Below are 56,251 nucleotides of genomic sequence, written 5' to 3'. Positions count from 1 at the left end.
CTGCTCGAGCAACACGATCAAAGACTGCTTCTGCGCCAGAATCGTTTCCAGAAGCTCCATGTCGCGGCTCTGCAACGCCTGCGACTCGTCGCGCAGCAGCTCGAGCAGCTGCCCTGCGTACGGGAGGTCTTCTTCAATCAGCTGCAACAGCGTTTGATCGTGCATGGTGAGCCCTGGCGTTGACGCGTCCAGAAACCCCGGCGCCTAGACTGGTCTAGCGCTGGGCTTCGAAATTGAGCATTTTGCTGGCAACGCGCTCGCTGTCGACTTTATAGCTGCCCTCGGCGATAGCCTGCTTGAGCTCGGCGACGCGGGCGCTGTTGACAGTTGGCTGATCGCTCAGCTTGTCGGTGATTTTCTGCATTTGCTGGGCCTGATCGCTCAAGGTGACCGGTTCCCCGCTCTTCACGGCGGGCGTGCTTGGCACGGCCGTGTCGGCGGCCACTTCCTTGGCAGCGCTGGTACGCGAAGTACCCTGCACTGACGGCGAGTTGCCCACTCGGTTGAAGTCGATAACCATTGTTCTGAACCTCTGGGTATTTGGACGCTTGCCTTGTTTTCGGCCAAATCCCGATTAACTTTAGGCGCTGTTTCGCAAATGCCCGATGCCGCGGCTACGGGCCCGTGTAGGCCCCTAGTGTAGGAAAACTCCGGTTCGCCGGCCAGCTTTTACATCGCCACTTCCACTTGTCCAGGCCCGGTCACGCGCGCCTTGACCACCCGTTTGGAGTTCAGGTTGCGTACGCGTATCTGCTCGCTCATGCCGCCCTGCGCCAGCGCTTCGCCCGGCATGCGGACCGCCAGGGTGCCGCTGCGGGCAATGATCACCACCTGATCACCCTTGAGCACCAGGGCCTGTTGCTCGAGGAATACCGGCGTGAGCACCTGGTCGATCACCGTCGGTCGGATCAGCTTCATGCCCACGGCCTCGTCCAGCGAGACCAGGAAGCCTTGACCCATCGCGCCGACGTCGCGTTCGCGCAACGCCACGTCGGCCTCCGTCAACACGCTGTCGCGCTTCAACGGTCGGGTGGTGGTCACCACCTCGCGAAACAGCCGGACCTGCGCCGGAACGAATACCGTCCACGGCGCAGCGCCTTCGCAGCGCACTCGTACGGTCACCCGGCCCATCGGTTGCGCCGGGCTTTCCAGGGTGGCCGACAGCTGCCGGTCGCAACCGGGCATGCGCAGACGCGGGTCGAGGTTGTTCACTTCGATCTCGTAGCGGCCCTGGATTTGCGAGGTCGCCAGATAATCTTCAACAGTGAACTCAAGAAAACCTTGGGTGACACCGATAAGCTGTTCGGGCAATGTGACATTGTCGGCGCGCGCCGCACTGCCGAGCACCGCGCCACCCACCGTGGCAACGGCCCAGAAGAAATACGCGGCGATGTGTCGAGAAACTGTCGTTTTTGCGTTCATGCAGTGCTAATAGCAAGGCCCGTGCCGATATCGAGCGGGTCGCAAGAGGAGTTTGGGCATGGCGGGTGTAATGGATTCGGTGAACCAGCGCACGCAGCTGGTTGGGCAGAATCGCCTGGAGCTGCTGTTGTTTCGCCTCAATGGCAAGCAGCTCTACGGGATCAACGTCTTCAAGGTCAGAGAGGTGCTGCAATGCCCCAAACTGACGGTATTGCCGAAGTCCAATCCGGTGGTTCGCGGCGTGGCCAACATTCGCGGCGCGACCATTCCGATCCTTGATCTGGACATGGCCACGGGCGCTGCGGGCCTTGTGGCGTCCACCGATACCTTCGTCATCATTACCGAGTACAACACCAAGATTCAGGGCTTTCTGGTGCATTCGGTGGAACGTATCGTCAACATGAACTGGGAGGAGATCCATCCGCCACCCAGGGGCACTGGCCGCGATCACTACCTGACGGCCGTCACCCGCGTGGATAACCAGTTGGTGGAAATCATCGACGTCGAGAAAATCCTCGCCGAAGTGGCGCCGACCTCCGAAGCGATTTCGGTTGGCGTGGTGGACGAGGAGACCCACAAAAAGGCCGTGTCCCTGCGCGTGTTGACCGTCGACGATTCATCGGTGGCGCGCAAGCAGGTGACCCGTTGCCTGCAGACCGTGGGGGTTGAAGTGGTGGCCTTGAACGACGGTCGCCAGGCCTTGGAATACCTGCGCAAGATGGTCGACGAAGGCAAGCGTCCGGAAGAGGAATTCCTCATGCTGATCTCCGACATCGAGATGCCGGAGATGGACGGCTACACCTTGACCGCCGAGATCCGCAGCGACCCGCGCATGCAGAAGCTGCACATCATTCTGCATACGTCGTTGTCAGGGGTGTTCAACCAGGCCATGGTCAAGAAGGTCGGCGCCGACGATTTCCTCGCCAAGTTCCGCCCCGACGACCTGGCGGCACGGGTCGTCGATCGCATCAAGGCAGCAGTATGAATGCCGGGCGCCTGCGCCCGGCCTACCGAACCAGCAAGAGGCGGCACCGTGTCTACGGGTAATTTGGATTTTGATCAGTTCCGGGTCTTCCTGGAAAAAGCCTGTGGCATTCTCTTGGGCGAGAACAAGCAGTACCTCGTCGCCAGCCGTCTGAACAAGCTGATGGAGCAGCAGGGCATCAAGTCCCTGGGCGAACTGGTGCAGCGTATCCAGACCCAGCCACGCAGCGGTCTGCGCGAGCAGGTGGTTGATGCCATGACCACCAACGAAACCCTGTGGTTTCGCGACACCTATCCCTTCGAAGTGATGAAGAACAAAGTCCTGCCCGAAAGCATCAAGGCCAGCCCCGGTGCGCGCCTGCGCATCTGGTCGGCGGCGTGCTCGTCCGGCCAGGAACCCTATTCGCTGTCGATGACCATCGACGAGTTCGAGCGCAGCAACCTGGGACAGCTGAAATCGGGTGTGCAGATCGTTGCCACCGACCTGTCCGGCAGCATGCTGACTAACTGCAAGAGTGGCGAGTACGACAGCCTGGCAATCGGCCGCGGCCTTTCCCAGGAGCGCCTGCAGCGCTACTTCGACCCCAAGACACCAGGCCGCTGGGCGGTCAAGGCGCCCATCCGTAGTCGCGTCGAGTTTCGTGCGTTCAACCTGCTCGACAGCTATGCGGCGTTGGGCAAGTTCGACATCGTGTTCTGCCGTAACGTGCTGATCTACTTTTCCGCACAGGTCAAGAAAGACATCCTTACCCGTATCCATGGCACCCTCAAGCCGGGCGGGTACCTGTTCCTGGGTGCATCCGAAGCCTTGAATGGCTTGCCCGAGCTGTATCAGATGGTGCAGTGCAGCCCCGGCATTATCTACCAGGCCAAGTGATCTTGCGCCTGGCGCGCCTCCTTTACCGAGGCGTGCGAACAAGGCGCACGGGCGGCAATTTTTCTGGCGCCAGCGTTGCCGCTTTTCCCCTCCAGCGGAAATTTCTTGCCGCTTTTCTGGCATCACCTACCGCCTGACAGGCCCGCAACCCGCATGGGACGGGCTTTTCGAGACTTGGCACACTGATTGCTATCTGTCCTGCACGAACCATCTGGTCTGCCGCATAGGTACCAACATGAGCATCAGTTTCGACAAAGCGCTGGGCATTCACGAGCAGGCCTTGGGCTTTCGCGCCAAGCGCGCCGAAGTGCTGGCCAACAACATCGCCAACGCCGATACCCCCAACTACAAAGCTCGGGACCTGGACTTCGCCTCGGTGCTGGCAGCCCAGAACGAGCAGAACGGCAAAGGTGCCTTCGGCCTGCAGACCACCAGCAGCAAGCACATCGCCGCCCAGGGCTTCAGCTCCGGCGACGAGACCTTGCAGTACCGCATCTCCACCCAGCCTTCACTGGACCAGAACACCGTCGATGCGCAGATCGAGCAGTCGAACTACGCCGAGAACTCGGTCAACTTCCAGGCCAGTTTCACCCTGCTCAACAGCAAGTTCAAAGGGCTGGTATCGGCCCTTCGCGGAGATTAAGCCATGTCCCTTGCCAGCGTCTTCAACATTGCCGGTAGCGGCATGAGCGCGCAGACCACGCGCCTGAACACCGTGGCGAGCAACATCGCCAACGCCGAAACCGTATCGTCCAGCATCGACCAGACCTACCGCGCGCGGCACCCGGTGTTCGCCACCATGCTCCAGGGCCAGCAGGCCGGTGACAGCGGTTCGCTGTTCCAGGATCAGGACTCGGCAGGGCAGGGTGTGCAGGTCACCGGCGTGGTCGAAGACCAGAGCGATCTGGAAGCGCGCTACGAGCCCAACCACCCGGCTGCGAACAAGGATGGCTACGTCTACTACCCAAACGTCAACGTGGTCGAGGAAATGGCCGACATGATTTCGGCCAGTCGTTCCTTCCAGACCAACGCCGAACTGATGAACACCGCAAAGACCATGATGCAGAAGGTGCTGACCCTGGGTCAGTGATAGAGGCGAGCGCAGATGACGACTACCAGCATTAACAACGGCGTGAGCGCCTCGGTCCTGGACTCATTGCAGAAGACCACCAGCAGCACCGACAGCTCGACCGGCACCGCCGGCAGTGCGTTGGGCAAGGACGCGTTCCTGCAGCTGCTGGTGACCCAGATGCAGAACCAGAACCCCCTCGATCCCCAGGACAACGGCGAGTTCGTTGCCCAACTGGCGCAGTTCAGCAGCCTGGAAAGCATGCAGAGCCTGAATGCGTCGGTGGGCACCATCGTCAACAACTACCAATCGTCCCAGGCGCTGCAGGCCTCGTCGCTGGTCGGCCGCTCGGTCATTGCCCAGACCGACACCGCCGTGGTCGACCCCACCAAGGGCCTCACCGGCTCGGTGGCGCTGACCTCGTCGAGCAGCAATACCACGGTCGGCGTCTACGACGCCAAAGGCGACCTGGTGCGCAATATCGATCTGGGCAGTCAGTCCGCCGGCAACGCCGCCTTCACCTGGGATGGCAAGGACAGCAACGGCGCGGTTGCCGCTGCCGGCACCTACACCTTCAAGGCTGCAGCCACCGTCGACGGTACCGCCACGGCCATGAGCACCTACCTTCCAGCCACGGTGAACAGCGTCACGATGGGCACCAACGGCGGTGAACTGACCCTCAACCTCGCTGGACTGGGTAGCGTTGCGCTGTCGAAAGTCCAAACCATCGGAATTTGAGCCGCTTCGTTCGGCGCAGGAGTACAGCATGACTTTCAATATCGGCCTCAGCGGTCTTTCGGCAGCCAACAAGGCGCTCAACGTCACCGGCAACAACATTGCCAACGTCGCGACCACCGGCTTCAAATCCTCGCGCGCGGAATTCGCCGACCAGTACGCCGCGTCCATTCGCGCCACGGCCGGCAAGACCAGCGTGGGCAGTGGTGTGACCACCGCAGCCGTGTCGCAGCAGTTCACCCAGGGCAACATCGCCTCGACCGGGCAGAGCCTCGACCTGGCGATCAACGGCAACGGTTTCTTCGTGCTCAACGATGGCGGCCAGAAGCTCTACACCCGTGCCGGTGCCTTCTACAGCGACAAGGACGGCAACGTCGTCGACGTGAGCGGCAACAACCTGCAGGGCTACAATGCCCAGGACGGCGTGGTGCAGACGGGCGTGCTGACCAATCTGAAAATCGACTCTGCGAACCTGCAGCCCAAGGCGACCTCGAAGATCGCCGAAACCGTCAACCTCAACTCCAGCGCTCCGCAGGCAACCATCACGCCGTTCGACCCGAGCAACGTCAAGAGCTACAACTACACGTTCAACACCGATGTGTACGACAGCCTGGGCAACGCCCACCAGATTAACCAGTACTTCGTCAAGGATGCCACGGCCAACAGCTGGACCATGCACACCACCATCGACGGGCGCAATCCGTCCGATCCGACCGCCACCACGCCGTTGGTCAACACCTTGAGCTTCAAGTCCGACGGCAGCCTCATCGTGCCCGCTCAGGGCAACGTGCCCGGTGGCCTGGGCATCAATGCCGACAAGAGCTTCAACCTGGCCGGCTGGGTGCCTTCCACCCGTGGCGCCGATGGCACCTGGACGCCCAACGGTGCGACGGCCAATGCCGGTGGCGTGGCATTGGACATGCTGGCGACCACGCAATACAACTCGGCATCGGCCACCTCGGCCAAGACCCAGGACGGCTACGCCACGGGTGAGCTGACCGGTCTGTCGGTGGACGGCACGGGCAACATGTTCGCCAACTTCACCAACGGCCAGAACAAGGTCATCGGCCAGGTGGCCATGGCCAGCTTCGCCAACATGCAGGGTCTGGCGCCCAACGGCGGCACCAACTGGAAGGAGTCGTTCGCTTCCGGTACCGCCGTGATCGGCACGCCCGATACCGGCGTCATGGGCAACCTGCAATCGCAGGCACTGGAAGACTCCAACGTCGACCTGACGGCCGAGCTGGTGAACCTGATCAAGGCGCAGAGCAACTACCAGGCGAACGCCAAGACCATTTCCACCGAAAGCACCGTGATGCAGACCATCATCCAGATGACCTGATGAGGGCAGGGCAGTGATTCGGTGCCTGTGTGCAGCCCTGGCCGTCGCCGCAACCTGCGCGATGGCCGTGGCGGCGCCCGCGCCCTGGTACACCTACCAGAGCCTGGCGAGCGGCCGGTACCTGTGCAGTCAGGTAGACCCTGGCCCGCATTACCGTCGCTTCGCCGGGCCGTTCAGCAACGCCGGCTGCCGTCGTTGAAGGCGGCACCGTCGAGCCTTGGCCTGGTGTCGTGACGTAAATCCATTCTCCCGTTGCCGCTAGCGGCAATCCGGCGCCGACTTTTCGGCGTCAAGCTTTCAGTCCGCTCCGGCCGAACCGCTGCAAGCCCCGTCCTAGAAGGGCTGTAGCTGTATTGGTAAAGTTGGCCCGCATATTGCTCTACCTCTCTCAGTACAGCAGTAGACGGCATTCGCCCGTCGAGGGAGACAACTGTGGACAAGATGCTCTATGTGGCAATGACCGGTGCCAGCCAGAACGCGCTGGCGCAGAAGGCGCATGCCAACAACCTGGCCAACATTTCCACCACCGGCTTCAAGCGTGACCTGGAACAGGCGCGTTCCATGCCGGTGTTCGGCGACACCTTTCCTTCGCGGGCCTATGCCCTGACCGAACGTCCGGCCACCGATTTCAGTGGCGGCGCGCTGCAGGAAACCGGCCGGGATCTGGACGTCGCGGTGGGCGGCAACGGCTTCATCGCCGTACAGACACCCGACGGTGGCGAAGCCTACGTCCGCACGGCCAGCATGAACGTCGACGCGCTCGGAGTGCTGCGCGCCGGCAATGGTTTGCCGGTCATGGGCAACGGCGGCCCGATCGCCGTGCCGCCCGACGAGAAAATCGAGATCGGCATGGACGGCACCATCAGTATTCGTGGTCTGGGGCAGGCCCCCAACGTCATGGCCCAGGTCGACCGCATCAAGCTGGTCAATCCGGACGTGAAAACCCTGACCAAGGGCCTGGACGGTCTGATCCACACCTCCAGTGGCCAACCGGCACCTGCCGACGCTGCGGTCCGCGTCGAGTCCGGTTTCCTGGAAGCGAGCAACGTCAATGCGGTCGAGGAAATGACCTCGGTGCTGGCGCTCTCCAAGCAGTTCGAACTGCACATCAAGATGATGAGCACCGCCAAAGAAGGCGACGAGGCCATGGCCCGGGTCTTGCAAATCTAATTCCAGCGTAGCGATCGCGCCGTAAACCAGGCGCTCCAGGAGAAGACACATGCTTCCAGCACTATGGGTCAGCAAGACCGGCCTCCAGGCTCAGGACACCAACCTGACCACGATTTCCAACAACCTGGCGAACGTGTCGACCACGGGTTTCAAGCGCGATCGCGCCGAATTCCAGGACCTGCTCTACCAGATCAAACGTCAGCCTGGCGCCCAGTCGACCCAGGACAGCGAACTGCCCTCGGGCCTGCAGGTCGGTACCGGTGTGCGCATCGTCGGCACCCAGAAGAATTTCACCGCCGGCAGCCTGCAGACCACCGATCAGCCGCTGGACATGGCCATCAACGGTCGTGGCTTCTTTCAGGTAATGCAGCCTGATGGCACCGTTTCCTACACCCGTGACGGTACCTTCCACCTGAACTCCGATGGCCAGATCGTCACCGCCCAGGGCCTGGCGCTGGAACCTGCCATCGTCGTTCCCAACGAAGCGCAGACCTTCACCGTCGGCACCGACGGCACCGTGTCCATCACCACGGCCGGCAACGCCGCCTCGCAGGTAATCGGCAACCTGCAGACCGCCGACTTCATCAACCCGGCCGGCCTGCAGGCCATCGGTGGCAACCTGTTCCTGGAAACCGCATCCAGCGGCGCGCCGCAGGTGGCAACGCCAGGCCTGAACGGAGCGGGCACGGTGCTGCAGAACACCCTGGAAAACTCCAACGTGAGCACCGTGGAAGAGCTGGTCAACATGATCACGACCCAGCGTGCCTACGAGATGAACTCCAAGGTCATCTCCACCGCCGACCAAATGCTGCAGAACCTGACCCAGAACCTGTAACCCGGGTCCATCCGTAACCCCCAAGCTACCTGGGCGCCGCGTGCGCCGGCTACACCGTGAGGTCTGTGTCATGCGTCGTGTCTCGATTGTTCTTGCCCTGAGTGGAATGGCCTTGCTGACCGGTTGCGTCGCGCCGCCGGCCAAGCCCAACGACCCGTACTACGCCCCGGTGCTGCCGCGCACACCGATGCCTGCCGCCGCCAACAACGGCTCCATCTACCAGGCCGGCTTCGAACAAAACCTGTACAGCGACCGCAAGGCGTTCCGCGTGGGCGACATCATCACCATTACCCTCAACGAGCGGACCAGTGCCAGCAAGAGCGCCAACTCCAAGGTCGGCAAGGACAGCAACAACAGCCTGGGCCTGACCTCGCTGTTCGGTGCGGGTGTCAACACCAACAACCCACTGGGCAGTGGCGACCTGAGCCTCAACGCAGGCTACAGCGGCACCCGCGCCACCAACGGCACCGCGGCAGCAGCGCAGAACAACAGCCTGACCGGTTCGGTCACGGTCACGGTGGCCGACGTGCTGCCCAACGGCATCATCTCGGTCCGCGGCGAGAAGTGGATGACGCTCAACACCGGCGAAGAGCTGGTGCGCATTTCCGGCCTGGTCCGCGCCGATGACATCGCCACCGACAACACCGTGTCTTCGACGCGGGTAGCCGATGCGCGCATCACCTATTCGGGCACCGGGTCGTTTGCCGAGGCCAGTCAGCCGGGGTGGTTCGACCGGTTCTTCGCCAGCCCACTGTTTCCTTTCTGAGTGCGCCCGTCCATGCTCAACTTCAAACACCTGATCGCCGCTGCCCTGCTGTTGTCCGCCGCGTTCGGCGTTCAGGCCGAGCGCCTCAAGGACATCGCCAGCATTTCCGGCGTGCGCACCAACCAGCTGATCGGCTACGGCCTGGTCGTGGGCCTCAACGGTACCGGCGACCAGACCACGCAAACGCCGTTCACCCTGCAGACCTTCAACAACATGCTTTCCCAGTTCGGCATCAAGGTGCCACCGGGCTCGGGCAACGTGCAGCTCAAGAACGTCGCTGCCGTGTCGATCCATGCCGACCTGCCAGCGTTCGCCAAGCCGGGGCAGGTGGTCGATATCACCGTGTCGTCCATCGGCAACTCGAAAAGCCTGCGCGGTGGCAGCCTGTTGATGACCCCGCTCAAGGGTATCGACGGCAACGTCTACGCCATCGCCCAAGGCAACCTGGTCGTCGGTGGTTTTGACGCCGAAGGCCGCGATGGGTCGAAAATCACCGTCAATGTGCCGTCGGCAGGACGGATTCCTGGCGGTGCCAGCGTCGAGCGTGCCGTGCCCAGTGGCTTCAATCAGGGCAACAGCCTGACGCTGAACCTCAACCGCTCGGACTTCACGACCGCCAAGCACATCGTCGACAAGATCAACGAGCTTCTTGGCCCGGGAGTTGCACAGGCTATTGACGGGGGCTCGGTGCGCGTCACTGCACCGGTCGACCCCAGCCAGCGCGTGGACTACCTGTCGATCCTCGAGAACCTCGATGTCGACGTAGGGCAGGCGGTGGCCAAGGTGATCATCAATTCGCGCACCGGCACCATCGTGATTGGCCAGAACGTCAAGGTATCGCCTGCGGCAGTGACCCACGGCAGCCTGACGGTGACCATCACCGAAGATCCGATCGTCAGCCAGCCAGGGCCTTTGTCCGGTGGCGAAACGGCGGTGGTGCCACGTTCTCGGGTCAGCGCCCAGCAGGAAGCCAAACCGATGTTCAAGTTTGGCCCTGGCACCACGCTCGACGAGATCGTCCGCGCGGTCAACCAGGTGGGGGCTGCGCCCGGTGACTTGATGGCCATTCTCGAAGCCCTGAAACAGGCCGGCGCATTGCAGGCCGACCTGATCGTGATTTGAGGTAACAGCTGATGGAAATGCCGAATGGCGGAGTATCGGGAACACGGGATTCGGGGGCTTACACAGACCTCAATCGCCTGAGCTCGTTGAAAGTCGGGGATCGCGACAGCGAGGCCAACCTGCGCAAGGTGGCCCAGGAATTCGAGTCGCTGTTCCTCGGTGAAATGCTCAAGTCCATGCGGTCGGCAAATGACGTGTTGGCCAAGGACAACCCGCTGAACACCGAAACCACCAAGCAGTACCAGTCGATGTACGACCAGCAGCTGTCCGTGACCCTCTCCAAGGAGGGTGGCGGCATCGGCCTGCAGGACGTGCTCATGCGCCAGTTGTCCAAGACCAAGGGCGTGGCCCGTGCCGGCGCGAATCCGTTCGCCCATGCCGACAACAGCCTCAACAAGCCGCTGGGCGCCACTCGCGACGCCTCGGCCGATGCCAAGGCCGCCGGCAGCGTTGGTCACAACGACATGGCCTTGCTCAACCAGCGTAGGCTGTCGTTGCCGAGCAAGCTTGCCGACCGTCTGGTGGCCGGCATCGTGCCCTCGGCGGCCACCGAAGCAGGGGCTGCCAGTGGCAGCAAGAACCTCATCAACGTTGCGGCCGATGCACCGCTCAACAGCCTGGCCAAGACCGTGCGCAGCGGCGCTGCGGTCGAGGGCAGCAGCCTGGCGAAGAGCGTCGCCCAGCCGCCCCTGGCCCCGGCCAAGCGCGCGTTTGCCTCGTCCGACGAGTTCATCGCGACCATGCTGCCCATGGCCGAAAAAGCCGCTGCGCGCATCGGTGTCGATCCCAAGGTGCTGGTCGCCCAGGCGGCGCTGGAAACCGGCTGGGGCAAATCGATCATGCGCGCCGACGACGGCAGCAGCAGCCACAACCTGTTCGGCATCAAGGCCACCGGCAACTGGAAGGGCGAGAACGCCCGCGCGATCACCAGCGAATTCCGTGACGGCCAGATGGTCAAGGAAACCGCCGATTTCCGCTCATACACCTCGTACGAAGACAGCTTCCACGACCTGGTCAGCCTGTTGCAGAACAACGATCGCTACCAGGGCGTGGTCAAGTCCGCGGACAACCCCGAACAATTCGTCAAGGAACTGCAGAAGGCCGGCTACGCCACCGACCCGAACTACGCCAGCAAGATCTCTTCGATCGCCAAGCAGATGCAAGGCTATGAGACCTACGCTCGCAGCAGCACCAGCGCTACCACGAATCTATAAGGTTTGAACCCATGTCGAATCTGATCTCCATTGGGCTGTCCGGTCTGGCGTCCAGCCAGGCATCCCTGGCGACCACCGGTAACAACATCGCCAACGTCGCGACTGCGGGCTATTCCCGGCAGTCGGTGGTGAACACTGCCAGTGGCTTGCAGAACATCGGCGTGGGCTATCTGGGCACCGGCACCACGATCTCCGACGTGCGCCGTATCTACAGCAGCTATATGGATACCCAACTGCAGACCAGCACTGCGTTGAGCAACGACGCGAGCGCGTACAGCACCCAGATCAACAGCATCGACAAACTGCTGTCCGATGGCAGCACGGGTATCAGCGCCGTGCTCAGCAGCTTCTTTTCCGCCGTGCAGACTGCAGCGGCGAACCCGAGCGATACCTCGTCGCGGCAACTGCTGCTGACCCAGGCGCAAACCCTGAGCAATCGCTTCAATTCGATTTCGTCGCAGTTCAGCCAGCAGAACGACAGCATCAATGCGTCGTTGACCACCTTGACCGGCCAGGTGAACAAGCTGAGCGGCAACATCGCCGAGCTCAACCGGCAGATCACCGAGATGTCGGGCACCGGTTCCACGCCCAACAGCCTGCTCGATGCGCGCAACGAAAACGTTCGCCAGCTCAACGAACTGGTCGGTGTCAGCGTGCAGCAGCGCGACGGCAACTACGATGTCTACCTGGGCTCGGGGCAGTCGCTGGTGACCGGCAGCTCGGCCAATTCGCTGGTGGCAACCCCCGGCGTGGCCGACAAGAGCCAGTATGGCCTGACCATCCAGTACCAGGGCTACAGCACCGACGTGACCTCGGTCACCACCGGCGGCGAGATCGGCGGCCTGCTGCGCTTTCGCAGCGATGCCCTGAACCCGGCAATCAACGAGCTGGGGCGCACCGCCATTGTCGTGAGCGACACCCTGAACAGCCAGTTGGGCAGGGGTATCGACCTCAACGGTGACTTCGGTTCGTCGGTGTTCGCCAGCATCAACAGCGCCACCGCAACCGCCAACCGCAGTCTGGCGGCGTCCACCAACAGCGCAGGTTCGGGCAACCTGAGCGTTACCGTTGCCGACTCCAGCAAGCTGAGCATCTACGACTACAACGTCAAGTTCAGCAGCACCACCGCCTACAGCGTGACCCGTTCGGACGGCACGTCGATGGGCAGCTTCGACCTGGGCGCCACCCCGGCACCGGTGATCGACGGTGTCACCCTGGGCCTGAACGGCAAGGTTGCCAGCGGCGACAGCTTCGTCGTGACGCCGACGCGCAGCGGCGCGAGCGCTATCACCACCACGCTGACCGATTCGAACAAGCTGGCCTTCGCCGCGCCGCTCACCGGCACGGCGACCGTCGGCAACTCGGGCACCGGCACCTTTACCCAGCCGGTGCTGGGCAGCAAGCTGGACATCTACAGTGGCACGGCCCTGAGCCAGTTGCAGAGCGGCATTGAAACCTCGTCGCCGGTCAAACTGGTGTTCGGCAAGACCACCGACGGCGCGCAGAGCTACAGTCTGTTCAACGCGTCAGGCACCAGTATCGGCAGCGGTACCATCGTGCCTGGCCAAAGCAACAACCTGAGCCTGACCGTGCCCGTGGTGGGTGCCGACGGCAAGCCCGTCAACGGCGCCGACGGCAAGCAGCTCACCTTCAGTTTCGACACCACCGTGGGCGGCACGCCTGCGGTCAATGACAGCTACACCGTGTCGTTCAATGCCGATGGCAAATCCGACAACCGCAATGCCACGCAACTGCTGGCGTTGCAGACCAAGGCCACGGTTGGGGCTACAGCGGGCAACCCCGGCATGAGCTTCACCAGTGCCTACGCGTCGCTCGTGGAGCGGGTTGGCGCCAAGGCCAGCCAGGCCACCGTCGACACCAAGGCCACCGGTGCCGTGCTGACCCAGGCCAAGACCAACCGCGACTCGGTATCGGGTGTCAACCTGGACGACGAAGCCGCCTCCCTGGTGAAGTTCCAGCAGTACTACACGGCGTCCTCGCAGATCATCAAGGCTGCGCAGGAAACATTCAGCGTCCTGATCAACGCCCTCTAAGGAATAGTCGACCATGCGAATTTCCACTTCTCAGTACTTCGAGACCAGCGCGACCGGCTATTCCAAGAATTTCTCGGACACCGCCAAGACCCAGGCGCAGATCAGCTCGGGCAACCGCATTCAGAGCGCCGGTGACGATCCGGTCGGCGCCGCCAAGCTGTTGCAACTGCAGCAGCAGAGCACCTTGCTGACCCAGTACAGCGGCAACATGACCAGCGTCACCAACTCGCTGACCCAGGAAGAGAGTGTGCTCGACAGCATCACCACGGCCTTGCAGCGCGCGCAGGAATTGACCATCCAGGCCGGTAACGGCGGCCTGAGCGATGCCGACCGCACCTCGATCGCCAGCGAAATCGGCGAGATCGAAAAGAACGTTCTTGGCCTGCTCAACACCAAGGACGCCAACGGCCAGTACATGTTCTCCGGTTCCAAGACCAGCACGCCGCCCTATGTGCAGAACAGCGACGGCAGCTATACCTACCAGGGCGACCAGACCCAGCTCAGCCTGCAGGTGTCCGATACCCTGCAACTGGCAACCAACGACACCGGCTACGGCATCCTGGAAACGGCGGTGAACACCAGCCGCACGCAGACCACCATGACCGCACCGGTGGTCGACGACGGCCTGGTGACCGTGTCCGATGGCCGTCTCGAGTCGCTGACTACCTACAACAAGGCGTTCACCGACGGCCAGCCGTACAAGCTGACGTTCACCAGCAGCACCCAGTTCACCCTCACCAACAGCAAGAACCAGGATGTGACCTCGCAGGTCACTGGCAACGGCACCTTCGACCCGAAGGCCGACGGTGGTACCACTATCAGCCTGTACGGTGTGGAATTCGACATCGACGTGGCGGCCAAGCAGAGCGCGCTGGGCACCGTTGCCGATGCCGACATGGCAGGGCGCACGTTCAGCCTGGGCAGCAAGCCGGACAGCATCAGTTCCACCCGCAGCGCAGCCAACACCTCGACCGCGCAGCTGACCAGTGCGAACGTGGTCGATACCGAGCGCTATTCCGCAGCTTTCCCGGCTGGCGGGGCAGTGATCAAGTTCACCAGCGACAGCGAATTCGAGGTCTACGCCCAACCGCTGACCGATTCCAGCCAAGCCATCGGCAAGGGTGCAGTGGTTGCCGGTGCCGCTGGCAGCTCGATCACGGCGGCGGGGGTCACCTTCAATATTTCGGGCCAAGCTGGCGCCGGCGACAGCTTCAGTGTCAATGCGAACAGCCACAAGACTCAGAACGTGCTGGATACGCTGCACCAGCTCAAGTCCGCTTTGGAGATACCGGTGACCGACGCCAAGTCTGCGCTGGCATTGAAGAACGCCACCGACTCGGCGTTGGGCAACCTGGCCAGCGCCAACGAGAACATCGACATCTCCCGAGGGCAGATCGGTGCGCGGCTCAACTCGCTGGCTATCCAGAACGACGAGAACGTCAGCCTGGCGTTGGCCAACAAGAGCACGCAGTCGGCGATTTCCGACACCGACTTCGCCACTGCATCGGTGACCTTGAGTCTGCAACAGACCATGCTGCAGGCTTCGCAGCTGGCCTTCGCGAAGATCTCCCAGCTGAGTCTGTTCAACAAACTCTGATCGGCGGGGCGCAGGCCCCGTCTACCACAACCCCGCCGCGCGCCATTTCCTACCGCCTATGGCACAATACCCGTGTGACCAATGGGTCGAATCGTGCATCTTCACACTTATGTATTGCCAGGCCGCTGAATCAGTGGCCTGCAGCTGCTTCGTTTCTGGCAGCAGTGGCGCCGTCTTACCTGGGCCGACGCCGCCCGACACCCTTTTCGATGGCATTGCGCAAACGCTCCGCGTAATGGCCTCCAGCTACCTTTGTATTGGGAAGCCACAATGATTGGCATAAAAAGCATCGCGAGTTACGTGCCTGCCGAAGGCCTGGACAACTACGCCCAAGGTGCCAAATTCGCCAAGGATGAAGATTTCATCATCGGCAAGATCGGTTCGGCCTTCCTGCCGCGCAAGTCCGACGACCAGGAAACCTCCGACCTCTGCGTGGAAGCGGCCAACGCCTTGTTCGCCAGCAATCCGCAGCTGTCCCGCGAATCCATCGACGCTTTGATCGTCGTCACCCAGAACGGGGACGAGGAGGGCTTGCCACACACTGCCGCCATCGTGCAGGACAAGCTCGGCCTGTCGACCAACGTTGCAGCGTTCGACATCAGCCTGGGTTGCTCGGGCTATGTCTATGGCATCTATGCGCTCAAGGGTTTCATGGAAGCGGCTGGTTTGAAGAACGGCCTGCTGATCACCGCCGACCCGTACTCGAAGATCGTCGACCCCGAGGATCGCAACACCACCATGCTGTTCGGCGACGCGGCCACCGCCACCTGGATGGGTGAGGACGCGCCCTGGCAGCTGGGCAAGGCCAAGTTCGGTACCGACGGTTCCGGCGCCCCGCACCTGAAGGTCACCGATGGCGTGTTCTTCATGAACGGTCGTCAGGTGTTCAACTTCGCTCTGCTGAAAGTCCCGGCGCATCTGCACGAATTGCTCGATGAGTCGGGCCTGACCAGTGCCGACGTCGACGCCTACTGCATCCACCAGGGCAGTGCGGCAATCGTCGATGCCGTGGCCCGGCGTTTCGAAGAAGAGCCGGAGAAGTTCATCAAGGACATGGTCGAAACCGGCAACACGGTGTCCAGCAGTATCCCGCTGCTGCTGGAAAAGCACATTCTGGACTCCGCCTGGAAGCGCGTCGCCCTGAGCGGCTTCGGTGTCGGCCTGTCGTGGGGCTCGGCCCTCATCTACCGCCNTCGCGGCCACTGACCGCTCCTACGGCATACGACAATCTCCGTAGGAGCGGTCTTCGGCCGCGAAGCAGGCAACGCGGTGCATCAGCCAATCCGCGTCGCCCTTTTCGCGGCCGCTGACCGCTCCTACGGTATACGGCAACCTTTGTAGGAGCGGTCTTCGGCCGCGAAGCAGGCACCGCGCTGCATCAGCCAATCCGCGTCGCCCTTTTCGCGGCCGCTGACCGCTCCTACGGTATACGGCAACCTTTGTAGGAGCGGTCTTCGGCCGCGAAGCAGGCACCGCGGTGCATCAGCCATTCCGCGTCGCCCTTTTCGCGGCCGCTGACCGCTCCTACGGCATACGACAATCTCCGTAGGAGCGGTCTTTGGCCGCGAAGCAGGCAACGCGGTGCATCAGCCAATCCGCGTCGCCCTTTTCGCGGCCGCTGACCGCTCCTACGGTATACGGCAACCTTTGTAGGAGCGGTCTTCGGCCGCGAAGCAGGCACCGCGCTGCATCAGCCAATCCGCGTCGCCCTTTTCGCGGCCGCTGACCGCTCCTACGGTATACGGCAACCTTTGTAGGAGCGGTCTTCGGCCGCGAAGCAGGCACCGCGCTGCATCAGCCAATCCGCGTCGCCCTTTTCGCGGCCGCTGACCGCTCCTGCAGGACCACGCTGAAGAGCCACCGCGACCGTTGATCCGTTGACGCCAGAAATTCGCGCTATCGCTGTCCATTCCCCTCAAGTTCCCCCTTCCTCGGACGAAACAGTTATCAAGAGAGATCAAGCCAACGCTTGCTTTTTCCGGCTACAGCGGCTTGAAGGCGAAAAAACATTGCAATCGCCCTCAAGCAAAGCGCTGAACCGACGATAACTACTACGAAGGTTCTCTAGGCCACACCCGGCGCTCGCCAGGGCCGGAAGCCACAGCTAACAACCCCGAGGAATTTGTCATGGCCTTATCCGTAAACACCAACACCGCTTCCTTGACCGTTCAGAAAAACCTGAACAAGGCTTCCGATGCGCTGAGCACCTCGATGACCCGTCTTTCCTCGGGCCTGAAAATCAACAGCGCCAAGGACGACGCCGCCGGCCTGCAGATCTCCAACCGTCTGACCAGCCAGATCAACGGCCTGTCGGTCGCAGTGAAGAACGCCAACGACGGTATCTCCATCGCCCAGACCGCTGAAGGCGCGATGCAGGAATCCACCAACATCCTGCAGCGTATGCGTGAACTGGCCCTGCAGTCGGCGAACGGTTCGAACAGCACCGACGACCGCACCTCGCTGCAGTCCGAGTACACCCAGCTGACTTCGGAACTGACCCGTATTGCCAACACCACCACCTTCGGTGGTCGTAACCTGGTCGACGGCTCGTTCGGTTCCACGGCGTTCCAGATCGGTGCCAACGCCAATGAAACCATCAACGTAACGTTGGGCGATGTGTCTGCCAACGCTATCGGTTCCCAGCAGGTCAAGAGCGTCGGCGTGCCTGTATCGGCTACCGGTGTTGCAGGCGGCGCAATCAAGGTTACCGGCGGCGGCACCACTGCAGATGTCACCATCGCTGCAAAAGCCTCGGCCAAGACCATCGCAGGTCAACTGAATGGTGCAGTGCCTGGTCTTACTGCCAGGGCAAGCACTGAGGCGTCCTTCACTGTAGATGCAGCTGCCAAGACTGCACCCGCGACTTTCACCATGAAAGTTGGTGATAGCGCAGCGGTGAGCATGGTCGGTGTGACCGATACAGCTTCGTTGGCCGATCAGTTGAACTCGAACGCTGCCAAACTGGGTATCAGCGTCAGCTACGACAGCAAGGCCGGCACTCTTTCGGTCAAGTCTGATACTGGTGAGAACATCGTATTCGGTGTAGATACAGTGGCGGGGACTGGCGCAGGCAATGTGAAAGTGGCTACCAAAGACGCCAAAGGTGATCTCGGGACAGCTGTTGCCGTGACCGATGCGTTTATTGCCACCGGTGCAGTCTCGCTCGATTCGGCAAAAGGTTATTCGGTCGCTGGTGCTGGTGTGGAAGGTCTGTTCGCGGCTACCGGTACGACCAGCGCAGCCTCTGAACTGACCTCGGTCAGCAAAACCGACATCACCACTGCGTTCAACGCTCAGAACGCAATCGCTGCACTGGACAAGGCCATCTCCAACATCGACGCCCAGCGCGCCGACTTGGGTGCGGTGCAAAACCGTTTCGACAGCACTGTGTCGAACCTGCAGAGCATCTCCGAGAACTCCTCGGCCGCTCGTAGCCGTATCCAGGACGCCGACTTCGCTTCGGAAACCGCCGAGCTGACCAAGCAGCAAACTCTGCAGCAGGCATCCACCGCGATCCTGTCCCAGGCCAACCAGCTGCCATCGTCCGTACTGAAGCTGCTTCAGTAATACGGCCCCTGGCTGACTGACGGAAGGGTGCCCACGCACCCTTCCGTTTTTTGATTTTCGGGGTGATCAAACATGGACATGAGCGTTACTGCAAGATTGCCTCTTGCCGCCACGTCAGCGCCAGCGCCAGCGAGCGCCGCCTCCCTGCCTGCACGGCAGGTCAAGCAGGATGAACCCGCGGTCGAGTCGGTGACTCCCGAGCGGGCCGAATTGGAACAAGCGGTGAAGGACCTTCAGGCGCACGTGAATACCGCGCAGCGCAACCTGGAATTCTCCATCGACGACTCGACGCATGCCGTCGTGGTCAAGGTCATCGCTACGGACAGCGGTGAAATCATTCGTCAGTTGCCAACCGAGGCCGCGCTCAAGTTGGCGCAGAGCCTGGCAGACGGTCGCAGCGGTCTGCTCGACGCGACCATCTGAGCTGGCACGAAAAATGTAGCTGGGTGTGCTTGGGGCGGTATCCGTCAAAAACACGCCTGACTCGATTCTAGGAGATACCGATGGCTACTGTTTCCTCCACTACCGGCACAACCGCCGCCACCACGACTGCCAGTACTTCAAGCACCACTACCTCAAGCACCAGCGGCGCGATCAAGTCCAGCGGCGTGGGCACGGGTATCGACACCGATGCCATCGTCAAGGCCTTGGTGAATGCCGAGAAAGCGCCCAAGCAAAAGCAGATCGATACCCAGACGCTGACCACCACCACCACCTTGACCGCCGTTGGCACTGTCAAGAGCTCGCTGGAAACTTATCGGGCCGCCGTCGCGGCAATGAACAAGGCCTCGGCGTTCAGCGGCTTGACCGGTGCCTCGTCCAACGACAAGGCGGCTTCGGTGACCGTGACCGATTCCGCCTCCGACGGTACCTACTCGCTTGAAGTGACGACCTTGGCCACCGCTTCGAAGATTTCTTCCGGCGTCTACGCCGACAAGAGCGAAGCCGTGGTCAATGCTACGTCTTCCGCCCAGACCTTGACGATCACTCAGTCATTCAAAGACAGCAAGATCAGCATTCCGGCGGGTGCGACGTTGGCGCAGACCCGCGATCTCATCAACACCCAGCTGGTCGGTCGCGGTATCAGTGCCAACATCCTCACCGACGCCAGTGGCTCGCGCCTGGTCCTGAGTTCGTCGACCACCGGCAAGGGTACCGAGATTTCCATGACCGCCGATGCGGGCAGCGGCCTCGACAAGCTGACTGCCTCCACCACTGTGAACGAGCCCACCAATGCGACGTACAAGATCGACGGCATCGAGATGGAGTCGTCGACCAACACGGTCGCCGCGGCTATCAGCGGCGTGTCAATCAAACTGTTGGAAGCAGGGGCCGCCAAGACGACCATCTCGGTCAGCACCAACACTGACACTCTGAAAAAAGCCACCACTGGCTTCGTCGATGCCTACAACGCGCTGATGACCCAGCTCAACACCCTGACCAAGGTCAGCACCGGGGCCGACGGCACGACCAGTGGGGGAGGGCTGACCGGTGACTCCACCGTGCGTCACCTGATCCAGTCGATGCGCAACGAGTTAGTCTCCTCCTCGGGCTCGAGCAAGCTGACCCTGTCGCACTTCGGGATCAACACCGACCAAAAGACCGGTCTGCTGGCAATGGATGACGCCAAGTGGAACACGGCCATGGCCGATCCCGCCAACGTGGCGGCCATTCAGGACATGTTTACCGGTAAGGACGGTCTGCTTTCGCGGATGACCACCGCGACCGACTCCTATGCGGTGAAAGGCGGCATTCTTGCCTCGCGTTCGGATTCGCTCTCCGGCACGCTGACCAAACTGACCGAGCAACAGCAGGCTCTGGACCGCCGGATCAAGAACCTGACGGACACCTTGAATGCCAAGTACACCGCCATGGACACCCTCGTCGCGCAGCTCAACGCCACCAGCAAGAGCATCATGACCACGCTCAACGCGCTGAACAAAGCCGACAGCGATTGACGTGAAATGCAACCCAAAGGGCCCGGTCATGCCGGGCCTTTGCTTATCCGTCATTTGCACGAACGCCTCCATATCGACGGCGTTCTCTGTCTGATATCACGTTACTTCGCATATTCCCTTGGCCTCGCTAAAGTTTTCCCCACCCGCGACGACATAGTAACCAAGCGATACAACATCAAATCATGTGTTACGAGGTCCGCCGCAATGAACGCCATGAGAGCGCTGAGCCAATACCAGAAGGTCGATTCCCATGCCCAGACATCCGAAGCCACGCCGCATCGGCTGGTGCAGATGCTGATGCAGGGCAGTCTCGATCGCATGGCCCAGGCCAAGGGTGCGCTGAGCCGCGGTCAGGTGTCGCAGAAGGGCGAGATGCTTGGCAAGGCCGTGGCGATCATCGGCGGCCTGCGCCAGGGGCTGGACGCGAGCAGAACGGCGAATGAGCAGTCCATCAAGGACCTCGACGACCTGTACGCCTACATGTCCGGCCGCCTCACCGAAGCCAACATCAAGAACGACCCGCAACTGATCGACGAAGTCGCCCGACTGATGATCACCGTCAAGAGCGGCTGGGACGCCATCGCCAGCCACGAATCGGCACAGCCGGCCTGAGGAGTTTGCCATGAGTGCACTACAGCGGATTCAGCAGACTCGTCACGCCCTGGTAGACGCCATGCAGGCAGGCGATTGGGACGCGATAGGCGTTCTGGACATCGAATGCCGGGCCTGTGTCGACAGCGTGTTGCAGGAAGTCCCCGAAGACCCATTGCAGTTGCGCAGTCATCTCGAGGATCTGCTCGAGGTCTACCGTCAATTACTCAACGTCACTCGATTAGCGCGTCAGTCAGTTGTCGACGAAATGTCACAGTTCACCCAAGCGAAGAACGCTGCAAAGGTTTACCATCTGTTCCGCTGACAGCCATTGCGCCATAAATTTGACTAAGTCGATTTTTTTGCCTTTACTAGTGGCTGTTACGATTCGTCTGGCGTCTGTTAGCTGAAACCATGGCCAAAAACGTCGAAAGCGCCCCTTCGGGCTTCGAGTTGACTAGGGAAGTTGCTATTGCATGTGGCGTGAAACCAAAATTCTGCTGATCGATGACGATAGCGTTCGCCGCCGGGATCTGGCGGTCATCCTTAACTTTCTTGGCGAAGAAAACCTGGCCTGTGGCAGCGGTGACTGGCAGATGTCGGTCGATGCGCTGTCGTCCAGCCGCGAGGTGCTCTGCGTCCTGGTGGGGGAGGTGTCTTCGGGCAACCTTGCCGGCCTGCTGAAGACGCTCGCCAACTGGGACGAGTTCCTGCCCGTCCTTCTGCTGGGCGAACCCGGTGCCGTCGAGCTGCCAGACGACCTGCGTCGTCGCGTGCTGTCGCACCTGGAGATGCCGCCCAGCTACAGCAAGCTGCTCGATTCGCTGCACCGTGCCCAGGTCTATCGCGAGATGTACGACCAGGCCCGCGAACGCGGCCGTCAGCGCGAACCCAACCTGTTCCGCAGCCTGGTGGGCACCAGCCGTGCCATCCAGCACGTGCGGCAGATGATGCAGCAAGTGGCCGATACCGATGCCAGCGTGCTGATCCTCGGCGAATCAGGCACCGGCAAGGAAGTGGTCGCGCGCAACCTGCACTACCATTCCAAGCGTCGCGATGCGCCGTTCGTGCCGGTCAACTGCGGCGCCATTCCGGCCGAGCTGCTCGAAAGCGAGCTGTTCGGTCACGAGAAGGGCGCCTTCACCGGAGCGATCACCAGCCGCGCCGGCCGCTTCGAGTTGGCCAACGGCGGCACCCTGTTCCTCGACGAAATCGGCGATATGCCGTTGCCGATGCAGGTCAAACTGCTGCGGGTGTTACAGGAACGGACATTCGAGCGCGTGGGCAGCAACAAGACCCAGAGCATCGATGTGCGCATCATTGCGGCCACGCACAAGAACCTGGAAAGCATGATCGAGGTCGGCACGTTCCGTGAAGACCTGTATTACCGCCTGAACGTGTTCCCCATCGAGATGGCTCCGCTGCGCGAGCGCGTGGAAGACATCCCGTTGCTGATGAACGAGCTGATCTCGCGCATGGAGCATGAAAAGCGTGGGTCGATCCGCTTCAACTCGGCCGCCATCATGTCGCTTTGCCGCCATGGCTGGCCGGGCAACGTGCGTGAACTGGCCAACCTGGTCGAGCGCATGGCGATCATGCATCCGTACGGCGTGATCGGCGTGGTCGAGTTGCCGAAGAAATTCCGCTACGTCGACGACGAAGACGAACAACTGGTCGACAGCCTGCGCAGCGATCTGGAAGAGCGCGTGGCAATCAACGGCCATACGCCCGACTTCGCTTCCAGCGCCATGCTCCCGCCCGAGGGGCTCGACCTCAAGGACTACCTGGGTGGCCTGGAGCAGGGCCTGATTCAGCAGGCGCTGGACGATGCCAACGGTATCGTCGCGCGCGCCGCGGAACGTCTGCGCATCCGCCGTACCACCCTGGTGGAGAAGATGCGCAAGTACGGCATGAGCCGGCGCGAAGGCGAGGGCGAAGAGCAACAGGCAGACGATTGACGCCTGAGGCTCGACCGGCCGCTGCCTTTCCGGCAGCGGCCATGCTTCATGCAACATCTGCCGTTTCCGGCAAAGCGCGCCAAGCACTTGAACTCCCACACTTTCCCTGTCCCATTCGAATGTTCCTCGCGGTGCTTGCAGCCCGCAAGGTTTCATCCGGCACGGCTATTGCTTTTGTCCCTTTCACGATACCGTTTTTGACGGTGAGCCAAGTGAGAGAGACCCATGCCACAGGCCGCTAGCCAGCCGTCCGCGCCCATGCCCCGCAGCGACGCTTCTGTGTCCGTAGGGCCAGCCGACAACCGCCAGGGGTTGGACCAGGCCTTCGCGCTGTTCGACCAGATGTCCGACCGCTTGAGCGACTCCTACAGCCTGCTTGAGGCACGTGTGGCATCGCTCAAGGGTGAGCTGGAAGTGGTCAGCGCCCAGCGCCTGGCCGAACTGGCGGAAAAGGAACGGCTTGCCAATCGCCTGCAGAACCTGCTCGATCTGTTGCCCGGCGGCGTCATCGTCATCGATGGACAGGGTCGCGTGCGCGAAGCCAACCCGGCAGCCGCGCAAATGCTGGGTGAGCCTCTGGCAGGCGAACTGTGGCGCGAGGTGATCGTCCGCAGTTTCGCGCCCCGCCGCGACGATGGTCATGAGATCTCCTTGAACGATGGGCGGCGTCTGTCGATTTCCACCCGCTCGCTGGACGCCGAGCCTGGCCAATTGGTACTGCTCACCGATCTGACCGAAACCCGTCGTCTGCAGAGCGAAGTGGCGCGCAGCGAACGCCTGTCGTCACTGGGCCGGATGATGGCCTCGCTGGCTCATCAGATACGCACGCCGCTATCAGCAGCGCTGTTGTACGCCAGTCACCTGACCGACAAGCCACTGCCGGTGCAGACCCAGCAGCGCTTCGCTGGCCGCCTCAAGGAGCGTCTGCACGAATTGGAAAACCAGGTTCGCGACATGCTGGTGTTCGCCCGCGGCGAGCTGCCGCTGTCCGATCGCCTCACGCCCCGGCAGTTGTTGCAGGCCCTGCAGGCTGCCGCTCAGCCCCACGTGCAGAACGTTGCCGTGCGTTGGCAATGCGACAGCCATGCCGGCGAGTTGCTGTGCAACAAGGACACCTTGGTGGGCGCGGTACTCAACCTGCTCGACAACGCCATCCAGGCCAGCGCCGGCGAGGCACGGCTCAAGGTCCATCTGTATGCGCGCGACGACACCCTGCGCCTGTGCGTCAGTGACGACGGGCCCGGCATGGCCCCGGCAACGCTGGCGCGGCTGGGTGAGCCGTTCTTCACCACCAAGCCCACCGGTACCGGGCTTGGCCTGTCGGTGGTCAAGGCCGTGGCAAGGGCCCATCAAGGCGAGTTGATGCTGCGCTCCACGCTTGGCCGCGGCAGCTGCGCCACCTTGACCCTGCCACTGGTGGCCCTGCAGGAGCGTGCGCCATGAGCATCAAGGTGCTGTTGGTCGAGGACGATCGTGCCTTGCGCGAGGCGCTGGGCGATACGCTGGAGCTGGGTGGCTTCGAATTCGAGGCGGTGAGCTGTGCCGAGGAAGCGTTGCTGGCGGTGGCGCGCGAGCCCTTCGGGATTGTCGTCAGCGACGTCAACATGCCCGGTATCGATGGGCATCAGTTGCTTGCCAGGCTGCGCGCCCGGCAGCCACAACTGCCGGTGTTGCTGATGACGGCCCATGGCGCCGTCGAGCGCGCGGTGGATGCCATGCGCCAAGGTGCGGCGGACTATCTGGTCAAGCCGTTCGAGCCGCGCGCGCTGCTAGACCTGGTGACCCGGCATGGCCGCGGCCTGATCCCGGCCGGTACCGATCACGGCCCGGTCGCACTGGAGCCGGCCAGCCTGGCCTTGCTCGAGCTGGCGGCGCGGGTCGCACGCAGTGATTCCACGGTGCTGATATCCGGTGAATCGGGCACCGGCAAGGAAGTGCTGGCGCGCTACATTCATCAGCAGTCGCGGCGGGCAGAACAGGCGTTCGTCGCCATCAACTGTGCGGCGATTCCCGACAACATGCTCGAAGCCACGCTGTTTGGTCACGAGAAGGGTGCGTTCACCGGCGCTGTCGCGGCGCAGGCAGGCAAGTTCGAGCAGGCCGATGGCGGCACCTTGCTGCTCGATGAAATTTCCGAGATGCCGCTGGGCCTGCAGGCCAAGCTGTTGCGCGTGTTGCAGGAGCGTGAGGTCGAGCGCGTCGGCGCGCGCAAGCCGATTGCCCTGGACATACGTGTCATCGCCACCACCAACCGCAACCTGGCGGCGGACGTGGCGGCAGGGCGTTTTCGCGAGGACCTGTTCTATCGCCTTTCGGTCTTCCCGCTGGCCTGGACACCTCTGCGCGAGCGCCGCGCCGATATCCTGCCGCTGGCGCGACGCTTGTTGGCTCGCCACGTCGACAAGATGAAGCATGCGCCTGTGCGTTTCTCGCCGCAGGCCGAACAGTCTCTGCTCGATCATCCGTGGCCGGGCAACGTTCGCGAGCTGGACAACGCCATCCAGCGCGCCTTGATCCTGCAGCACGGCGGCCTGATCCAGGCCGCCGACTTCTGCCTGGCCGGGCCTGCAGGCGCGGCGCCGTTGCCGCCGTTGAGCCTGGTGGTGCAAGCCCGTGCCCCGGCACTGCCGCTGGAAACCCAGGCGCCGGTCGGGCTGCCGGCCGGCGCGCTGGAGGACGATCTGCGCCGTCGTGAATTCGAGATGATCATTGATACCCTGCGCAGCGAGCGCGGCCGCCGCAAGGAAGCCGCCGAGCGGCTGGGCATCAGCCCGCGGACCCTGCGCTACAAGCTGGCGCAGATGCGCGATGCCGGAATGGACGTGGAGGCCAGCCTGTTCGCTTCTTGAATGAGGCGCGCTGACTGGCAGCCGCTGTGGCAATTCGTCGCCATCGATCTGTTTCGCAAGCCTTCGACTGCAACTGGCACCCTCCTTGCTAATACCTCTGTAGTGAATGCAGCAGTGTCAAAAAAACGCAGGTCGTCGCAGAGGGTCACCCATGAGCCAAGGTATTGAATTCAACCGCTTGATGCTGGACATGCGCGCCATGCAGGCGGACGCCATGGCCAAGCCTGCGGCGGTTGCGGCGCCGGAAGTCGGCGCCAGCAGCTTTGCCGACATGCTCGGCGGCGCCATCAACAAGGTCGCCGACGTGCAGGGTGCTTCCAGCCAACTGGCCACGGCTTTCGAGATCGGCAAGAGCGGCGTCGACCTCACCGATGTGATGATCGCCTCGCAGAAAGCCAGCGTCTCGTTCCAGGCCTTGACCCAAGTGCGCAACAAGCTGGTCCAGGCATACCAAGACATCATGCAGATGCCGGTCTGAGGACGAATTGAGTCATGGCTGAAGCGACCACCGATAACCTCCCTGCCAAGAGCGGCAACAAATCGCCGCTCATGGGCTTGTCTGTCCTGCAGAATCTGTCGCAGATGACCATGTTGCGTCAGGTCGGCCTGTTGGTTGGCCTGGCCGCGAGCGTTGCAATCGGCTTTGCCGTGGTGCTCTGGTCGCAGCAACCCGACTACCGGCCGCTGTACGGCAGCCTGGCGGGCATGGACACCAAGCAGGTGATCGACACCCTGACCACGGCCAACATTCCCTATACCGTGGAGCCCAACTCCGGCGCCTTGCTGGTCAAGGCCGACGACCAGTCACGCGCGCGCATCGCCCTGGCCTCGGCTGGTGTTGCACCCAGCGACGGCAACGTCGGCTACGAGTCGCTCGACAAGGAACAAGGCCTGGGCACCAGCCAGTTCATGGAAACTGCGCGCTACCGCCGCAGCCTGGAAGGCGAGCTGGCCCGCACCATCGGCAGCTTGAACAATATCCGCGCCGCGCGCGTGCACCTGGCCATCCCGAAGAGCTCGGTGTTCGTCCGTGACGAGCGCAAGCCGACGGCCTCGGTGCTGGTGGAAATGTACCCCAACCGTACCCTGGATGCCGGCCAGGTGGCGGCCATCGTCAATCTGGTAGCGACCAGCGTGCCGGAACTGAACAAGTCCAACGTGTCGGTCGTCGACCAGAAGGGCACCCTGCTGTCGGCGCAGCTGGAAGACAACGCGTTGACCATGGCCGGCAAGCAGTACGACTACAGTCGCCGCATGGAAAGCATGCTGACCCAGCGTGTGCACAACATACTGCAACCGGTGGTGGGCAGTGATCGGTTCAAGGCCGAAGTGTCGGCAGACCTGGACTTCAGCGCGGTCGAGTCGACCTCCGAGCAGTTCAACCCGGACCAGCCGGCACTACGCAGCGAGCAGTCCACCAGCGAACAGCGTTCCAGCGGTTCGGGCCCATCGGGTGTGCCCGGCGCTTTGAGCAACCAGCCACCGGGTCCGGCCACTGCACCGCAGAATGCCGCCCAGGGTCAGGCAGCTGCCGGCGCGATCCAGCCAGGCCAACCGCTGCTGGACGCCAATGGTCAGCAGATCATGGACCCGGCCACCGGCCAGCCGATGCTGGCGCCTTATCCAGCCGACAAGCGCCAGCAGTCGACCAAGAACTTCGAGCTTGACCGCTCCATCAGCCACACCAAGCAGCAGCAGGGTCGCCTGACCCGGTTGTCGGTCGCCGTGGTGGTCGATGATCAGGCCAAGGTCAACCCGGCCGACGGCACGGTGACCCTGGCACCCTGGAACGCCCAGGAGCTGGCCCGTTTCACGCGTCTGGTACAGGACGCCGTAGGCTTCGATGCCAGCCGGGGCGACAGCGTGACCGTGATCAACGTGCCGTTCGCGCCCAACTCGGCGGAAGTCATCACCGAGCCTGCGTTCTACAAGGAACCCTGGTTCTGGGACATCATGAAACAGGCGCTGGGTGTGCTGTTCATCCTGGTCCTGGTGTTCGGCGTACTGCGCCCGGTGCTGACCAACATCACCGGTGGTGGCAAATCCAAGCCAGGCGATGCCGAACTCGGCGCTGCTGGCGGGCTGGGCGGTGTGGCCGCCCTGGGCATGGACAGCGAGCTGGCCAACGATCGGGTCAGTCTGGGCGGGCCGCAGAGCATTCTGCTGCCCAGCCCGACCGAGGGCTATGACGCCCAACTGAATGCAATCAAGAGTCTTGTGGCCGAAGACCCGGGCCGAGTGGCCCAGGTCGTGAAAGAGTGGATCAATGCCGATGAGTAGTTCACAAGCCGTCACCCCCAAGCTGACCAAGGTCGACAAGGCCGCCATTCTTCTGCTGTCGCTGGGTGAAACCGACGCGGCGCAGGTGCTTCGCCACATGGGGCCCAAAGAGGTCCAGCGCGTGGGCGTGGCCATGGCGCAGATGCGCAACGTGCACCGTGAGCAGGTCGAGCAGGTGATGAGCGAGTTCGTCACCGTGGTCGGTGATCAGACCGGTCTGGGTGTTGGTTCTGATAACTACATCCGCAAGATGCTCACCTCGGCCCTGGGCGAAGACAAGGCCAACGGACTGATCGACCGGATTCTGCTGGGCGGCAACACCAGTGGCCTGGACAGCCTGAAATGGATGGAGCCACGCGCCGTGGCCGACGTCATCCGCTACGAGCATCCGCAGATCCAGTCGATTGTCGTGGCCTACCTTGACCCCGACCAGGCCGGCGAAGTGCTGGCGCATTTCGAGCACAAGGCGCGCCTGGACATCATCCTGCGCGTGTCCTCGCTCAACACCGTACAGCCCGCGGCGCTGAAAGAACTCAACACCATCCTGGAGAAACAGTTCTCCGGCAACTCCAACGCCACGCGGACCACGCTGGGTGGGGTCAAGCGCGCCGCCGACATCATGAACTTCCTCGACAGCTCGTCCGAGGGCCAGTTGATGGATTCCATACGCGAGGTCGACGAAGAACTGTCCGGGCAGATCGAAGACCTGATGTTCGTTTTCAACAATCTCAAGGATGTCGACGATCGCGGCATTCAGGCGTTGCTGCGCGAAGTCTCTTCCGACGTGCTGGTGGTGGCGCTCAAGGGCGCCGACGAAGGCGTGCGCGAGAAGATCTTCAAGAACATGTCCAAGCGCGCGGCCGAGCTGCTGCGCGACGACCTCGAGGCCAAGGGGCCAGTGCGGGTCAGCGACGTCGAGTCGGCGCAGAAGGAAGTCCTCACCATCGCTCGGCGCATGGCCGAGGCGGGTGAAATCGTGCTGGGTGGCAAGGGTGGGGAAGAGATGATCTAATCATCTCTCTCCCGGACCTCTGTCGTGGAGGCTGGCCGCCTTGGGGTGGTCGGCTCCGAGCGACCCCATTTCGCACCCAGGCGCCAGGAATCGCAAGCCATGTCCCGCCCCCCGCAAGAACCCGTCAGTGAACTGATCCGCGCCGTCGATGCGCGCAGCGCCGACCTGTGGGCGTTGCCCAGCTTCGATCCCGAACGGCCTGCCGTCGAGGTGGTGCTGGCCCCGGCGTCGGTCGAGGAGATCGAAGAGGTGCCCCTCGACGAGGTTCAGCCCATCACCCTGGAAGAACTCGAAGCCATTCGCCAGGAAGCCTATAACGAGGGTTTCGCCACAGGCGAGAAAGAAGGCTTCCACAGTACCCAGCTCAAAGTGCGCCAGGAAGCCGAGGCTGCACTGGCCAGCAAGCTCGTGCAGTTCGACCGGCTGTTGGGGCACCTGTTGACGCCCATCGCCGATCAGGACACCCAGATCGAAAAATCCCTGGTCGAACTGGTGGGGCACATCGCCCGACAGGTCATTCGCCGCGAGCTGGTCACCGATTCCAGCCAGATCGAAAAAGTCCTGCGTGAGGCGCTCAAGCTGTTGCCCATGGGTGCCAACAACATCCGTATCTTCATCAATCCCCAGGACTTCGAGCAGATCAAGTCACTGCGGGAGAAGCACGAGGAAAACTGGCGTATCCAGGAAGACGACGCGTTGCAGCCCGGAGGTTGCCGCATCGAAACCGAACACAGTCGCATCGATGCCAGCATGGAGACACGCATTACCCAGGCCATTGCCCAGCTGTTCGACCAATTGCACGAGCAGAACATGCACCCGGCCCCGGCCGACATCACTATCGAGCTGGGTGCGTCCGATGAAGCTTGACCGCACCAGCTTCGGCAAACGCCTGGGCACCTACGAGGCGGCCATCGATCTGCCGCGCCAACCGATCGTCGAAGGGCGCCTGCTGCGCATGGTCGGGCTCACCCTGGAGGCCGAAGGGCTGCGTGCCGCCATGGGCAGTCGCTGTGTGGTGATCAACGATGACAGCGATCAGCCGGTGCAGGTCGAAGCGGAAGTCATGGGCTTTTCCGGCAGCAAGATCTACCTGATGCCGGTGGGCAGCGTGAGCGGCATCGCGCCGGGCGCGCGGGTGGTCCCGGTCGCCGACACTGGCCGCCTGCCCATGGGCATGAGCATGCTCGGACGTATTCTCGACGGCGCCGGGCGCGCGCTGGACGGCAAGGGCGGCATGAAGGCGGAGGACTGGATCCCCATGGACGGTCCCACCATCAACCCGCTCAAGCGTGATCCCATCAGCCAGCCGCTGGATGTCGGCATCCGCAGCATCAATGGCTTGCTGACTGTGGGCCGTGGCCAGCGCCTGGGTCTATTTGCCGGTACCGGTGTGGGCAAGAGTGTGCTGCTGGGCATGATGACGCGCTTCACCGAGGCCGACATCATCGTCGTCGGGCTGATCGGCGAGCGCGGCCGCGAGGTCAAGGAGTTCATCGAACACACCTTGGGCGAGGAGGGCCTGCGTCGTTCGGTGGTAGTGGCATCGCCAGCCGATGAAGCGCCGCTGATGCGTCTGCGCGCGGCCATGTACTGCACCCGCATTGCCGAGTACTTTCGCGACAAGGGCAAGAATGTCCTCCTGCTGATGGACTCGCTGACCCGTTTCGCCCAGGCCCAGCGGGAAATCGCCCTGGCCATCGGCGAGCCACCTGCCACCAAGGGCTATCCGCCCTCTGTTTTCGCCAAGCTGCCCAAGCTGGTCGAGCGGGCCGGCAATGCCGAGGCCGGTGGCGGCTCGATCACCGCGTTCTATACGGTGTTGTCCGAAGGCGACGATCAGCAGGACCCGATCGCCGACTCGGCGCGGGGTGTACTCGACGGCCACATCGTGCTGTCGCGGCGCCTGGCCGAAGAAGGGCATTACCCGGCCATCGATATCGAAGCGTCGATCAGCCGGGTGATGCCCAGCGTGGTCAGCCCTCAGCACCTGGCCCAGGCCCAGCAGTTCAAGCAGCTGTGGTCGCGTTACCAGCAGAGCCGTGACTTGATCAGCGTCGGTGCCTACGTGGCTGGCGGCGATCGCGAGACTGACCTGGCCATTGCCCTTCAGCCGCAACTGGTACGCTATCTGCGCCAGGGGCTGAACGACAATGAAAGCCTGCAGGCCAGCGCCGAGCGCCTGGCGGCAGTGTTCACACCCGTAGCACCGGGGTAAGCGACGATGGCGATGAGTCGTGCCGCCCGCCTGGCGCCCGTGGTGGAAATGGCCGAGAGTACCGAACGCAAGGCTGCGCAGCGGCTGGGGCATTTCCAGGGCCAGGTGAGCCTGGCCGAAGCCAAGTTGGCCGAGCTCGAACGCTTCCGCAACGACTATCAGCAACAGTGGATCAGCAATGGCAGCCGTGGCGTGTCCGGGCAATGGCTGTTGAACTACCAGCGCTTTCTCAACCAGTTGGAAACCGCCGTCGCCCAGCAGAAACAGAGCCTTGCGTGGCATCAGAACAACTTGAACAATGCGCGCGCCACCTGGCAGCAGGCCTATGCTCGAGTGGAAGGGCTGCGCAAGCTGGTGCAGCGCTACATCCTCGAGGCTCGGCAGTTGGAAGACAAGCGGGAGCAGCGTCTGCTCGACGAGTTGTCGCAACGCCTGCCCAGGCACGAGAACTTTTAGCCGGAATTTGTCAGTACCCCGTTGAACGCTCTGCAGAGCGGTGCTACATCTTGCCTGCAAGGCACACCCAAGGAGCATTACTACATGGCTGTAACCCAGAGTTCTGTCACCCAGACCTTCGACGCCGAAAGCAATACCTCATCGGTGGCTATTTCAGGCCGGTTCGATTTCAGCCTGCACCAGCAGTTTCGCGAAGCCTACGAAGACGAGCGTGCCGGCAAGCCCAGCCGTTATGTCATCGACCTGAAGAACACCACCTACATGGACAGCTCGGCGCTGGGCATGCTGCTGTTGCTGCGCGACCATGCCGGTGGCGACAACGCCGACATTGCACTGGTCAATATTTCCCCGGACGTGCGCAAGATCCTGGCGATCTCCAACTTCGACAAGTTGTTCAAGATCTCCTGATGCAGCCGGCCGACGAAGAGGCGCTGACGGTCCTGATCGCCGACGACAACATGACCGACCGCATGCTGCTGTCCAGCATCGTGCGACGTCAGGGCCACGCGGTGATCACGGCCAGCAACGGCCAGGAGGCGGTCGAAGCGTTCCGCCAGCAGCGCCCGCAGCTGGTGCTGCTCGATGCCATGATGCCGGTCATGGACGGCTTCGAGGCCGCGCGTGCCATCAAGCAGCTGGCCGGTGAGGCCTTGGTGCCGATCATTTTCCTGACTTCGCTGACCGAAGAACAGGCACTGGTACGTTGCCTGGACGCCGGTGGCGACGACTTCCTGGCAAAACCCTACAACCAGGTGATCCTGGCCGCCAAGATCAAGGCCATGGATCGCCTGCGCCGTTTGCAGGCCACGGTGCTCGAGCAGCGTGACCTGATCACCCGTCACCATGATTACCTGCTCAACGAGCAGCGCGTGGCCAAGGCGGTATTCGACCAGATCGCGCATTCCGGATGCCTCGACGCGCCCAACGTGCGTTACCTGCAGTCGCCCTACGCGCTGTTCAACGGCGACTTGCTGCTGGCTGCCTACACACCCTCGGGCGACATGCACGTGCTGCTCGGTGATTTCACCGGGCACGGGCTGCCCGCAGCGGTAGGCGCGATGCCCTTGGCCGAGGTGTTCTATGGCATGACGGCGAAGGGCTACGGACTGACCGAAATCCTTCGCGAGATGAACGCCAAGCTCAAGCGGATCCTGCCGGTGGACATGTTCTGCTGCGCCACCATGCTGCGCCTGAGTTTTCAGCATTGCACGGTGGAAGTCTGGAACGGCGGCATGCCCGACGGCTACCTGCATCGCCAGGACGGCTCGGCGCGCGTGGCGCTGGTGTCGCGTCATCTGCCGCTGGGAGTATTGCCGGCCACTCGTTTCGAAGACCAGACCGAGGTCTGGCCGCTGGCGCCGGGCGACCGGGTCCTGCTGCTGTCCGACGGCGTCATCGAAACCAGCAATGCGCAGGAAGTGTCGTTCGGCGTGGAGAGGCTCGAACGCGTCTTCGACACCCACAAGGACCCTGAATCACTCTTCGAAGGCATCCTGCAGGCGCTGCATGATTTCCGCGGCGAATCGCGCGACGATGTGAGCATGGTGCAGTTGGCATTGATCGACGCCGAACGCCAGCCGCCGGCCAGTCTGATCTATTCCGACAGCGGCCAGTCGAGTCCGCTCGACTGGTCGGCCACGTACGAGTTTCGTGCCGACACGTTGCGCCGCTTCAACCCGCTGCCCTACATTCTGCAACTGCTGCAGGAGATTCACGGCCTGCGCGCGCAGAGCGGAGAGCTCTACAGCGTGTTCGCCGAGTTATACTCCAACGCCCTGGAGCACGGTGTCCTGGACCTCGATTCCGCGCTCAAGTGCAATGCCGCCGGGTTCGCCCAGTACTACACGCTGCGCAACAGTCGCCTGGCGGCTTTGGAAGAGGGCTATATACGCATACACTTGCAGGTACGCCCGCACGGGGTCGGCGGGGTCCTGAGAATCGTGGTCGAAGACAGCGGCAAGGGATTCGATGCGAAGCAGGTCCTGGCGAAGCCGCCCAGCGTGCACGGGCTGTCAGGGCGTGGTGTCAATCTGGTCCGCCAGCTGAGCCACAGCGCGGGCTGGTCGGAAGACGGGCGCAGCGCGCATGTCGAATTTACCTGGGAGTCTCAAGCGTAATCGGCTTGATCAAGGAGCGAACAAGTGACTATCGAACACGTTGCAGACGAGCGATTGACAGATGAACAGCTGGCAGACGAACAGCTGCAGAAGCCCCATGCAGATCCTGCGGCCCTCGAGGCCCTGCAGGAAGTCATGGAAGATGAATATCCGCTGTTGCTGGACACCTTCCTGAGCGACTCGCAACTGCGCTTGAACGAACTGCACCGGTCACGCGATCTGGTCGAACTGGGCCATGCTGCACACAGTTTCAAGGGCAGCAGCGGCAACATGGGCGCCTTGCGTTTGGCGCAGCTGTGCAGCGAGCTCGAGCAGTACTGCCGACACGGCGCACTGGACGGCGTCGATGCCCATGTGCAGCGGATCGACCGCGAGTTCGTGCTGGTCCTGCAACTGTATTCGCAAGAGCGCGCGCGCTTTGCGCGTTGAACGTCGTTGATACCGGCAGCCTGCCGCTGGCCCGATACTTGCTTTCTCCATGGCTATCAGCGTTAACGCCACCGTATCGGGGAGATCTTCATGGCTGTCGCTTCAAACCCTTTGTTGCTGCAACTGGGCGCCGCTGCACGCGCGGCATCAGTCACCGGCGCGGCCAAGCCCACTGCAGCGGACAACGATTCGGCGCCACGTTTTGCCGATCTCTATGCACGGCAAAACCACGAAGTCGCGGTCAAGGCGCGGACCGAGCCTGCGCCGCCTGCCCCACGGGAAACCGCCACACCGACGGCCTCCAAGGCGGCTGGCGCCAACCCGACGGTTGCCGATAGCGGCAAGAAGTTGCCAGTTGCCAAGGCCGACAAGCCTGAAAAGCTCGACAAGACAGACAAAGCCGACAAGCCTGCCACCAAGGACGACGACAAGGTCAGCGATACCGCCGGCAAGGACGATCCCAGCGTCAGCGCTGCTGCGGCGCCGGTCGATCCTGCAGCGGTACCGGTCCCGGCCGATCCAGCCGCCAATCCCGCGTTGGTCCAGGTGCCGCCACCGGCAGTGACCGCTACCAGTCTGTTGGACAGCGATACCGACAGCGCTGGCGAGGCTTTCGACCCAACCCAGGACGTGCTGGCCGATTTGCCTGCGTTGAGGCTGGCGTTGGAACAGACCGCCAAAAATAATGGCACTACCTCTGCACATGCCAGCCAAACGTCATCGGCTGATCCCTCGACGGCCAGCGAGCAGGGCCTTGAAGGCAATTTCGTCAATGGTCTGGCGGCCATGATGAGCAAGGAGTCGGCAGGCGAAGCGGGTGAGGGCGGCGATGACGGTTTCGCTGGCTTGATCGGCGGTGGCCTGAAGGATGCAGACGCCGCGGCCAGCGACAGCCGCGTCGATAACTTCGCCGACCGCCTGCAGGCCTTGACCCAGTCGACCACAGCCAAGACCGCCAGTGCGGCGCCGCTGGCCAGTCCGCTCGGCCAGCCGTTGGCCATGCAGCAGTCGGGATGGACCGAAGGCCTGGTCAACCGGGTCATGTACCTGTCGAGCCAGAATCTGAAATCAGCCGACATTCAACTGACGCCCGCGGAACTGGGGCGTCTGGACATCCGTGTCGACATCACACCCGACCAGCAGACCCAGGTGACCTTCACCAGCGCCCATATCGGCGTGCGCGAGGCGCTGGAAAGCCAGCAGCATCGGCTCAAGGATATGTTCAACCAGCAGGGCATGGGGCAGCTGGACGTCAACGTGTCCGATCAGTCGCGTCAGTCTCAGGGCGAGCAGCAGGCACAGCAGAGCCGTCGCAGTGGGGGCGAGCGCTCCGGCACGGACGCGCTCGATTCTGCCGAGCCGGCTGTGGCGGCGGCACAGTCCGTAGCCTCGAGCACGGTGCTGGGCACCAGTGCCGTGGATTACTACGCCTGACCGTGCCTGAAGGGCTGGTTGCAGGCCTTGAAGCTCAGCCGCGGGGATTGTTGGCATAACCCTTGCTCCATCGTCGCCATGGGTACGCTTACCCCTCAATGGTGACGGATTATTGGCATGGCAAAGACCGAAGAAGCAAAGGAACCCGCAGCCAAGGAAGGCAAGGGCAAACTCAAGCTGATCATCCTGCTGGTCGTGGGCTTGCTGCTCGCTGTCGGCCTGTCGGTCGGGGCCACCTGGTTCCTCATGCACAAACCCGCCGAGGCGCCCGCGGACAAGGCCACGGCAGATGCTGCCCACACCAAACCTGCGGCGATCTACGAGCCGCTGACACCCGCCTTCGTGGTCAACTTCAAGCAGAACGGTCGTGATCGCTACATGCAGGTCAGCATCGTGCTGCAGGCGCGCGACAAGGCCGACATGGATGCTCTGAAGGTGCACACGCCGGTCATCCGCAATAATCTGGTCATGCTGTTTTCCGGGCAGCCGTTCGAAACCTTGACCACGCCGATCGGCCAGGAAATGCTGCGCCAGAAAGCTACCGCGAGCGTTCAGGAAGTGGCGCAGAAAGAAGTGGGCAAGCCCGTGATCGACCAGGTGCTCTTCACTAACTTCGTATTGCAGTAGGAACAACTCATGGCCGTACAGGACCTGCTGTCCCAGGACGAGATCGATGCGCTGCTGCATGGCGTCGACGATGGCCTGGTGCAAACCGAAGGCAATGGCGAACCCGGGGGGATCAGGAGCTACGACCTGACCACTCAGGATCGTATCGTGCGTGGGCGCATGCCGACGCTGGAAATGATCAACGAACGCTTCGCCCGCTACACCCGCATCAGCATGTTCAACCTGCTGCGTCGCTCCGCCGATGTAGCGGTGGGCGGCGTGCAGGTGATGAAGTTCGGCGAATACGTGCATTCCCTGTACGTGCCCACCAGCCTCAACCTGGTGAAGATCAAGCCGCTGCGCGGCACTGGCCTGTTCATTCTCGATGCCAAGCTGGTATTCAAGCTGGTCGACAATTTCTTCGGCGGTGACGGCCGCCACGCCAAGATCGAGGGCCGCGAGTTCACCCCTACCGAACTGCGCGTGGTACGCATGGTGCTGGACCAGGCCTTCCTCGACATGAAGGAAGCGTGGCAGGCAATCATGGAAGTCAACTTCGAGTACATCAACTCGGAGGTCAACCCGGCCATGGCCAACATCGTCGGGCCCAGCGAGGCGGTCGTGGTGTCTACCTTCCACATCGAACTCGATGGCGGCGGTGGCGACCTGCACGTGACCATGCCGTACTCGATGATCGAACCGGTGCGCGAGATGCTCGATGCCGGCTTTCAGTCCGACCTGGACGACCAGGACGAGCGCTGGAGCAAGGCGCTGCGCGAAGACGTTCTGGATGTCAGCGTTCCCCTTAGCGCCACCTTGGCGCGGCGCCAGCTCAAGTTGCGTGACATCCTGCACATGCAGCCCGGCGACGTGATTCCGGTGGAGCTGCCGGAAGAGCTGATCCTGCGCGCCAATGGCGTGCCTTCGTTCAAAGCCAAGCTTGGCTCGCACAAAGGCAACCTGGCTTTACAAGTTATCGAACCGATCGAGCGTCGTTGATCGTTTTGACCTGATGATTTAGATGCCTGTCGAGGACCACTGATGGCTGATCAAGATGAGACAATTTCTGCCGAAGACCAGGCGCTCGCCGATGAATGGGCAGCGGCTCTGGATGAGTCCGGGGATGCCGGGCAGGACGATATCGACGCGCTGTTGGCCGCCGATACGCGCAGCGGCTCGAGTTCATCGCGCCTGCCGATGGAAGAGTTCGGCAGTTCGCCCAAATCGGGTAACGGGCCGGTCACGCTCGAGGGTCCGAACCTCGATGTGATCCTCGACATTCCGGTCACCATTTCCATGGAGGTCGGGGCGACCGATATCAGCATTCGCAACCTGCTGCAGCTCAACCAGGGCTCGGTGATCGAACTCGACCGCCTGGCTGGCGAGGCCTTGGACGTGCTGGTCAACGGCACGTTGATCGCGCACGGCGAAGTGGTGGTGGTCAACGAAAAGTTCGGCATTCGCCTGACCGACGTGATCAGCCCCAGTGAACGCATCAAGAAGCTGCGGTGATGGGCAGGTACCTGTGGGCCTTGCTGCTCTTGCCCGTGGCCGTGTTCGCGGCGCCCGAAGTGGCCCCTGCGGCGGCGCCGGTGGTGGCGTCGGGAGGCACTGGTCTGGCCGGTCAGTTGACCCAGACCGTGCTGGGCCTGCTGGCGGTGGTGGCCTTGATCTTCGCGTTGGCGTGGCTGATGCGGCGCGTGCAGCAGGCGGCACCGCGCCAGGGCCAGGTCATCGACGTGATCGGTGCCAAGGCGCTGGGGCCGCGAGACCGGCTGGTGCTGGTGCAGGTGGGCGAGGAGCAGATCCTGCTGGGTGTCAGCCCGGGGCGCATCAGCGCGCTGCATGTGCTGAGCACGCCGGTGCAGCCACCCGACCGCACCACCCAGGCTACACCCGAATTCGCCCAGCGCCTGATGGAACTGCTGGGCAAGGACCAGAAGGATAAGAAGTGATGGGTGTGTTGCGCACGGTTCTGCCGCTGGGCCTGATGTTGGCGGCGCCTATGGCTCTGGCCGCCGATCCGCTGCAGATTCCGGCGCTGACCATGACCAGCGGCGCCAACGGCCAGCAGGAGTATTCGGTCAACCTGCAGATTCTGCTGATCATGACTGCGCTGAGTTTCATTCCGGCGTTCGTCATGTTGATGACCAGCTTCACCCGCATCATCATCGTGTTTTCCATCCTGCGCCAGGCGCTGGGTCTGCAGCAGACGCCGTCCAACCAGCTGTTGACCGGCATGGCGCTGTTCCTGACCATGTTCATCATGGCGCCGGTGTTCGACAAGGTGAACCAGCAGGCCCTGCAACCCTATCTGAGTGAACAGCTCAGCGCCCAGGATGCCGTCGCCCGCGCCGAAGGCCCGATCAAGGACTTCATGCTGGCGCAGACCCGGCAAAGCGACCTGGAGCTGTTCATGCGGCTGTCCAAGCGCACCGACATCGCCAGCGCCGACCAGGCGCCGTTGACCATTCTGGTGCCGGCGTTCGTCACCTCCGAGCTGAAAACGGCGTTCCAGATCGGCTTCATGATCTTCATTCCGTTCCTGATCATCGACCTGGTGGTGGCCAGTGTGCTGATGGCCATGGGGATGATGATGCTGTCGCCGCTGATCATCTCGCTGCCCTTCAAGATCATGCTGTTCGTGCTGGTCGATGGCTGGGCGCTGATCATCGGTACCTTGGCCGGGAGTTTCGGTGGTGTCTGATCTGTCTTTCCAGGGAGCTTGAACCCATGACTCCAGAAGTCGCCGTCGACCTGTTCCGCGAAGCGCTGTGGCTGACCACCGTGATGGTCGCGATCCTGGTTTTGCCGAGCCTGATCGTCGGCCTGATCATCGCCATGTTCCAGGCCGCCACGCAGATCAACGAGCAGACCCTGAGCTTCCTGCCGCGCCTGCTGGTCATGCTGGTGACGCTGATCGTCATCGGGCCGTGGATGGTGCGTACCTTCATGGAGTACATCACTACCCTGTACTCCAATATTCCGCAGGTGATCGGCTGATGCAGCCGTTGCTGCAACTGACCGATGCGCAGATCGGCGGCTGGGTGGCCAGCTTCATCCTGCCGCTGTTCCGCGTGGCCTCGATGCTGATGACCATGCCGATCTTCGGCACCCAGGTATTGCCGCAGCGCGTGCGCCTGTACGTGGCCGTGGCCATTACCGTGGTCATCGTGCCGGGATTGCCGCCAGCGCCCACGGTGGACGCGATCAGCGGCCAGGCGCTGCTGCTGGTGGCCGAACAGATCATCATCGGCGCGCTGTTCGGTTTCTCGCTGCAGTTCCTGTTTCAGGCCTTTACCGTTGCCGGGCAGATTCTCGCGATCCAGATGGGCATGGCCTTCGCGTCCATGGTCGACCCCACCAACGGCGTGTCCGTGGCAGTCATCGGTCAGTTCTTCAGCATGCTGGTGACCTTGGTTTTCCTCTCTATGAACGGCCATCTGGTGGTGTTCGAGGTGCTGACCGAGAGCTTCACCACACTGCCCATTGGCGGCGGGCTGCTGACCGCGCACTACTGGGACGTGGTACTGCGCATGGGTTGGGTGCTGGGCGCCGGCGTGCTGCTGGTGCTGCCGGCCATCACGGCCTTGCTGGTGGTCAACATCGCCTTCGGTGTGATGACCCGCGCTGCGCCTCAGCTGAATATCTTTTCCATCGGTTTCCCGCTGACCCTGGTGCTGGGGATGTTCATCCTGTGGGTCAGCCTGGGCGACATTCTCAACCAGTATCAGCCGCTGGCGGCCAACGCCTTGCAGTGGCTGCGCGAATTGGCGCGAGCGGAGTAGGCAATGGCCGAAAGCGAAAGCGGTGCGGACAAGACAGAAGACCCCACGGACAAGCGCAAGAAGGATTCGCGCGAAAAGGGCGAAATCGCCCGGTCCAAGGAGCTCAACACACTGGCCGTGATGGTTGCCGGGTGCGGGGCGCTGCTGGCGTTCGGCGGGCATCTGGCGCAAAGCCTGCTGGAACTGATGCGCAGCAATTTCACCTTGAGCCGCGAGGTGCTGCTCGATGAACGCTACATGGGCATCTTTCTGCTGCAGTCGGGCAAGGTGGCGATCCTGGCCACCCAGCCGATTCTGCTGACCCTGCTGCTGGCGGCGTTGATCGGACCGGTCGCGCTGGGTGGCTGGCTGTTCGCCGCCAGCTCCATGGCTCCCAAGTTCAGCCGCATGAATCCGGCCGCCGGCCTCAAGCGCATGTTCTCCATGCATGCATTGACCGAATTGCTGAAGGCGCTGGCCAAGTTTGCCATCACGCTGATCGTTGCCATGATGGTGCTGGCCAAAGACCGTACCGACCTGCTCGCCATTGCCAACGAGCCGTTGGAAATGGCGATCATCCACAGCGTGCAGCTGGTTGGCTGGAGCGCCTTGTGGATGTCCTGCGGACTGGCGTTGATTGCCGCGGTGGATGTGCCATTCCAGCTGTACAGCAGCAAACAGAAGCTGATGATGACCAAGCAGGAAGTCAAGGACGAGCACAAGGACTCCGAGGGCCGGCCCGAGGTCAAGGGGCGGGTGCGTCAGTTGCAGCGCGAGATGTCGCAGCGGCGGATGATGACGGCGATTCCCGAGGCGGACGTGATCATTACCAACCCGACCCACTACGCAGTGGCGTTGAAATACGATCCGGAGAAGGGCAACGCGCCGGTATTGCTGGCCAAGGGCTCGGACTTCATTGCCTTGAAGATTCGCGAGATCGGCAACGAGCATCGTATCCAGGTGCTGGAGTCGCCTGCGCTGGCGCGCTCGATCTTCTATTCCACCGAGATCGAACAGCAGATTCCGGCGGGGTTGTACCTGGCGGTGGCGCAGGTGCTTGCCTATGTCTACCAGATCCGCCAGTACCAGGCCGGGCGGGGCAAGCGTCCCGATCCGTTGCAGGACCTGCCGATCCCGCCGGATCTGCAGCGAGACAGTTAGTGGGTGTCGGACTTTTCGCGGCCGATGACCGCTCCTACCTGGGTCTAGGCCAACCGTAGGAGCGGTCCGTGGCCGCGAAGGGCGCACCGCCGAATCGCCTGACACCCAGCACTCGACCATAGGGCGAGAATCTTTAACCCCCTCCGGCAAAAGTTGGACCTCTTCTTGCACTGCCCCTTGGCAAGACGCCTGGCGCGTCAAAAGTTCGCTTGGGGAAGTGGGGAATGTCGGTGGATCGCTCTCAATTAATCAACACCGCTCGTAGCAACATCGTCGGCCTTGGCCGCGGCAACCTGGGTGTGCCGCTGCTGTTGCTGGTGATGCTGGCGATGATGATGCTGCCGATCCCGGCACTGCTGCTGGACGTGTTCTTCACCTTCAACATCGCCCTGTCCATCGTCGTTCTGCTGGTGTGCGTGTACGCCCTGCGTCCGCTGGACTTCGCCGTGTTCCCGACCATCCTGCTGGTGGCCACGCTGTTGCGCCTTGCGCTCAACGTGGCATCGACGCGGGTGATCATGCTCCACGGTCAGGAAGGCCATGCCGCCGCGGGTAAAGTGGTCCAGGCATTTGGTGAGGTGGTGATCGGCGGTAACTACATCGTCGGTATCGTGGTGTTCGCCATCCTCATGATCATCAACTTCGTAGTCGTCACCAAGGGCGCCGGGCGTATCTCCGAGGTGAGCGCGCGGTTCACCCTGGATGCCATGCCCGGCAAGCAGATGGCCATCGACGCCGACCTCAACGCCGGTCTCATCGATCAGAACCAGGCCAAGGCGCGGCGTACCGAAGTGGCCGCCGAAGCCGAGTTCTACGGCTCGATGGACGGTGCCAGCAAATTCGTCCGCGGCGACGCCATCGCCGGCCTGCTGATCCTGTTCATCAACCTGATCGGCGGCATGCTGGTGGGCATGCTGCAACACAACATGCCATTCGCCGAGGCGGGCAAGGTGTACGCCCTGCTGACCATCGGTGACGGCCTGGTCGCTCAGTTGCCATCGCTCTTGCTGTCCACCGCGGCAGCCATCATGGTGACCCGTGCTTCGGGCTCCGAGGAGATGGGCAAGCAGATCCAGCGGCAGATGTTCGCCTCGCCCAAGGCGCTGGCCGTCTCCGGCGCGCTGATGGTGATCATGGGCATGGTGCCCGGAATGCCGCACATGGCCTTCATTACCCTGGGCGCCATCGCCGGTGGCGGTGCCTACCTGCTGTGGAAGAAGCAGAACGACGTCAAGGTCCAGGCTCAGGCCGAAGTGCAGCGTCAACAGGAGCTGCTGCCGTCACCCACGCGTACCCAGGAAACCAAAGAGCTGGGCTGGGACGACGTCACGCCCATCGACATGATCGGCCTGGAAGTCGGCTATCGCCTGATCCCCCTGGTGGACCGCAACCAGGGCGGCCAGCTGCTGGCGCGGATCAAGGGCGTACGCAAGAAGCTGTCCCAGGACCTGGGCTTTCTCATGCCAACCGTGCACATTCGCGACAACCTCGACCTGGCACCCAGCGCCTATCGTTTGACGCTCATGGGCGTGATTCTCGCCGAAGCCGAGATCTATCCGGATCGCGAGCTGGCAATCAACCCCGGTCAGGTGTTCGGCTCGTTGAACGGCATCACCGCCAAGGATCCGGCGTTTGGTCTGGACGCGGTCTGGATCGACGTCAACCTGCGCAGCCAGGCTCAGTCGCTGGGCTACACGGTGGTCGATGCCAGTACCGTAGTGGCAACGCACTTGAACCAGATTCTGCAGAAGCATGCCCATGAGCTGATCGGCCACGAAGAAGTCCAACAACTGCTGCAAGTTCTGGCAAAAGGCTCGCCAAAGCTCGCCGAAGAGCTGGTTCCCGGCATCCTTTCGCTGTCTTCGCTGCTCAAGGTGCTGCAGGCGCTGCTGGCAGAGCAGGTACCGGTTCGCGACATCCGCAGCATTGCAGAAGCGATCGCCAACAATGGGCATCGGAGTCAAGATACCGCCGCGCTGGTACAGGCCGTCAGGGTCGGTTTGTCCCGCGCCATCGTGCAAAGCATTGTAGGCATTGAGTCGGAGCTGCCTGTCATCACGCTGGAACCAAGGTTGGAACAGATATTGCTAAATAGTCTTCAGAAGGCCGGTCAGGGTCAGGAAGAAGGCGTTTTGCTGGAACCGAGCATGGCGGAGAAACTGCAGAGATCCTTGATCGATGCGGCGCAGCGGCAGGAGATGCAGGGCCAACCGGTGATACTGCTGGTGGCCGGTCCGGTCCGCGCGATGCTGTCACGCTTCGGTCGCCTGGCGATCCCCAACCTTCATGTACTGGCCTATCAGGAAATCCCTGATAACAAGCAAGTCACCATCGTTGCGACAGTAGGGCCCAACGGCTGAGGTAGTGGGTTATGCAAGTGAAGCGATTTTTCGCCGCCGACATGCGTCAGGCCATGAAATTGGTCCGCGATGAGCTGGGCGCCGACGCTGCCATCATCGGCAACCGTCGCATCGCCGGCGGCGTCGAGCTGACCGCTGCGCTGGACTACAAGCTGTCGGCCCTGGCGCCGCGCGTGCCCAACCTCGAGTTGGAAGAAGAGCTGCGCAAGACCCAATCGCGGATCGTTTCGGCCCAGGCCGAGCTGAGCACCCGTGGCGAGAGCGACGCGGCCACCAACCGCCAGCTGGTCGCCGGCCTGCCGTTGACCGCCGCCGAGCCGCTGGTCGAGCCGCGTCGCGAAGAGCCACCGCGTGTGCAGGCGGCCCCGGCGCCACAGCCTGCCGTCGACCAACGTCTTTTCGATTCCATGCGCTCTGAGCTCAACGGTCTGCGGCAGTTGCTGGAAGTGCAACTGGGCTCCCTGGCCTGGACCCAGCTGCAAGGCAGCAAGCCGGCGCAGGCGAATCTGTGGCGTCGTTTGCAGCGCATCGGCTTGTCCGGCCCGATTGCTCGCGAGCTGCTCAGCCTGACCAGCGAAATTAACGAACCTCGACAGGCATGGCGGATGCTGCTGGCGCACTTGGCGCGTATGATCCGTACACCTGAAGTGGAACCGCTCGAAGAAGGTGGCGTGATTGCCATGGTCGGCCCGGCCGGCATGGGCAAGACCACCACCCTGGCCAAGCTGGCAGCTCGCTATGTGCTCAAGTACGGTTCCCAGAGCGTGGCCCTGGTGAGCATGGACAGCTTTCGCATCGGTGCCCAGGAACAGCTCAAGACCCTGGGTCGCATTCTCAATGTATCGGTGACTCAGGTCGATCCGGGCCAGTCATTGGTACAGGCGCTGGAACCCTTGCTGCGCAAGCGTGTGGTGTTGATCGACACCGCGGGCCTGCAAGCCAGCGATCCGGCCCTGCGCATGCAGCTCGAAAGCCTGGCCGGACGCGGCATCAATGCGCGCAACTACCTGGTGCTGGCAACCACCAGCCAGAAGCAGGTGCTCAGCGCCGCGTACCATAGCTACAAGCGTTGCGGTCTGGCCGGGTGCATCCTGACCAAACTGGATGAAACGGCCTGTCTCGGCGAAGTGCTGAGCCTGGCCATCAGTCAGGAACTGCCGATTGCCTATCTTACCGATGGGCCGCGCATTCCCGACGACTTGCATTTGCCGCGCCGGCACCAGTTGGTCAGCCGCGCAGTGAGCGTGCAAATGCAAGAAGAGCCCAGCGAAGAGGCCATGGCCGATATGTTCGCGGGTCTCTACCACAGCCCCGACAAGCGAGTTGGCTGAGGTGAAGAACGTTATGCAAACACACTCTTCCTGCATCGTAGGGTTGCCAGGAAACACTCGAGCAATCGAACTGGCAGCCACTCGTGTGGCCTCGGTCTAGACAAGGTAAAGAACGAACATGGGCAGCATGCATCCCGTACAGGTGATCGCGGTGACCGGCGGCAAAGGTGGCGTCGGCAAGACTAATGTGTCAGTGAACTTGTCCCTGGCGTTGGCCGAGCTCGGCCGCCGGGTCATGTTGCTGGACGCCGACCTTGGCCTGGCCAACGTCGACGTGTTGCTGGGCCTGACCCCCAAGCGCACCCTGGCCGACGTGATCGAAGGTCGCTGCGAACTGCGCGACGTGATGTTGCAGGGCCCTGGGGGCATCCGTGTCGTGCCCGCAGCCTCCGGCACCCAGAGCATGGTCCAGCTGAGCCCGGCCCAGCACGCCGGCCTGATCCAGGCCTTCAGCGATGTGGGCGACAACCTCGACGTGCTGATCATCGACACCGCCGCCGGTATCGGCGAATCGGTGGTGAGCTTTGTCCGCGCGGCCCAGGAAGTCCTGCTGGTGGTGTGCGACGAGCCCACCTCGATCACCGATGCCTACGCCCTGATCAAGCTGCTCAATCGCGACTACGGCATGAACCGCTTCCGGGTTTTGGCCAACATGGCGCAAAGCCCTCAGGAAGGGCGCAATCTGTTCGCCAAGCTGACCAAGGTGACCGACCGCTTCCTCGACGTGGCCCTGCAGTACGTCGGCGCCGTGCCGTACGATGAGTCGGTGCGCAAGGCCGTGCAGAAGCAGCGCGCCGTGTACGAGGCGTTCCCCCGTTCCAAATGCTCGCTGGCCTTCAAGGCGATCGCGCAGAAAGTAGACACCTGGCCGTTGCCGGCCAATCCCCGTGGCCACCTGGAGTTCTTCGTCGAACGCCTGGTCCAGCAAACCAGCGCAGGGCCCGTATCATGAGCGCCAGCGGATACCGTATGTACAGCAAGGCGTCGCGCGACTCGCAGCAGCATCAGCTGATCGAGCAATACGCGCCGCTGGTCAAGCGTATCGCCTACCACCTGCTGGCGCGCCTGCCAGCCAGCGTGCAGGTGGAAGACCTGATCCAGGCCGGTATGATCGGTCTGCTGGAAGTCTCGACCAAGTACGACTCGAGCAAAGGGGCCAGTTTCGAGACCTACGCCGGCATTCGTATCCGCGGCGCGATGCTCGACGAAGTGCGCAAGGGCGACTGGGCGCCGCGTTCGGTCCACCGCAATACCCGCATGGTCAGTGATGCCATTCGCCGAATCGAGTCGAAAACCGGTCGCGACGCTAAAGATCACGAGATCGCGGCCGAACTTAGTCTGAGTCTGGACGATTACTACGGGATCCTGAACGATACCCTGGGCAGCCGCCTGTTCAGTTTCGACGATCTGCTGCAGGACGGTGAGCACGAGGGCCTGCACGAAGACGGCGCCAGCGGTTCGCTGGAGCCCTCGCGGGATCTCGAGGACGAACGCTTTCAAGGCGCGCTGGCCGAGGCCATCGCCAACCTGCCAGAGCGCGAGAAGCTGGTCTTGTCGTTGTATTACGACGAGGAACTGAACCTCAAGGAAATCGGTGAGGTACTGGGTGTCAGCGAATCGCGGGTAAGCCAGTTGCACAGCCAGTGCGCGGCGCGACTGCGCGGGCGTCTGGGAGAGTGGCGGGCACGCTGACCCAAAGGGATTCGCAGGACATGTGGGAGCGGTCATTGGCCGCGAAGGGAGCACCGATGTATGTCAGACATACAGCGGCGCCTGATTCGCGGCCGATGACCGCTCCCACGCGATTGCGGGGAAATGCCGATCTGCGACGGCTGCGGATATAACCGGATTCGATTGTTACGCACGTCCAGGGGCTGGGCGTGTTCAAGACTGCTGGAGGTCTAATTGGACAAGAACATGAAAATCCTCATCGTCGACGATTTCTCGACGATGCGGCGCATCATCAAGAACCTGTTGCGTGACCTGGGCTTCACCAACACCGCCGAGGCCGACGACGGCAACACCGCCTTGCCGATGTTGCACAGCGGCAATTTCGATTTTCTCGTCACCGACTGGAACATGCCCGGCATGTCCGGCATCGATCTGCTGCGCCAGGTGCGCGCCGACGATCGCCTCAAGCACCTGCCGGTGCTCATGGTGACCGCCGAGGCCAAGCGCGAGCAGATCATTGAAGCCGCCCAGGCCGGGGTCAACGGGTATGTGGTCAAGCCTTTCACTGCGCAAGTGCTGAAAGAAAAAATCGAGAAGATTTTCGAGCGCGTCAATAGCTGAAGTCTGCAATGGGGGCGCAATGGACCACAAACAAAGCACGTTGGGGGACTTCGAGTCGACCCTGAAGAAACACGCCGTGGAGCTGGTCGACAGCCTTGAAAAAGGCCGTTTCGGCGAAGCGGTGCAATTGATCCACGAATTGAACCAGACCCGCGATCGCGGCCTGTACCAGGAAGTGGGCAAGCTGACGCGCGAGCTGCACAGCGCAATCGTCAGTTTCCAGATCGATCCGAACATTCCCCAGGCCGAAGAGGTTTCGCAGATCACCGATGCGACCGAACGTCTGTCGTATGTGGTGCGCCTGACCGAAAACGCGGCCAACCGCACCATGGATCTGGTCGAGCAGAGCACGCCGGTGCTCAATACGCTGAGCGCCGAGGCCAGTGCCTTGAGCGTCGACTGGCAGCGCTTCATGCGCCGCGAAGTGGCCGCTGACGAATTCCGCGAACTGGCGCGCCGGGTCGACAGCTTCCTGACCCGCAGCGAGCAGGGCAATCGCGAAGTCGCCACCCACCTCAACGACATCGTGCTCGCCCAGGATTATCAGGACCTCACCGGTCAGGTCATCAAACGCGTCACCGCGCTGGTCACCGAAGTGGAAAGCAACCTGCTCAAACTGGTCCTGATGGCCAGCCAGGTGGATCGCTTTGCCGGCATCCAGCACGACCACGAACAGCTTCGCGCCGAAAAAGATCAAGAAAAACATCCTGCCAAGGGTGAAGGTCCGCAGATCCATGCCGATAAACGTGAAGACGTCGTATCCGGTCAGGACGATGTCGACGATCTGCTGTCCAGTCTGGGCTTCTAGGCCATCGCCTGCGCCTGACTGTGTTGACCGTTAATCACGTACTCCAGGGAGCATCCACATGAGCTTCGGCGCCGACGAAGAAATCCTTCAGGATTTCCTGGTAGAGGCCGGCGAAATTCTCGAGCAACTGTCCGAACAACTGGTCGAGCTGGAAAGCCGTCCCGATGATGCCGACTTGCTCAATGCAATTTTTCGCGGTTTTCACACTGTAAAAGGCGGCGCCGGCTTCCTCCAGCTCAACGAGCTGGTGGAGTGCTGCCATATCGCCGAAAACGTCTTCGATATCTTGCGCAAAGGTGAGCGCCGGGTCGACGCCGAACTCATGGACGTCGTGCTCGAAGCGCTGGACGCGGTCAACGGCATGTTCACCGAGGTGCGTGAACGCGCCCCGGTCACACCGGCCAGCCCTCAGTTGCTCGATGCCCTCGCGCGCCTGGCCGAACCGGCTGCGGCCGTTGTTGCACCGCCTGTGGCAGCGCCAGCTGCTGCGCCGGTTTCGACGCCGGGCGAAGACATCACCGACAGCGAATTCGAACAATTGCTCGATTCCCTGAGCGCGGCCAAGGCGCAGGCCGCCGCGCCTGCTGCGGTGGCACAGCACGGCGCGGCCAGTGACGAGATCACCGACGACGAATTCGAGTCGCTGCTCGACCAGTTGCACGGCAAGGGTCAGTTCGCCGTCGATGCGCTGGCACCGGCTACAGCGTCGCCAACTGCCGCGGCGCAGGCTGGCGCGACAGCGCCTGGCGACGAAATCACCGACGACGAGTTCGAGGCACTGCTCGACCAGTTGCACGGCAAGGGCGCGTTCACCGCCGATGCGGTCAAGGCAGCGCCGCCTGCCGAGGCGCAGGCCCCCACGAGCGACCAGATCACCGACGATGAATTCGAGTCACTGCTCGATCAGCTGCATGGCAAGGGCAAGTTCAGCGATGTCGCCAGCCTGCCCGAGACTCAGCCGACGCCGTCCGCGTCCGTGCCGGTGGCAGCACCGCGCAAGGTCGAGGCAGCCCCCGCGCGTGCGCCGATGGCCGAGAAACCGGTCGCCAGCGAAGCCGAGACGACCGTACGGGTCGACACCGCGCGCCTCGACGAAATCATGAACATGGTCGGCGAGCTGGTGCTGGTGCGTAACCGCCTGGTGCGCCTGGGCGCCAACAGCGCCGACGAAGCCATGTCCAAGGCCGTATCGAACCTGGACGTGGTCACGGCCGATCTGCAGACGGCCGTCATGAAGACGCGCATGCAGCCGATCAAGAAGGTCTTCGGGCGCTTCCCGCGGCTGGTCCGCGACCTGGCGCGGCAGTTGAAGAAGGAAATCAACCTGGAACTGGTCGGTGAAGAAACCGACCTGGACAAGAATCTGGTCGAGGCCCTGGCCGACCCGTTGGTGCACTTGGTGCGCAACGCCGTCGATCACGGCATCGAGACGCCGGAGGAACGCGAACGCAACGGCAAGGCGCGCGGTGGGCGCGTGGTGTTGTCGGCCGAGCAGGAAGGCGACCACATCCTGTTGTCGATCAGCGATGACGGCAAGGGCATGGACCCTGCGGTACTGCGCGCCAAGGCTGTGGAAAAGGGCCTAATGGACCGCGACGCCGCCGACCGCCTCAGCGAATCGGACTGCTACAACCTGATTTTCGCACCGGGCTTTTCCACCAAGACGGAAATCTCCGACGTGTCGGGCCGTGGCGTGGGCATGGACGTGGTCAAGACCAAGATCAGCCAGCTGAACGGCTCGATCAATATCTATTCGGCGAAGGACCAGGGCTCGAAGATCGTCATCAAGGTGCCGCTGACCCTGGCGATCATGCCGACGCTGATGGTGATGCTGGGCAACCAGGCGTTCGCGTTCCCGCTGGTCAACGTCAACGAGATCTTCCACCTGGACCTGTCGCGCACCAACGTCGTCGACGGCCAGGAGGTGGTCATCGTGCGTGACAAGGCGCTACCGTTGTTCTATCTCAAGCGCTGGCTGGTCAAATCGGCCGCTCACGAGGAGCAGGGCGAGGGCCACGTGGTCATTCTGTCGGTCGGCACCCAACGCATCGGTTTCGTGGTCGACCAGTTGGTCGGGCAGGAAGAAGTGGTGATCAAGCCGCTGGGCAAGATGCTGCAGGGCACGCCCGGCATGTCCGGCGCGACCATCACCGGTGACGGCCGAATAGCCTTGATCCTCGATGTACCGAGCATGCTCAAGCGCTACGCCACACGGCGTATCTGATCGTAGTGGAGTGTTTATGGCAGTCAAGGTCCTGGTGGTGGATGATTCCGGTTTTTTCCGCCGCCGCGTCTCGGAAATTCTCTCGTCGGACCCCACCATCCAGGTGGTCGGGACCGCTACCAATGGCCGCGAAGCGATCGATCAGGCCCTGGCGCTCAAGCCCGACGTGATCACCATGGACTACGAAATGCCGATGATGGACGGCATCACTGCCGTGCGTCATATCATGCAGCGCTGTCCCACTCCGGTCCTGATGTTTTCCTCGCTGACCCACGAGGGCGCGCGAGTGACGCTCGACGCGCTCGACGCGGGGGCGGTGGATTACCTACCGAAGAATTTCGAAGACATTTCTCGCAACCCCGAGAAGGTCAAGCAGATGCTCTGCGAGAAGATCCACACACTCTCGCGCAGCAACCGCCGGCTGGGTGCGCACATGGCCACGCCAGCCCCGACGTTCGCGTCCACTGTCACCCCGGCGCCAGCCGCCCCCGCGTCGTCGCGGGCAGTGCCGACGCGGACGCCAGCACCGATTACGCCGGCGCGGGCCCCGGCGCCGACCGCCAGCACTGCGACGCCACGGCGCAAGCCGTACAAACTGGTGGCCATCGGTACCTCCACCGGCGGGCCGGTGGCGCTTCAGCGTGTGTTGACCCAGCTGCCGGCACATTTTCCAACACCCATCGTGTTGGTCCAGCACATGCCTGCGGCCTTCACTCGCGCCTTCGCCGAGCGTCTCGACAAGCTGTGCCGGATCACCGTCAAGGAAGCCGAGGATGGCGACGTGTTGCGTCCCGGGCTGGCGTTACTGGCGCCTGGCGGCAAGCAGATGATGATCGACGGGCGTGGTGCAGTGAAGATTCTGCCCGGTGACGAGCGGCTGAACTACAAGCCCTGCGTGGATATCACCTTCGGTTCGGCGGCCAAGTCCTACGGCGACAAGGTGCTGGCGGTGGTACTCACCGGCATGGGCGCCGACGGTCGCGAAGGCGCGCGTCTGCTCAAGCAGGGCGGCAGTCACATCTGGGCCCAGGACGAAGCGAGCTGCGTGATCTACGGCATGCCCATGGCCATCGTCAAGGCTGGTCTGGCCGACGCCATCTACAGCCTCGATGACATTGGCCGGCACCTGGTCGAGGCGTGCGGCTGATGGATGTACTGAGCCTGATCGGGATCATCCTCGCGTTCGTCGCCATCATTGGTGGCAACTTCCTCGAGGGTGGCCACCTGTCGGCTCTGCTCAATGGTCCTGCTGCGCTGATCGTGGTTGGCGGCACGCTGGCAGCGGCGCTGATCCAGTCGCCCATGAGTGCTTTCAAGCGCGCGCTGCACAACGTGCGCTGGATTCTTTTCCCGCCCAGGATCGACATGGCCGGTGGTATCGACCGTGTGGTGAACTGGAGCCTGGTGTCGCGCAAGGAAGGCTTGCTGGGCCTGGAAGGCAGCGCCGAAGCGGAGCCCGATGACTACGCCCGCAAGGGGCTGCAGCTGCTGGTCGATGGCGCCGAAGCCGCGGCCATCCGCAGTATTCTCGAGGTGGATCTGTACAACCGCGAAACCCGTGACCTGCAGGCAGCCAAGGTGTTCGAAAGCATGGGTGGCTATGCGCCCACCATCGGCATCATCGGTGCGGTGATGGGGTTGATCCATGTCATGGGCAACCTGGCCGACCCCAGCCAGCTGGGCAACGGCATCGCGGTGGCGTTCGTGGCGACCATCTACGGTGTGGCCAGCGCCAACCTGCTCCTGCTGCCCGTGGCGCACAAGCTCAAGGCGCTTGCCCAGCGTCAGGCGGCCTATCGGGAAATGCTGCTCGAAGGGCTGCTGTCCATCGCCGAAGGTGAGAACCCACGTTCCATCGAAATGAAGCTGCAAGGCTACCTCGACTAGGAGAGCATGGCATGGCCCGTCGTCGTCGCCTCGAAGAGCCGGAAAACCATGAGCGCTGGCTGGTGTCCTACGCCGATTTCATCACCTTGCTGTTCGCTTTCTTCGTGGTGATGTATTCGATCTCGTCGGTCAACGAAGGCAAGTACAAGGTCTTGTCGCAGGCGCTGGTCGGGGTGTTCAGTGATCCGGACCGCAGTGTCAGGCCCATACCGATCGGTGAGGAACGACCCTTGACCACACGTCCCGTGCAACCGCTGGTCACCGACAGCGAGCAATCGGACGCAGCCATCGGCGAGGCGGTCGACCCTCTTCAGGCTATTGCCGACAACGTCCGTCAGGCGTTCGGCGATCTGATCGCTTCGGATCAATTGACCGTGCGCGGCAATGAGCTGTGGATCGAGATCGAACTCAAGTCCAGCCTGCTGTTCGGCAGTGGCGATGCCATGCCCAGCGACATGGCGTTTGCCATCGTCGATAAGGTCGCGAGCATTCTCAAGCCTTTCGACAATCCGGTTCATGTCGAGGGCTTCACCGACAATCTGCCCATCAGTACCGCGCAGTTCCCGACCAACTGGGAGCTGTCGACCGCTCGGGCAGCGAGCATTGTCCGCATGATGGCTATGGAGGGCATCGACCCGCGGCGCATGGCGGCAGTCGGCTATGGCGAGTTCCAGCCGGTGGCCGACAACGCCAGCGCCGATGGACGAGGGCGCAACCGTCGGGTGGTGCTGGTCATTTCGCGCAACCTTGACGTGCGTCGCAGCATTACCAGTGCTGGCAGCGCCAACGCCCAGCCGGATGCAGCTCTGCGCCGGGCTGGCACACAAACTGCAAAGACGCCCTTAACCGTGCCGTCGGCGCCCGGGTCTGTCAAAAGTCCGCCGCCTGGCCCTTAACCCGAAAGCTTCACTATCTCGGTAGTGCGCCGTTTACCGAGGGGAAACCATCACCATGAGAGTCTGGGCAGTAGCCAATCAAAAAGGCGGGGTAGGCAAGACCACGACTTCGATCGCCTTGGCCGGTTTGCTCGCCGAGGCAGGCAAGCGCGTGGTCATGGTCGATCTCGATCCGCATGGCTCGATGACCAGTTATTTCGGGCACAACCCCGACGAACTGGCGCACAGCTGTTACGACCTGTTCCTGCACAAGGGCGCGGTACCACCAGGCCTGGCCCATCAACTGTTGCTGCCCACGGGCGAGGCCAACGTCTCGCTGCTGCCCTCGAGCACGGCGCTGGCCACGCTGGAGCGCCAGCAGCCCGGACAGAGCGGCCTGGGCTTGGTGATTGCCAAGACCCTGGCGCAACTGTGGCAGGATTTCGACTACGCCGTCATCGACAGCCCACCCTTGCTGGGCGTGCTCATGGTCAATGCATTGGCGGCGAGCCAGCAACTGGTGATCCCGGTACAGACCGAGCACCTGGCGGTAAAAGGCCTGGAGCGCATGGTCAGCACCTTGACCATGATCAACCGTTCGCGCCGCCAGGCCCTGCCATACAGCATCGTTCCAACGTTGTTCGACCGTCGTACCCAGGCCTCGCTGAGCACCTTGCGTACCCTGCGCGACGACTACCCGCAGCACATATGGCCGGGCTACATCCCGGTCGACACTCGTCTGCGCGATGCCAGCCGGGCCGGACAGACACCCTCGCGCTTCGATGGCAAGAGCCGAGCAGTCGTCGCCTACCGCGCCTTGCTCAAGCATCTGCTGGCCCAACAACTCGTCGCGCAGGTAGCCTGATGAACCGTCCCGTCGATATTGCCCAGCGGCCCCAGGTGGCCTTGCAGTCCTATCTGGACGGCCTGCTGCATGAAGCCACCGAGGCGTTCGAAGCGCTCGATCTCGACGCCGGCCTGGACAGGCTCGACGAGTTCCAGGCAGCCGTGCTCGAAGAGCAGGTGCGCGATGCCGCAAGCCTGCAGCCGGTGCTGTTGCCAGTGCCTGCGCCGCCAGTGCAGGTGCCCGCGCCGGTTGCCGCTCCCATCCCACCGGCCAAATCGGCGCTGGTCGCACCCGTGGTCGACGTACATCTGCCGTCGGCCAGCGTGCAGCCGCTGTTGGCAGCCGTCGATGGCCGCCCCAGCTGGGCCGCCGAGCCGTTCGAGTGCCTGCTGTTCGACGTCGCCGGGCTGACCCTGGCTGTGCCGCTGGTGTGCCTGGGTTCGATCTATGCGTTGGCTGGCCAGACTCTGACGCCGCTGTTCGGCCAGCCCGACTGGTTTCTCGGCATTCTGCCCAGCAACAGCGGCAACCTGAAAGTGCTCGACACCGCGCGCTGGGTCATGCCCGACCGCTACCGCGACGATTTTCGCCAGGGGTTGCAGTACGTGATCTCGGTGCAGGGTTACGAGTGGGGCCTGGCAGTGCATCAGGTCAGCCGTTCGCTGCGCCTGGACCCCAGCGAGATCAAGTGGCGCAGCCAGCGCGGCCAGCGGCCATGGCTGGCGGGAACCGTCATCGAACACATGTGCGCGCTGCTGGACGTCGCCGAGCTGGCCGAGCTGATCGCCAGTGGCGGTGCACGCCATCTGCGTCCGGTCGCCTCGGCGCCAGGCAAGCCTGTCGCCACCACCACTATCATCAAGAATTGAATGAACACGCCGCCGTCATGGCATTTGAGGGGTTAGTAGCATGAAGAAGTCGTCCGCCCAAGGTTCCGAAGATCCGATCCTGCAGTGGGTCACCTTCCGTCTGGACAATGAAACCTACGGCATCAATGTGATGCAGGTGCAGGAAGTGTTGCGCTACACCGAGATCGCACCGGTGCCGGGTGCGCCCAGCTACGTGCTGGGTATCATCAACCTGCGCGGTAACGTGGTCACGGTGATCGATACACGTCAGCGCTTCGGTCTGGATTCCAGCGACGTCAGCGACAATACGCGCATCGTCATCATCGAGGCCGACAAGCAAGTGGTAGGGATTCTGGTCGACAGCGTGGCCGAGGTCGTCTACTTGCGCCAGTCCGAGGTCGAAACTGCGCCCAACGTCGGCAACGACGAGTCGGCCAAGTTCATCCAGGGCGTGTGCAACAAGAATGGCGAGTTGCTGATTCTGGTCGAGCTGGACAAGATGATGTCCGAAGAAGAGTGGTCCGAGCTGGAGAATATCTGATTGATCTTCGAGGTTGCGGTAGTCCTGCTGGCAGTGCTGTGGGTTGGAACGGTTTCGCTGTTCCTGTCCTATCAGAAAAGCCAGCGCCTGCTGGCCGCTGAACAGGCGGCGGGCGATGCGCTGCGTGACCAGCGGCTGCGCGAGCTGACCAAGCGCCTGGACGACTACCAGAATCTCAACGTGCGCCTGGGCGAAGCGCTGCACGAGTTGCGCGCGGTGGTCGGGCCATTGCCGGAAAAGCTGGCCCAGCTCGAGCAACGCGATCCGGGCAGCCTGTCTTTCGCCCAGGCGGGCAAACTGGTCGCCATGGGTGCGTCGGTGGATGAGCTGACCCAGGCCTGCGGTCTGACCCAAGCCGAGGCCGAGCTGATGAGCAAACTGCACCGCGGCTGATCCGGCGGCCGTCTGCTCATCGACATCGACAAGCAGCATCGATCAGGTATGCGCCCAACTCAGGCTGCTGCCTGCTTTGGCGAAGCGATTGAGCGGTGTGAGCGCCTCATACGCATCGTTGAACCCCGACCAGTCGAGCACGCCGGCGTTGTCACGCATCGGCAGTGCCGACAAATTCCACACCTCGCGGTACTGCGCCAGTTCCAGCAACCGTTGGTTGATGGTGTCGTTGAGGGCGCCAGGCCCGCTGATGTGATT

The 56,251-nt window shown here is 62.6% G+C and carries 58 protein-coding genes and 2 pseudogenes (2 of these 60 only partly in view); 56 read left to right on the top strand and 4 right to left on the bottom strand.

What is annotated here, in order from left to right; all coding sequences use genetic code 11:
• The 3 genes from IFT57_RS18740 to flgA all read right to left on the bottom strand — a co-directional run.
• Positions 1-165, bottom strand: partial view of a flagella synthesis protein FlgN gene (locus tag IFT57_RS18740; protein ID WP_122794844.1) — the 5' portion only. The gene continues 303 nt to the left of window position 1, outside the view; the window shows 165 of its 468 coding nt (coding positions 1-165); its start codon is at positions 163-165; its stop codon lies beyond the left edge, outside the window.
• A gap of 49 nt (positions 166-214) precedes the next feature.
• Positions 215-520 carry a flagellar biosynthesis anti-sigma factor FlgM gene (gene flgM, locus IFT57_RS18735; RefSeq protein ID WP_122713722.1) on the bottom strand — a complete coding sequence of 102 codons (306 nt, stop codon included), beginning with the start codon at positions 518-520 and terminating at the stop codon, positions 215-217.
• Positions 521-669: 149 nt separating this feature from the next.
• Complete coding sequence (gene flgA, locus IFT57_RS18730) at positions 670-1,422, bottom strand: flagellar basal body P-ring formation chaperone FlgA (RefSeq protein ID WP_192152285.1); 753 nt, start codon at positions 1,420-1,422, stop codon at positions 670-672.
• A gap of 58 nt (positions 1,423-1,480) precedes the next feature.
• Here flgA and IFT57_RS18725 point away from each other — a divergent pair, with 58 nt between their 5' ends.
• The 56 genes and pseudogenes from IFT57_RS18725 (at position 1,481) to IFT57_RS18455 (ending at position 55,993) form a co-directional block, all read left to right on the top strand.
• On the top strand, positions 1,481-2,407 hold the full coding sequence (locus tag IFT57_RS18725; RefSeq protein WP_122713720.1) for a chemotaxis protein CheV: 927 nt from the start codon (positions 1,481-1,483) through the stop codon (positions 2,405-2,407).
• A 48-nt stretch (positions 2,408-2,455) separates the two neighbouring features.
• Entirely contained in the window at positions 2,456-3,283 is an 828-nt protein-coding gene (gene cheR / locus IFT57_RS18720; protein WP_122476757.1) for a protein-glutamate O-methyltransferase CheR, read from the top strand.
• A 235-nt stretch (positions 3,284-3,518) separates the two neighbouring features.
• Complete coding sequence (gene flgB, locus IFT57_RS18715; protein ID WP_122475947.1) at positions 3,519-3,926, top strand: flagellar basal body rod protein FlgB; 408 nt, start codon at positions 3,519-3,521, stop codon at positions 3,924-3,926.
• 3 nt (positions 3,927-3,929) lie between these two features.
• Positions 3,930-4,373 (top strand): flagellar basal body rod protein FlgC, encoded by a 444-nt coding sequence (gene flgC / locus IFT57_RS18710; RefSeq protein WP_122713719.1) that lies wholly within the window; start codon positions 3,930-3,932, stop codon positions 4,371-4,373.
• 15 nt (positions 4,374-4,388) lie between these two features.
• Positions 4,389-5,090, top strand: a complete 702-nt coding sequence (flgD, locus tag IFT57_RS18705) for a flagellar hook assembly protein FlgD (RefSeq protein WP_122475944.1) — start codon at positions 4,389-4,391, stop codon at positions 5,088-5,090.
• A gap of 28 nt (positions 5,091-5,118) precedes the next feature.
• Positions 5,119-6,429: a flagellar hook protein FlgE gene (gene flgE / locus IFT57_RS18700; RefSeq protein WP_192152284.1), complete on the top strand. Its 1,311-nt coding sequence runs from the start codon at positions 5,119-5,121 to the stop codon at positions 6,427-6,429.
• A gap of 13 nt (positions 6,430-6,442) precedes the next feature.
• The gene (locus tag IFT57_RS18695; protein WP_122713717.1) at positions 6,443-6,628 is read left to right on the top strand and encodes a hypothetical protein; all 186 of its coding nucleotides are present in this window, start codon (positions 6,443-6,445) and stop codon (positions 6,626-6,628) included.
• 233 nt (positions 6,629-6,861) lie between these two features.
• Complete coding sequence (locus tag IFT57_RS18690; RefSeq protein WP_122475939.1) at positions 6,862-7,599, top strand: flagellar basal body rod protein FlgF; 738 nt, start codon at positions 6,862-6,864, stop codon at positions 7,597-7,599.
• 49 nt (positions 7,600-7,648) lie between these two features.
• Positions 7,649-8,434, top strand: coding sequence for a flagellar basal-body rod protein FlgG (gene flgG, locus IFT57_RS18685; protein ID WP_043186004.1), 786 nt, complete (start codon positions 7,649-7,651; stop codon positions 8,432-8,434).
• A 70-nt stretch (positions 8,435-8,504) separates the two neighbouring features.
• Positions 8,505-9,200, top strand: coding sequence for a flagellar basal body L-ring protein FlgH (gene flgH, locus IFT57_RS18680; RefSeq protein WP_043186005.1), 696 nt, complete (start codon positions 8,505-8,507; stop codon positions 9,198-9,200).
• Positions 9,201-9,212: 12 nt separating this feature from the next.
• A complete protein-coding gene (locus IFT57_RS18675; RefSeq protein ID WP_122475937.1) occupies positions 9,213-10,322 on the top strand; it encodes a flagellar basal body P-ring protein FlgI in 1,110 nt (369 codons plus the stop codon).
• Between the two features lie 11 nt (positions 10,323-10,333).
• Positions 10,334-10,864 (top strand): annotated as a pseudogene (locus IFT57_RS27310) (rod-binding protein); the annotation flags it as partial.
• Positions 10,844-11,536, top strand: coding sequence for a flagellar assembly peptidoglycan hydrolase FlgJ (gene flgJ, locus IFT57_RS27305; RefSeq protein WP_446731216.1), 693 nt, complete (start codon positions 10,844-10,846; stop codon positions 11,534-11,536). The pseudogene IFT57_RS27310 and the gene flgJ, both read left to right, overlap by 21 nt.
• An 11-nt stretch (positions 11,537-11,547) precedes the next feature.
• Positions 11,548-13,590: a flagellar hook-associated protein FlgK gene (gene flgK, locus IFT57_RS18665; protein WP_122794841.1), complete on the top strand. Its 2,043-nt coding sequence runs from the start codon at positions 11,548-11,550 to the stop codon at positions 13,588-13,590.
• 13 nt (positions 13,591-13,603) lie between these two features.
• Positions 13,604-15,187 carry a flagellar hook-associated protein 3 gene (locus IFT57_RS18660; RefSeq protein ID WP_192152283.1) on the top strand — a complete coding sequence of 528 codons (1,584 nt, stop codon included), beginning with the start codon at positions 13,604-13,606 and terminating at the stop codon, positions 15,185-15,187.
• Between the two features lie 270 nt (positions 15,188-15,457).
• Positions 15,458-16,379: pseudogene (locus IFT57_RS18655) on the top strand (ketoacyl-ACP synthase III); the annotation flags it as partial.
• 935 nt (positions 16,380-17,314) lie between these two features.
• Positions 17,315-18,754, top strand: coding sequence for a flagellin (locus tag IFT57_RS18650; protein WP_192152282.1), 1,440 nt, complete (start codon positions 17,315-17,317; stop codon positions 18,752-18,754).
• A gap of 72 nt (positions 18,755-18,826) precedes the next feature.
• The gene (locus IFT57_RS18645) at positions 18,827-19,177 is read left to right on the top strand and encodes a flagellar protein FlaG (protein WP_192152281.1); all 351 of its coding nucleotides are present in this window, start codon (positions 18,827-18,829) and stop codon (positions 19,175-19,177) included.
• 80 nt (positions 19,178-19,257) lie between these two features.
• A complete protein-coding gene (gene fliD / locus IFT57_RS18640) occupies positions 19,258-20,712 on the top strand; it encodes a flagellar filament capping protein FliD (protein WP_192152280.1) in 1,455 nt (484 codons plus the stop codon).
• A gap of 204 nt (positions 20,713-20,916) precedes the next feature.
• On the top strand, positions 20,917-21,324 hold the full coding sequence (fliS, locus tag IFT57_RS18635; protein WP_122794837.1) for a flagellar export chaperone FliS: 408 nt from the start codon (positions 20,917-20,919) through the stop codon (positions 21,322-21,324).
• A 10-nt stretch (positions 21,325-21,334) separates the two neighbouring features.
• Entirely contained in the window at positions 21,335-21,628 is a 294-nt protein-coding gene (locus tag IFT57_RS18630; protein ID WP_122713710.1) for a flagellar protein FliT, read from the top strand.
• Positions 21,629-21,779: 151 nt separating this feature from the next.
• Complete coding sequence (locus IFT57_RS18625; RefSeq protein ID WP_122713709.1) at positions 21,780-23,261, top strand: sigma-54 dependent transcriptional regulator; 1,482 nt, start codon at positions 21,780-21,782, stop codon at positions 23,259-23,261.
• A gap of 258 nt (positions 23,262-23,519) precedes the next feature.
• Entirely contained in the window at positions 23,520-24,704 is a 1,185-nt protein-coding gene (locus IFT57_RS18620; RefSeq protein WP_244657384.1) for a sensor histidine kinase, read from the top strand.
• Positions 24,701-26,110, top strand: coding sequence for a sigma-54-dependent transcriptional regulator (locus tag IFT57_RS18615; RefSeq protein WP_192152278.1), 1,410 nt, complete (start codon positions 24,701-24,703; stop codon positions 26,108-26,110). The genes IFT57_RS18620 and IFT57_RS18615 overlap by 4 nt, the downstream gene beginning before the upstream one ends.
• 151 nt (positions 26,111-26,261) lie before the next feature.
• A complete protein-coding gene (gene fliE, locus IFT57_RS18610) occupies positions 26,262-26,588 on the top strand; it encodes a flagellar hook-basal body complex protein FliE (RefSeq protein WP_122794834.1) in 327 nt (108 codons plus the stop codon).
• 14 nt (positions 26,589-26,602) lie between these two features.
• Positions 26,603-28,390 (top strand): flagellar basal-body MS-ring/collar protein FliF, encoded by a 1,788-nt coding sequence (gene fliF / locus IFT57_RS18605; RefSeq protein ID WP_192152277.1) that lies wholly within the window; start codon positions 26,603-26,605, stop codon positions 28,388-28,390.
• Entirely contained in the window at positions 28,383-29,402 is a 1,020-nt protein-coding gene (gene fliG, locus IFT57_RS18600; protein WP_043193255.1) for a flagellar motor switch protein FliG, read from the top strand. The genes fliF and fliG overlap by 8 nt, the downstream gene beginning before the upstream one ends.
• Positions 29,403-29,501: 99 nt before the next feature.
• Positions 29,502-30,269: a flagellar assembly protein FliH gene (gene fliH / locus IFT57_RS18595; RefSeq protein WP_192152276.1), complete on the top strand. Its 768-nt coding sequence runs from the start codon at positions 29,502-29,504 to the stop codon at positions 30,267-30,269.
• On the top strand, positions 30,259-31,617 hold the full coding sequence (fliI, locus tag IFT57_RS18590; RefSeq protein WP_122475911.1) for a flagellar protein export ATPase FliI: 1,359 nt from the start codon (positions 30,259-30,261) through the stop codon (positions 31,615-31,617). Before fliH ends, fliI begins: the two co-directional genes overlap by 11 nt.
• Before the next feature lie 6 nt (positions 31,618-31,623).
• Positions 31,624-32,073 (top strand): flagellar export protein FliJ, encoded by a 450-nt coding sequence (fliJ, locus tag IFT57_RS18585; protein ID WP_122713703.1) that lies wholly within the window; start codon positions 31,624-31,626, stop codon positions 32,071-32,073.
• 84 nt (positions 32,074-32,157) lie between these two features.
• Positions 32,158-32,481 carry an STAS domain-containing protein gene (locus IFT57_RS18580; RefSeq protein ID WP_122794832.1) on the top strand — a complete coding sequence of 108 codons (324 nt, stop codon included), beginning with the start codon at positions 32,158-32,160 and terminating at the stop codon, positions 32,479-32,481.
• Positions 32,481-34,190: a fused response regulator/phosphatase gene (locus tag IFT57_RS18575; RefSeq protein ID WP_192152275.1), complete on the top strand. Its 1,710-nt coding sequence runs from the start codon at positions 32,481-32,483 to the stop codon at positions 34,188-34,190. Before IFT57_RS18580 ends, IFT57_RS18575 begins: the two co-directional genes overlap by 1 nt.
• An 84-nt stretch (positions 34,191-34,274) precedes the next feature.
• The gene (locus tag IFT57_RS18570; RefSeq protein WP_446731215.1) at positions 34,275-34,619 is read left to right on the top strand and encodes an Hpt domain-containing protein; all 345 of its coding nucleotides are present in this window, start codon (positions 34,275-34,277) and stop codon (positions 34,617-34,619) included.
• A 90-nt stretch (positions 34,620-34,709) separates the two neighbouring features.
• Positions 34,710-36,053 carry a flagellar hook-length control protein FliK gene (locus IFT57_RS18565; RefSeq protein ID WP_192152274.1) on the top strand — a complete coding sequence of 448 codons (1,344 nt, stop codon included), beginning with the start codon at positions 34,710-34,712 and terminating at the stop codon, positions 36,051-36,053.
• Between the two features lie 117 nt (positions 36,054-36,170).
• The gene (fliL, locus tag IFT57_RS18560) at positions 36,171-36,680 is read left to right on the top strand and encodes a flagellar basal body-associated protein FliL (RefSeq protein WP_122475903.1); all 510 of its coding nucleotides are present in this window, start codon (positions 36,171-36,173) and stop codon (positions 36,678-36,680) included.
• A gap of 9 nt (positions 36,681-36,689) precedes the next feature.
• Positions 36,690-37,658: a flagellar motor switch protein FliM gene (fliM, locus tag IFT57_RS18555; protein WP_192152273.1), complete on the top strand. Its 969-nt coding sequence runs from the start codon at positions 36,690-36,692 to the stop codon at positions 37,656-37,658.
• Positions 37,659-37,700: 42 nt separating this feature from the next.
• A complete protein-coding gene (gene fliN / locus IFT57_RS18550) occupies positions 37,701-38,171 on the top strand; it encodes a flagellar motor switch protein FliN (RefSeq protein WP_122794828.1) in 471 nt (156 codons plus the stop codon).
• Positions 38,171-38,614: a flagellar biosynthetic protein FliO gene (gene fliO / locus IFT57_RS18545; RefSeq protein WP_192152272.1), complete on the top strand. Its 444-nt coding sequence runs from the start codon at positions 38,171-38,173 to the stop codon at positions 38,612-38,614. Before fliN ends, fliO begins: the two co-directional genes overlap by 1 nt.
• Positions 38,614-39,366 carry a flagellar type III secretion system pore protein FliP gene (fliP, locus tag IFT57_RS18540; protein ID WP_122713696.1) on the top strand — a complete coding sequence of 251 codons (753 nt, stop codon included), beginning with the start codon at positions 38,614-38,616 and terminating at the stop codon, positions 39,364-39,366. The genes fliO and fliP overlap by 1 nt, the downstream gene beginning before the upstream one ends.
• 26 nt (positions 39,367-39,392) lie before the next feature.
• Positions 39,393-39,662 (top strand): flagellar biosynthesis protein FliQ, encoded by a 270-nt coding sequence (gene fliQ, locus IFT57_RS18535; RefSeq protein WP_043186065.1) that lies wholly within the window; start codon positions 39,393-39,395, stop codon positions 39,660-39,662.
• Positions 39,662-40,447 carry a flagellar biosynthetic protein FliR gene (fliR, locus tag IFT57_RS18530; RefSeq protein ID WP_122475893.1) on the top strand — a complete coding sequence of 262 codons (786 nt, stop codon included), beginning with the start codon at positions 39,662-39,664 and terminating at the stop codon, positions 40,445-40,447. Before fliQ ends, fliR begins: the two co-directional genes overlap by 1 nt.
• A 3-nt stretch (positions 40,448-40,450) precedes the next feature.
• Positions 40,451-41,587 (top strand): flagellar biosynthesis protein FlhB, encoded by a 1,137-nt coding sequence (gene flhB / locus IFT57_RS18525; RefSeq protein ID WP_122713695.1) that lies wholly within the window; start codon positions 40,451-40,453, stop codon positions 41,585-41,587.
• Between the two features lie 230 nt (positions 41,588-41,817).
• Complete coding sequence (gene flhA / locus IFT57_RS18520; RefSeq protein WP_122476754.1) at positions 41,818-43,947, top strand: flagellar biosynthesis protein FlhA; 2,130 nt, start codon at positions 41,818-41,820, stop codon at positions 43,945-43,947.
• 11 nt (positions 43,948-43,958) lie between these two features.
• Entirely contained in the window at positions 43,959-45,278 is a 1,320-nt protein-coding gene (gene flhF / locus IFT57_RS18515; protein ID WP_122794826.1) for a flagellar biosynthesis protein FlhF, read from the top strand.
• A 118-nt stretch (positions 45,279-45,396) separates the two neighbouring features.
• The gene (gene fleN, locus IFT57_RS18510; protein ID WP_122475888.1) at positions 45,397-46,230 is read left to right on the top strand and encodes a flagellar synthesis regulator FleN; all 834 of its coding nucleotides are present in this window, start codon (positions 45,397-45,399) and stop codon (positions 46,228-46,230) included.
• On the top strand, positions 46,224-46,970 hold the full coding sequence (fliA, locus tag IFT57_RS18505; RefSeq protein WP_240998692.1) for an RNA polymerase sigma factor FliA: 747 nt from the start codon (positions 46,224-46,226) through the stop codon (positions 46,968-46,970). The genes fleN and fliA overlap by 7 nt, the downstream gene beginning before the upstream one ends.
• Before the next feature lie 225 nt (positions 46,971-47,195).
• On the top strand, positions 47,196-47,570 hold the full coding sequence (locus tag IFT57_RS18500) for a chemotaxis response regulator CheY (protein WP_090362272.1): 375 nt from the start codon (positions 47,196-47,198) through the stop codon (positions 47,568-47,570).
• Between the two features lie 19 nt (positions 47,571-47,589).
• The gene (locus IFT57_RS18495; protein ID WP_192152271.1) at positions 47,590-48,378 is read left to right on the top strand and encodes a protein phosphatase CheZ; all 789 of its coding nucleotides are present in this window, start codon (positions 47,590-47,592) and stop codon (positions 48,376-48,378) included.
• A gap of 58 nt (positions 48,379-48,436) precedes the next feature.
• Positions 48,437-50,602, top strand: a complete 2,166-nt coding sequence (locus IFT57_RS18490; RefSeq protein WP_192152270.1) for a chemotaxis protein CheA — start codon at positions 48,437-48,439, stop codon at positions 50,600-50,602.
• A gap of 16 nt (positions 50,603-50,618) precedes the next feature.
• Positions 50,619-51,749: a protein-glutamate methylesterase/protein-glutamine glutaminase gene (locus tag IFT57_RS18485; RefSeq protein ID WP_192152269.1), complete on the top strand. Its 1,131-nt coding sequence runs from the start codon at positions 50,619-50,621 to the stop codon at positions 51,747-51,749.
• Entirely contained in the window at positions 51,749-52,489 is a 741-nt protein-coding gene (locus tag IFT57_RS18480; protein WP_192152268.1) for a flagellar motor protein, read from the top strand. Before IFT57_RS18485 ends, IFT57_RS18480 begins: the two co-directional genes overlap by 1 nt.
• Positions 52,490-52,500: 11 nt before the next feature.
• Positions 52,501-53,385: a flagellar motor protein MotD gene (gene motD, locus IFT57_RS18475; protein WP_122794822.1), complete on the top strand. Its 885-nt coding sequence runs from the start codon at positions 52,501-52,503 to the stop codon at positions 53,383-53,385.
• 55 nt (positions 53,386-53,440) lie between these two features.
• Complete coding sequence (locus IFT57_RS18470) at positions 53,441-54,229, top strand: ParA family protein (protein ID WP_122475877.1); 789 nt, start codon at positions 53,441-53,443, stop codon at positions 54,227-54,229.
• Complete coding sequence (locus tag IFT57_RS18465) at positions 54,229-55,080, top strand: CheW domain-containing protein (RefSeq protein ID WP_192152267.1); 852 nt, start codon at positions 54,229-54,231, stop codon at positions 55,078-55,080. Before IFT57_RS18470 ends, IFT57_RS18465 begins: the two co-directional genes overlap by 1 nt.
• Positions 55,081-55,120: 40 nt before the next feature.
• Entirely contained in the window at positions 55,121-55,600 is a 480-nt protein-coding gene (locus IFT57_RS18460) for a chemotaxis protein CheW (RefSeq protein WP_043186096.1), read from the top strand.
• Positions 55,601-55,993 (top strand): DUF2802 domain-containing protein, encoded by a 393-nt coding sequence (locus tag IFT57_RS18455; protein WP_049858773.1) that lies wholly within the window; start codon positions 55,601-55,603, stop codon positions 55,991-55,993.
• Positions 55,994-56,035: 42 nt separating this feature from the next.
• Here IFT57_RS18455 and IFT57_RS27040 read toward each other — a convergent pair whose 3' ends face one another.
• Positions 56,036-56,251, bottom strand: the 3' end of a protein-coding gene (locus tag IFT57_RS27040) for a glycosyltransferase (protein WP_244657378.1). The gene runs 585 nt beyond the window's last position; 216 of the gene's 801 nt are visible here — the last part of the coding sequence; its start codon lies beyond the right edge, outside the window; its stop codon occupies positions 56,036-56,038.

Source organism: Pseudomonas sp. CFBP 13719 (assembly GCF_014842095.1).
Taxonomy (GTDB): Bacteria; Pseudomonadota; Gammaproteobacteria; order Pseudomonadales; family Pseudomonadaceae; genus Aquipseudomonas.
The sequence above is the reverse complement of the archived record's forward strand: the minus strand, read 5'-3'. Positions and strand labels throughout refer to the sequence as shown.

Excerpts from the sequence above, each read along its gene's own strand:
- flgM (WP_122713722.1), bottom strand. The coding sequence starts at position 520 with ATGGTTATCGACTTCAACCGAGTGGGCAACTCGCCGTCAGTGCAGGGT.
- flgA (WP_192152285.1), bottom strand. The coding sequence starts at position 1,422 with ATGAACGCAAAAACGACAGTTTCTCGACACATCGCCGCGTATTTCTTC.
- IFT57_RS18725 (WP_122713720.1), top strand. The coding sequence starts at position 1,481 with ATGGCGGGTGTAATGGATTCGGTGAACCAGCGCACGCAGCTGGTTGGG.
- flgB (WP_122475947.1), top strand. The coding sequence starts at position 3,519 with ATGAGCATCAGTTTCGACAAAGCGCTGGGCATTCACGAGCAGGCCTTG.
- flgC (WP_122713719.1), top strand. The coding sequence starts at position 3,930 with ATGTCCCTTGCCAGCGTCTTCAACATTGCCGGTAGCGGCATGAGCGCG.
- flgD (WP_122475944.1), top strand. The coding sequence starts at position 4,389 with ATGACGACTACCAGCATTAACAACGGCGTGAGCGCCTCGGTCCTGGAC.
- flgE (WP_192152284.1), top strand. The coding sequence starts at position 5,119 with ATGACTTTCAATATCGGCCTCAGCGGTCTTTCGGCAGCCAACAAGGCG.
- flgG (WP_043186004.1), top strand. The coding sequence starts at position 7,649 with ATGCTTCCAGCACTATGGGTCAGCAAGACCGGCCTCCAGGCTCAGGAC.
- flgH (WP_043186005.1), top strand. The coding sequence starts at position 8,505 with ATGCGTCGTGTCTCGATTGTTCTTGCCCTGAGTGGAATGGCCTTGCTG.
- IFT57_RS18675 (WP_122475937.1), top strand. The coding sequence starts at position 9,213 with ATGCTCAACTTCAAACACCTGATCGCCGCTGCCCTGCTGTTGTCCGCC.
- flgK (WP_122794841.1), top strand. The coding sequence starts at position 11,548 with ATGTCGAATCTGATCTCCATTGGGCTGTCCGGTCTGGCGTCCAGCCAG.
- IFT57_RS18660 (WP_192152283.1), top strand. The coding sequence starts at position 13,604 with ATGCGAATTTCCACTTCTCAGTACTTCGAGACCAGCGCGACCGGCTAT.
- IFT57_RS18650 (WP_192152282.1), top strand. The coding sequence starts at position 17,315 with ATGGCCTTATCCGTAAACACCAACACCGCTTCCTTGACCGTTCAGAAA.
- IFT57_RS18645 (WP_192152281.1), top strand. The coding sequence starts at position 18,827 with ATGGACATGAGCGTTACTGCAAGATTGCCTCTTGCCGCCACGTCAGCG.
- fliD (WP_192152280.1), top strand. The coding sequence starts at position 19,258 with ATGGCTACTGTTTCCTCCACTACCGGCACAACCGCCGCCACCACGACT.
- fliS (WP_122794837.1), top strand. The coding sequence starts at position 20,917 with ATGAACGCCATGAGAGCGCTGAGCCAATACCAGAAGGTCGATTCCCAT.
- IFT57_RS18630 (WP_122713710.1), top strand. The coding sequence starts at position 21,335 with ATGAGTGCACTACAGCGGATTCAGCAGACTCGTCACGCCCTGGTAGAC.
- IFT57_RS18625 (WP_122713709.1), top strand. The coding sequence starts at position 21,780 with ATGTGGCGTGAAACCAAAATTCTGCTGATCGATGACGATAGCGTTCGC.
- IFT57_RS18620 (WP_244657384.1), top strand. The coding sequence starts at position 23,520 with ATGCCCCGCAGCGACGCTTCTGTGTCCGTAGGGCCAGCCGACAACCGC.
- IFT57_RS18615 (WP_192152278.1), top strand. The coding sequence starts at position 24,701 with ATGAGCATCAAGGTGCTGTTGGTCGAGGACGATCGTGCCTTGCGCGAG.
- fliE (WP_122794834.1), top strand. The coding sequence starts at position 26,262 with ATGAGCCAAGGTATTGAATTCAACCGCTTGATGCTGGACATGCGCGCC.
- fliF (WP_192152277.1), top strand. The coding sequence starts at position 26,603 with ATGGCTGAAGCGACCACCGATAACCTCCCTGCCAAGAGCGGCAACAAA.
- fliG (WP_043193255.1), top strand. The coding sequence starts at position 28,383 with ATGAGTAGTTCACAAGCCGTCACCCCCAAGCTGACCAAGGTCGACAAG.
- fliH (WP_192152276.1), top strand. The coding sequence starts at position 29,502 with ATGTCCCGCCCCCCGCAAGAACCCGTCAGTGAACTGATCCGCGCCGTC.
- fliI (WP_122475911.1), top strand. The coding sequence starts at position 30,259 with ATGAAGCTTGACCGCACCAGCTTCGGCAAACGCCTGGGCACCTACGAG.
- fliJ (WP_122713703.1), top strand. The coding sequence starts at position 31,624 with ATGGCGATGAGTCGTGCCGCCCGCCTGGCGCCCGTGGTGGAAATGGCC.
- IFT57_RS18580 (WP_122794832.1), top strand. The coding sequence starts at position 32,158 with ATGGCTGTAACCCAGAGTTCTGTCACCCAGACCTTCGACGCCGAAAGC.
- IFT57_RS18575 (WP_192152275.1), top strand. The coding sequence starts at position 32,481 with ATGCAGCCGGCCGACGAAGAGGCGCTGACGGTCCTGATCGCCGACGAC.
- IFT57_RS18565 (WP_192152274.1), top strand. The coding sequence starts at position 34,710 with ATGGCTGTCGCTTCAAACCCTTTGTTGCTGCAACTGGGCGCCGCTGCA.
- fliL (WP_122475903.1), top strand. The coding sequence starts at position 36,171 with ATGGCAAAGACCGAAGAAGCAAAGGAACCCGCAGCCAAGGAAGGCAAG.
- fliM (WP_192152273.1), top strand. The coding sequence starts at position 36,690 with ATGGCCGTACAGGACCTGCTGTCCCAGGACGAGATCGATGCGCTGCTG.
- fliN (WP_122794828.1), top strand. The coding sequence starts at position 37,701 with ATGGCTGATCAAGATGAGACAATTTCTGCCGAAGACCAGGCGCTCGCC.
- fliO (WP_192152272.1), top strand. The coding sequence starts at position 38,171 with ATGGGCAGGTACCTGTGGGCCTTGCTGCTCTTGCCCGTGGCCGTGTTC.
- fliP (WP_122713696.1), top strand. The coding sequence starts at position 38,614 with ATGGGTGTGTTGCGCACGGTTCTGCCGCTGGGCCTGATGTTGGCGGCG.
- fliQ (WP_043186065.1), top strand. The coding sequence starts at position 39,393 with ATGACTCCAGAAGTCGCCGTCGACCTGTTCCGCGAAGCGCTGTGGCTG.
- fliR (WP_122475893.1), top strand. The coding sequence starts at position 39,662 with ATGCAGCCGTTGCTGCAACTGACCGATGCGCAGATCGGCGGCTGGGTG.
- flhB (WP_122713695.1), top strand. The coding sequence starts at position 40,451 with ATGGCCGAAAGCGAAAGCGGTGCGGACAAGACAGAAGACCCCACGGAC.
- flhF (WP_122794826.1), top strand. The coding sequence starts at position 43,959 with ATGCAAGTGAAGCGATTTTTCGCCGCCGACATGCGTCAGGCCATGAAA.
- fleN (WP_122475888.1), top strand. The coding sequence starts at position 45,397 with ATGGGCAGCATGCATCCCGTACAGGTGATCGCGGTGACCGGCGGCAAA.
- IFT57_RS18500 (WP_090362272.1), top strand. The coding sequence starts at position 47,196 with ATGAAAATCCTCATCGTCGACGATTTCTCGACGATGCGGCGCATCATC.
- IFT57_RS18495 (WP_192152271.1), top strand. The coding sequence starts at position 47,590 with ATGGACCACAAACAAAGCACGTTGGGGGACTTCGAGTCGACCCTGAAG.
- IFT57_RS18490 (WP_192152270.1), top strand. The coding sequence starts at position 48,437 with ATGAGCTTCGGCGCCGACGAAGAAATCCTTCAGGATTTCCTGGTAGAG.
- IFT57_RS18485 (WP_192152269.1), top strand. The coding sequence starts at position 50,619 with ATGGCAGTCAAGGTCCTGGTGGTGGATGATTCCGGTTTTTTCCGCCGC.
- IFT57_RS18480 (WP_192152268.1), top strand. The coding sequence starts at position 51,749 with ATGGATGTACTGAGCCTGATCGGGATCATCCTCGCGTTCGTCGCCATC.
- motD (WP_122794822.1), top strand. The coding sequence starts at position 52,501 with ATGGCCCGTCGTCGTCGCCTCGAAGAGCCGGAAAACCATGAGCGCTGG.
- IFT57_RS18470 (WP_122475877.1), top strand. The coding sequence starts at position 53,441 with ATGAGAGTCTGGGCAGTAGCCAATCAAAAAGGCGGGGTAGGCAAGACC.
- IFT57_RS18465 (WP_192152267.1), top strand. The coding sequence starts at position 54,229 with ATGAACCGTCCCGTCGATATTGCCCAGCGGCCCCAGGTGGCCTTGCAG.
- IFT57_RS18460 (WP_043186096.1), top strand. The coding sequence starts at position 55,121 with ATGAAGAAGTCGTCCGCCCAAGGTTCCGAAGATCCGATCCTGCAGTGG.